The 57,671-nt window shown below is 63.7% G+C and carries 49 protein-coding genes and 1 riboswitch (1 of these 50 running past the window's edge); of the genes, 16 read left to right on the plus strand and 33 right to left on the minus strand.

The window, feature by feature from the left end:
- On the minus strand, positions 1-1,024 hold a 1,024-nt coding region (locus GY769_10955; GenBank protein MCP4202437.1), incomplete at its 3' end, for a hypothetical protein.
- Between the two features lie 33 nt (positions 1,025-1,057).
- Between GY769_10955 and GY769_10960 the strand changes: the two genes are divergently transcribed.
- Positions 1,058-1,762 carry a class I SAM-dependent methyltransferase gene (locus tag GY769_10960; protein ID MCP4202438.1) on the plus strand — a complete coding sequence of 235 codons (705 nt, stop codon included), beginning with the start codon at positions 1,058-1,060 and terminating at the stop codon, positions 1,760-1,762.
- Here GY769_10960 and GY769_10965 read toward each other — a convergent pair.
- The 24 genes from GY769_10965 to GY769_11080 all read right to left on the minus strand — a co-directional run bounded on the left by GY769_10965 (position 1,746) and on the right by GY769_11080 (position 28,121).
- Positions 1,746-2,693 (minus strand): NAD-dependent epimerase/dehydratase family protein, encoded by a 948-nt coding sequence (locus GY769_10965; GenBank protein ID MCP4202439.1) that lies wholly within the window; start codon positions 2,691-2,693, stop codon positions 1,746-1,748. The two genes, GY769_10960 and GY769_10965, sit on opposite strands and share 17 nt — an antisense overlap.
- A gap of 20 nt (positions 2,694-2,713) precedes the next feature.
- The gene (locus tag GY769_10970) at positions 2,714-4,657 is read right to left on the minus strand and encodes a polysaccharide biosynthesis protein (protein ID MCP4202440.1); all 1,944 of its coding nucleotides are present in this window, start codon (positions 4,655-4,657) and stop codon (positions 2,714-2,716) included.
- Between the two features lie 34 nt (positions 4,658-4,691).
- Positions 4,692-5,771: a nucleotidyltransferase family protein gene (locus tag GY769_10975; protein ID MCP4202441.1), complete on the minus strand. Its 1,080-nt coding sequence runs from the start codon at positions 5,769-5,771 to the stop codon at positions 4,692-4,694.
- Positions 5,772-5,804: 33 nt separating this feature from the next.
- Complete coding sequence (locus tag GY769_10980; GenBank protein MCP4202442.1) at positions 5,805-6,425, minus strand: acetyltransferase; 621 nt, start codon at positions 6,423-6,425, stop codon at positions 5,805-5,807.
- Positions 6,418-7,044 carry a sugar transferase gene (locus tag GY769_10985; protein ID MCP4202443.1) on the minus strand — a complete coding sequence of 209 codons (627 nt, stop codon included), beginning with the start codon at positions 7,042-7,044 and terminating at the stop codon, positions 6,418-6,420. Before GY769_10985 ends, GY769_10980 begins: the two co-directional genes overlap by 8 nt.
- The gene (locus tag GY769_10990) at positions 7,041-8,246 is read right to left on the minus strand and encodes a glycosyltransferase family 4 protein (GenBank protein ID MCP4202444.1); all 1,206 of its coding nucleotides are present in this window, start codon (positions 8,244-8,246) and stop codon (positions 7,041-7,043) included. The genes GY769_10985 and GY769_10990 overlap by 4 nt, the downstream gene beginning before the upstream one ends.
- On the minus strand, positions 8,233-9,591 hold the full coding sequence (locus GY769_10995; GenBank protein ID MCP4202445.1) for a hypothetical protein: 1,359 nt from the start codon (positions 9,589-9,591) through the stop codon (positions 8,233-8,235). The genes GY769_10990 and GY769_10995 overlap by 14 nt, the downstream gene beginning before the upstream one ends.
- The gene (locus GY769_11000; GenBank protein MCP4202446.1) at positions 9,578-10,795 is read right to left on the minus strand and encodes a hypothetical protein; all 1,218 of its coding nucleotides are present in this window, start codon (positions 10,793-10,795) and stop codon (positions 9,578-9,580) included. Before GY769_11000 ends, GY769_10995 begins: the two co-directional genes overlap by 14 nt.
- On the minus strand, positions 10,792-11,934 hold the full coding sequence (locus tag GY769_11005; GenBank protein MCP4202447.1) for a glycosyltransferase: 1,143 nt from the start codon (positions 11,932-11,934) through the stop codon (positions 10,792-10,794). Before GY769_11005 ends, GY769_11000 begins: the two co-directional genes overlap by 4 nt.
- A 21-nt stretch (positions 11,935-11,955) precedes the next feature.
- Positions 11,956-12,795 carry a sulfotransferase gene (locus GY769_11010; GenBank protein MCP4202448.1) on the minus strand — a complete coding sequence of 280 codons (840 nt, stop codon included), beginning with the start codon at positions 12,793-12,795 and terminating at the stop codon, positions 11,956-11,958.
- Positions 12,792-14,006, minus strand: coding sequence for a glycosyltransferase family 4 protein (locus GY769_11015; protein ID MCP4202449.1), 1,215 nt, complete (start codon positions 14,004-14,006; stop codon positions 12,792-12,794). The genes GY769_11010 and GY769_11015 overlap by 4 nt, the downstream gene beginning before the upstream one ends.
- Entirely contained in the window at positions 14,003-15,151 is a 1,149-nt protein-coding gene (locus tag GY769_11020) for a glycosyltransferase family 4 protein (GenBank protein MCP4202450.1), read from the minus strand. Before GY769_11020 ends, GY769_11015 begins: the two co-directional genes overlap by 4 nt.
- Positions 15,148-16,644: a lipopolysaccharide biosynthesis protein gene (locus tag GY769_11025; protein ID MCP4202451.1), complete on the minus strand. Its 1,497-nt coding sequence runs from the start codon at positions 16,642-16,644 to the stop codon at positions 15,148-15,150. The genes GY769_11020 and GY769_11025 overlap by 4 nt, the downstream gene beginning before the upstream one ends.
- An 8-nt stretch (positions 16,645-16,652) precedes the next feature.
- The gene (locus tag GY769_11030; protein MCP4202452.1) at positions 16,653-17,426 is read right to left on the minus strand and encodes a class I SAM-dependent methyltransferase; all 774 of its coding nucleotides are present in this window, start codon (positions 17,424-17,426) and stop codon (positions 16,653-16,655) included.
- Positions 17,419-18,132: an HAD family hydrolase gene (locus tag GY769_11035; GenBank protein MCP4202453.1), complete on the minus strand. Its 714-nt coding sequence runs from the start codon at positions 18,130-18,132 to the stop codon at positions 17,419-17,421. Before GY769_11035 ends, GY769_11030 begins: the two co-directional genes overlap by 8 nt.
- A gap of 9 nt (positions 18,133-18,141) precedes the next feature.
- Positions 18,142-18,867, minus strand: a complete 726-nt coding sequence (locus GY769_11040; protein ID MCP4202454.1) for an NTP transferase domain-containing protein — start codon at positions 18,865-18,867, stop codon at positions 18,142-18,144.
- A 17-nt stretch (positions 18,868-18,884) separates the two neighbouring features.
- Positions 18,885-19,763, minus strand: a complete 879-nt coding sequence (locus tag GY769_11045) for an NAD(P)-dependent oxidoreductase (GenBank protein ID MCP4202455.1) — start codon at positions 19,761-19,763, stop codon at positions 18,885-18,887.
- The gene (locus GY769_11050) at positions 19,760-20,704 is read right to left on the minus strand and encodes a phosphoglycerate dehydrogenase (GenBank protein MCP4202456.1); all 945 of its coding nucleotides are present in this window, start codon (positions 20,702-20,704) and stop codon (positions 19,760-19,762) included. Before GY769_11050 ends, GY769_11045 begins: the two co-directional genes overlap by 4 nt.
- 84 nt (positions 20,705-20,788) lie before the next feature.
- Entirely contained in the window at positions 20,789-21,547 is a 759-nt protein-coding gene (locus tag GY769_11055; GenBank protein ID MCP4202457.1) for a hypothetical protein, read from the minus strand.
- 85 nt (positions 21,548-21,632) lie between these two features.
- The gene (locus tag GY769_11060) at positions 21,633-22,994 is read right to left on the minus strand and encodes a tetratricopeptide repeat protein (protein ID MCP4202458.1); all 1,362 of its coding nucleotides are present in this window, start codon (positions 22,992-22,994) and stop codon (positions 21,633-21,635) included.
- Between the two features lie 22 nt (positions 22,995-23,016).
- Positions 23,017-23,742, minus strand: coding sequence for a tyrosine protein phosphatase (locus GY769_11065; protein MCP4202459.1), 726 nt, complete (start codon positions 23,740-23,742; stop codon positions 23,017-23,019).
- Complete coding sequence (locus GY769_11070) at positions 23,742-25,979, minus strand: polysaccharide biosynthesis tyrosine autokinase (protein ID MCP4202460.1); 2,238 nt, start codon at positions 25,977-25,979, stop codon at positions 23,742-23,744. Before GY769_11070 ends, GY769_11065 begins: the two co-directional genes overlap by 1 nt.
- Complete coding sequence (locus GY769_11075) at positions 25,976-26,821, minus strand: hypothetical protein (protein ID MCP4202461.1); 846 nt, start codon at positions 26,819-26,821, stop codon at positions 25,976-25,978. Before GY769_11075 ends, GY769_11070 begins: the two co-directional genes overlap by 4 nt.
- A gap of 31 nt (positions 26,822-26,852) precedes the next feature.
- Positions 26,853-28,121, minus strand: coding sequence for an outer membrane beta-barrel protein (locus GY769_11080; protein ID MCP4202462.1), 1,269 nt, complete (start codon positions 28,119-28,121; stop codon positions 26,853-26,855).
- 93 nt (positions 28,122-28,214) lie between these two features.
- Here GY769_11080 and GY769_11085 point away from each other — a divergent pair, with 93 nt between their 5' ends.
- Positions 28,215-29,528 carry an O-antigen ligase family protein gene (locus GY769_11085; protein MCP4202463.1) on the plus strand — a complete coding sequence of 438 codons (1,314 nt, stop codon included), beginning with the start codon at positions 28,215-28,217 and terminating at the stop codon, positions 29,526-29,528.
- On the opposite strand, the gene GY769_11090 is transcribed toward GY769_11085, so the two are convergent.
- The gene (locus tag GY769_11090) at positions 29,518-31,134 is read right to left on the minus strand and encodes a hypothetical protein (GenBank protein ID MCP4202464.1); all 1,617 of its coding nucleotides are present in this window, start codon (positions 31,132-31,134) and stop codon (positions 29,518-29,520) included. The genes GY769_11085 and GY769_11090 overlap by 11 nt on opposite strands.
- 28 nt (positions 31,135-31,162) lie before the next feature.
- Between GY769_11090 and GY769_11095 the strand changes: the two genes are divergently transcribed.
- The 3 genes from GY769_11095 (at position 31,163) to metH (ending at position 36,242) form a co-directional block, all read left to right on the plus strand.
- Positions 31,163-31,510 (plus strand): hypothetical protein, encoded by a 348-nt coding sequence (locus GY769_11095; GenBank protein MCP4202465.1) that lies wholly within the window; start codon positions 31,163-31,165, stop codon positions 31,508-31,510.
- Positions 31,511-31,545: 35 nt separating this feature from the next.
- Positions 31,546-32,502 (plus strand): methylenetetrahydrofolate reductase [NAD(P)H], encoded by a 957-nt coding sequence (locus tag GY769_11100; GenBank protein ID MCP4202466.1) that lies wholly within the window; start codon positions 31,546-31,548, stop codon positions 32,500-32,502.
- 43 nt (positions 32,503-32,545) lie between these two features.
- A riboswitch (SAM riboswitch) is annotated at positions 32,546-32,682 on the plus strand.
- A gap of 71 nt (positions 32,683-32,753) precedes the next feature.
- On the plus strand, positions 32,754-36,242 hold the full coding sequence (metH, locus tag GY769_11105) for a methionine synthase (protein MCP4202467.1): 3,489 nt from the start codon (positions 32,754-32,756) through the stop codon (positions 36,240-36,242).
- Positions 36,243-36,325: 83 nt separating this feature from the next.
- Here the strand turns inward: metH and GY769_11110 are convergent, their stop codons facing one another.
- On the minus strand, positions 36,326-38,239 hold the full coding sequence (locus tag GY769_11110; GenBank protein MCP4202468.1) for an ABC-F family ATP-binding cassette domain-containing protein: 1,914 nt from the start codon (positions 38,237-38,239) through the stop codon (positions 36,326-36,328).
- A 61-nt stretch (positions 38,240-38,300) separates the two neighbouring features.
- Here GY769_11110 and GY769_11115 point away from each other — a divergent pair, with 61 nt between their 5' ends.
- The 5 genes from GY769_11115 (at position 38,301) to GY769_11135 (ending at position 45,912) form a co-directional block, all read left to right on the plus strand.
- Complete coding sequence (locus GY769_11115) at positions 38,301-40,721, plus strand: PBP1A family penicillin-binding protein (protein ID MCP4202469.1); 2,421 nt, start codon at positions 38,301-38,303, stop codon at positions 40,719-40,721.
- A gap of 100 nt (positions 40,722-40,821) precedes the next feature.
- The gene (gene uvrA, locus GY769_11120) at positions 40,822-43,668 is read left to right on the plus strand and encodes an excinuclease ABC subunit UvrA (protein MCP4202470.1); all 2,847 of its coding nucleotides are present in this window, start codon (positions 40,822-40,824) and stop codon (positions 43,666-43,668) included.
- Positions 43,669-43,675: 7 nt separating this feature from the next.
- Complete coding sequence (locus GY769_11125; GenBank protein MCP4202471.1) at positions 43,676-44,641, plus strand: DoxX family membrane protein; 966 nt, start codon at positions 43,676-43,678, stop codon at positions 44,639-44,641.
- A 112-nt stretch (positions 44,642-44,753) separates the two neighbouring features.
- Positions 44,754-45,587: a thioredoxin family protein gene (locus GY769_11130; GenBank protein MCP4202472.1), complete on the plus strand. Its 834-nt coding sequence runs from the start codon at positions 44,754-44,756 to the stop codon at positions 45,585-45,587.
- A gap of 49 nt (positions 45,588-45,636) precedes the next feature.
- Entirely contained in the window at positions 45,637-45,912 is a 276-nt protein-coding gene (locus tag GY769_11135) for a hypothetical protein (protein ID MCP4202473.1), read from the plus strand.
- Here the strand turns inward: GY769_11135 and GY769_11140 are convergent.
- Positions 45,909-46,766 carry a hypothetical protein gene (locus tag GY769_11140; protein MCP4202474.1) on the minus strand — a complete coding sequence of 286 codons (858 nt, stop codon included), beginning with the start codon at positions 46,764-46,766 and terminating at the stop codon, positions 45,909-45,911. The two genes, GY769_11135 and GY769_11140, sit on opposite strands and share 4 nt — an antisense overlap.
- 64 nt (positions 46,767-46,830) lie before the next feature.
- On the opposite strand from GY769_11140, the gene GY769_11145 reads away from it, so the two are divergent.
- Positions 46,831-47,199, plus strand: a complete 369-nt coding sequence (locus GY769_11145; protein ID MCP4202475.1) for a 4Fe-4S dicluster domain-containing protein — start codon at positions 46,831-46,833, stop codon at positions 47,197-47,199.
- A gap of 10 nt (positions 47,200-47,209) precedes the next feature.
- Positions 47,210-47,413, plus strand: a complete 204-nt coding sequence (locus GY769_11150; protein ID MCP4202476.1) for a hypothetical protein — start codon at positions 47,210-47,212, stop codon at positions 47,411-47,413.
- 16 nt (positions 47,414-47,429) lie between these two features.
- Here GY769_11150 and GY769_11155 read toward each other — a convergent pair whose 3' ends face one another.
- A complete protein-coding gene (locus GY769_11155; protein MCP4202477.1) occupies positions 47,430-49,967 on the minus strand; it encodes a DEAD/DEAH box helicase family protein in 2,538 nt (845 codons plus the stop codon).
- Positions 49,968-50,049: 82 nt separating this feature from the next.
- Between GY769_11155 and hflK the strand changes: the two genes are divergently transcribed.
- The 3 genes from hflK to dacB are packed head-to-tail and all read left to right on the plus strand — an operon-like array spanning position 50,050 to position 53,503.
- Entirely contained in the window at positions 50,050-51,096 is a 1,047-nt protein-coding gene (gene hflK / locus GY769_11160) for an FtsH protease activity modulator HflK (GenBank protein ID MCP4202478.1), read from the plus strand.
- Positions 51,093-52,025, plus strand: coding sequence for a protease modulator HflC (hflC, locus tag GY769_11165; GenBank protein ID MCP4202479.1), 933 nt, complete (start codon positions 51,093-51,095; stop codon positions 52,023-52,025). Before hflK ends, hflC begins: the two co-directional genes overlap by 4 nt.
- The gene (gene dacB / locus GY769_11170) at positions 52,025-53,503 is read left to right on the plus strand and encodes a D-alanyl-D-alanine carboxypeptidase/D-alanyl-D-alanine-endopeptidase (protein ID MCP4202480.1); all 1,479 of its coding nucleotides are present in this window, start codon (positions 52,025-52,027) and stop codon (positions 53,501-53,503) included. The genes hflC and dacB overlap by 1 nt, the downstream gene beginning before the upstream one ends.
- A gap of 345 nt (positions 53,504-53,848) precedes the next feature.
- On the opposite strand, the gene GY769_11175 is transcribed toward dacB, so the two are convergent.
- Entirely contained in the window at positions 53,849-54,532 is a 684-nt protein-coding gene (locus GY769_11175) for a hypothetical protein (GenBank protein ID MCP4202481.1), read from the minus strand.
- 51 nt (positions 54,533-54,583) lie between these two features.
- Here GY769_11175 and GY769_11180 point away from each other — a divergent pair, with 51 nt between their 5' ends.
- The gene (locus GY769_11180) at positions 54,584-55,231 is read left to right on the plus strand and encodes a DNA-3-methyladenine glycosylase (protein MCP4202482.1); all 648 of its coding nucleotides are present in this window, start codon (positions 54,584-54,586) and stop codon (positions 55,229-55,231) included.
- Here GY769_11180 and GY769_11185 read toward each other — a convergent pair.
- The 3 genes from GY769_11185 to GY769_11195 all read right to left on the minus strand — a co-directional run.
- A complete protein-coding gene (locus tag GY769_11185; GenBank protein MCP4202483.1) occupies positions 55,228-56,364 on the minus strand; it encodes a DUF4388 domain-containing protein in 1,137 nt (378 codons plus the stop codon). The genes GY769_11180 and GY769_11185 overlap by 4 nt on opposite strands.
- An 84-nt stretch (positions 56,365-56,448) precedes the next feature.
- A complete protein-coding gene (gene glpX / locus GY769_11190; GenBank protein ID MCP4202484.1) occupies positions 56,449-57,435 on the minus strand; it encodes a class II fructose-bisphosphatase in 987 nt (328 codons plus the stop codon).
- Positions 57,435-57,671, minus strand: the final stretch of a protein-coding gene (locus GY769_11195; GenBank protein MCP4202485.1) for an acyl-CoA dehydrogenase. 1,092 nt of this gene lie beyond the right edge of the window; 237 of the gene's 1,329 nt are visible here — the last part of the coding sequence; the start codon falls outside the window, past its right edge; its stop codon occupies positions 57,435-57,437. Before GY769_11195 ends, glpX begins: the two co-directional genes overlap by 1 nt.

The raw sequence follows: 57,671 nt of genomic DNA on the forward strand, positions 1-57,671 counted from the left end.
GTGCCGCACCCAGGGCACCGCCCGCGTCACCGGCAGCGGGTTGGATCCACACGTCGTCGAAAATGCCCGACCGCAGGATCTTGCCGTTGGCCACGCAGTTCAAGGCGACGCCGCCGGCCAGGCACAGGTTCTTCATCCCTGTCTCGGCGTGGACGTGACGGGCCATACGCAGCATGACGTCTTCCGTCACCGCCTGGATCGACGCGGCGATATCCATCTCGCGCTTCGACAGCGGCGACTCGGGTCTTCGCGGCGGACCGCCGAACAGGTCGTGCAGCTTGCCGCCGGTCATGGTCAGGCCCTGGCAGTAGTTGAAGTAGGACATGTCCATGCGGAAGGAACCGTCTTTCTTGAGGTCGAGAAGCTTGTCCAGGATCTCCTGGGTGTACTTCGGCTCGCCGTAGGGAGCCAGGCCCATCAGCTTGTACTCGCCGCTATTGACCCGGAAGCCGGTGTAGTAGGTGAATGCCGAGTACAGGAGCCCTAACGAATGGGGGAAGTGGAGCTCATGGGAGAGATCGACCCTGTTGCCTCGGCCGACGCCGAAGCTGGCCGTGGCCCACTCGCCGACGCCGTCCATGGTGAGGATGGCGGCGCGGTCGAACGGCGACGGGAAGAAGGCGCTGGCTGCGTGGGATTCGTGATGCTCGGTGAAGACGTAGCGGCCCTTGAACTTGCTGTGAAGCCCCTTGTCCATCTGCCGGGGCAGCCAGAGCTTCTCCTTGAGCCACAGCGGCATCGCCATGCGAAAGGACCGGAAGCCCGCCGGCGCGTAGGTGACATAGGTCTCGAGCAGACGCTCGAATTTGGTCAGCGGCTTGTCGTAGAAAGCCACGTGATCGAGCTCGGAGGCGTCGAGGCCGGCCTCCTCGAGGCAATAGTCGATCGCGTGCTGGGGGAAACGGAAATCGTGCTTCTTGCGGGTGAAGCGCTCTTCCTGCGCCGCCGCGACGATCTCGCCGTCGACGACCAGGGCCGCCGCACTGTCGTGGTAGAAGGCCGAAAGGCCTAGAATGGATGTCATTGAATAGGTGCTAGAAAGGGTGTGCGAGTCGGTTTGAAATCAAGAATAGGCTACTGGACTCGGGTTGCGCGGGTACTCCCGGCATTCTACAGCCTCAAGCGTTCGATCTCGAAACGAACAGCCCCCACCATATCGAGGCTCGACGTCGATCTCCTGACCACCGGGACCACAACTCTCAGCAAGGGTAAGTATCTCAAACTCTCGGGCTATTTGAGACGTGATCTGGGCCGGGCCGTTGCCCTCGGACTGCACAGGGGGCCGGCCCGGCGAGTGGTCGATCTCGGTTGCGGAGTCGGCTACTTCCTGGCCGTGTGCCGCCATTTCGGCCATCGAGCGCTGGGCCTGGATGCGCCTCCCGAAGAGACCGACGCCTGGGACGTTCAGGTCATGCGGCGCTTCTACCGAGAGATGGTCGAGGCGCTCGAAGTCGATAGGGTTTCCTGGAAGATCGCGCCACGGGTCGAGCTGCCGGAGCTCCCCGGCGGGCCGTTCGATGTGGTCACCGCGAATCAGGCGTCCTTCCATCACTATGATCTTCCCGAACCCTGGGGAGCGGGCGAGTGGCGCTTCTTCATCGAGGATCTCTGGCGTCAGACCGCTCCGGGCGGGCGCCTCGTGATGTTTCTCAACGCTCCCGAGGGCGAGGACCAGGTGCTTACGGAGGAGGTCCGGCGTTGTCTCGAGGGTCTCGGAGCCGCCATCGACGGACGCTGGGTCCGGATCAGCCGACCGGCCTAGATGTGGTTCTTTCACTGAACCAGCCCGCGGTTCGTTTGAGGCCGTCCCGCAGCTCGAGTGGCTCCGCCCATCCCAGTTCGCTTCGGATCTTCTCGGCGCTGATCGACGAGCGGCGTTGCTCGCCGGGTAAACCCGGACCGTGTCGGGCTTCGATCCGAAGCCGCAAGGTCTCGGCCAGTAGACGGAAGAGCTCCACGACGGAGGTCTCGACGCCGGTGCCGACGTTGTAGGTGCGAAAGCCGGATCCGCCCAGGGCGGCGAGGTTGGCTTCTACTACGTTCGACACGTGGACGTAGTCCCTGGTCTGGAGGCCGTCACCGTGAATCGTGCACTTTTCATCGGCGAGTAACCTCTCCAGGAAGATCGCGATCACGCCCGCCTCTCCATGGGGGTTCTGTCGCTCGCCGTAGACGTTCGCATAGCGCATGCAAGCGACATTCAGGCCTTTTTCGATATGGAAGTAATAGAGATAGCGCTCGCTGGCGAGCTTGGCCACTCCGTAGGGTGACACCGGCCGGCACGGATGGTCCTCACCGGCGGGAAAGGTCTCTTGCTCACCGTAGATCGCGCCGCCCGTCGAGGCGAACAGGAACTGCTCGACACCGGCGGCCACGGCGGCCTCGAGAAGGTTGAGCGTTCCGAGGATGTTGACCTCGGCGTCGAACCGTGGCTCGCGGGTCGAGCGGCGCACGTCCATCTGAGCGGCCTGGTGGAAGATTGCCCTGGGAGCAACGTCTCGGACAAGATCGGCCGCCTCCGGGGATCTTATGTCGCAGCGGTGAAACTCGGCGGCTTCGGGCAGATTGTCGGTCGTGCCGGTCGATAGATCGTCGAGGATGACAACGCGGTGACCGCGAGCGAGCAGCCCATCGGCGATGTGGGAACCGATGAAACCGGCGCCCCCGGTGACGACATAGGTCTCGGTTGACATCAGTGGGTTCTCTGTTTCCTTCAATTAATTGCCCGGCTTTCGGCCTCGATCTCGACCTCGACGCGACTCGGCGCGGCGTGACGCGACAATGCCGCCTCGGGCAGCAACTCCGTCAGGAGAATCCGAATGGCGTCGTCGTCCGCGCGCCGGACGAGCTCTCGGAAGGACTCGAGAATTTGCTCCAGCGGAGCATGAGGATAGGCCTCTAGCTTGCCGATAAAGACCTTGGGGTGGCTGGTCCGATCGATGGCCTCTCCGGAGAGCTCGAGCTCCTCGTTGAGCTTTTCTCCCGGCCGAAGTCCGGTGAAGACGATCGGAATCTCGGTATCGGGCTTGAAACCGCTGAGTGCGATCATGTCCCTAGCGAGGTCCAGGATGCGCACGGATTCGCCCATGTCGAGGATCAGGATGGCACCGCCGTCGCCGATGGCTCCGGCCTCCAGCACCAGCTGAGCGGCTTCGGCCGGGGTCATGAAATAGCGCCTGGCGTCGGGATGGGTGACGGTAACCGGTCCTCCGCGTTCGATCTGCCGTCGGAAGACGGGCACCACCGAGCCCGCCGAGCCGAGGACATTGCCGAATCGTACGGCCAGAAACCTCGTGTTTGGATACTCGCGGTCCAGATCCTGGACGATGAGCTCGGCGAGGCGCTTGCTGGCGCCCATGATCGAGGACGGTTTGACCGCTTTGTCGGTCGAGATGAGGACGAAGACCTCCACGCCCGATCGAGCGGCTGCCTCGGCAAGAACTTGAGTAGAAAAGACGTTGTTCTTGATCGCCTCGGACGCCTGGAACTCCATAAGTGGAACGTGTTTGTGGGCCGCCGCGTGGAATACGGCGTGCGGCCGGGTCCGGTCCATGATGGCTCGGATCCGGTCGGCATCGCCGGTATCGGCCACGAAGGCGTGAACCTCGAGCTGCGGCCAGAGCTCGCGCACTTCTCGATCGATCTCGAACAGCGCGCCCTCCGCGCGCTCCACCAGGATCAGGCGCTGGGGGTCGAATCGCGCGATCTGCAACGCCAGCTCGCTACCGATCGAGCCGCCGGAGCCGGTAAGAAGAACGGACTTTCCGGTCAGGAGGGCTCCGATTCTCGCCTCGTCCAAGCGGACGGGGTCTCGGCCCAGGAGATCCTCGATCTGCACTTCCCGAAACCGGGCGATCGAGACCCGACCGTCCAGGATCTCGTAGTAGCTCGGAATGATTCGAACCGGGATGCCCGTGCGGTCGCAGCTCTCGACGATCCGGCGTATGGTCGCCGCCGCGACGTCGGCCATGGTGATGACGACCTGCTCGACGTTGTACTCTTCGACCAAGCGCGCGATGTCGTGGGTGGTTCCCAGGACCTTGAGTCCGCCGATGAGGGAACCCTGTTTTTCCGCGGCGTCGTCGGCGAAACCGATCAGCTCGAGCTCGGCATCTCCGCGCCCGCGAATCTCGCGCACCGCCATCAGGCCGGCTCGGCCGGCTCCGACCAGGAGAACCGGCTTGCGGCGGCGCCCTTCGGATTCGGTCTCCCGCCGGATCCGCTCCGTCTGCTCGAATAGAGCTCGGCGCAGCACGCGGAGGGCGAGAAGACCGCCATAGGCGAGCACCACGTCGGTCAAGATGATCGATCGCGGAACTCGGAGCAGATCGAGCGAATCGGGCAGCCCGAGCCGCAGCAGTAGAAGCGGCAACGAGGAATAGAAGGCAGCGCGCAGAAACGTCTTGACCTCGCTCATGCCGACGTAGCGCCAGACAAAGCTGTAGATGCCGAGCGCGATCATCGCGCCGAACTGGACGAGAACCACGAGCGGGAGCTGGATGAGCGCCGGGCGCACGTACTCCTGAGGTACTTCGAAGTCGAATCTCAGCAGGTAGGCGAGCGCGAAGGAGACCGCCAGGACGGTGAGATCGAGAGCGTACTGGACTTCGCGCCGCAGATAACGACCGGTGCGGGTCGGAGTCGTTTCGGCTCTCATGGGCGTGATTCTAGAAGAATGCTCCGGGGCAACCCTATGTAGGACGCGACAGCCGCGGTCGTCCGAAGAAAGGGCGGATCTTGCGCTTGAGGTAGCGGCCGAGCTCGCCGCGTCGGTAGGCTTCGCTCAAACGGTTGCGCAGGTAGGCGCCGCTCAGCGACTCCGCGTAGTCGGGATTCATCGATCCAGCCAGCAGGTGGCCCAAGAGGCGCGCGGAGGTGGGCTGAGTTTCCGTATCCGGCAGATGCCCGGCTCGGAGCGCTTCGCAGAGCTGCCGAGTGGCCTCCAGGCTTGCCGGCGAAACTGCGTGGCCGATAGCCGGCTGCCAGACGGAGACGAGGTCGCTCCACTCGACCTTGTCGGGAACGAGATCGATGAGGTCCGCGATCATTCGAAACAGAGGATAGGTAGTCGGTCGCAGCAGGTGCTGCTGGAATCCGTGAACCAGGATGTGGGCGGCCAGAAGGGAGGGCGAGGGTAGACAGGTCGAACCCGGAAACTCCTCGAGCCGTAAGAGCGAATCCCGGTCGGCGAGGTCCTCGAAGCCGGCCGGTCGATCGCCGACCAGCTGCACACCGCGAAGAGCGAAATGCACTTCGAGGGAGCCGCCTTCCGGTGGCTGCAGTATGGGCAGATGCTGCTCCGTGGCCTCCGCGGGGGAGCACGAGAAGTCCCGTTCGAGCAGTTCTTCGAATATAGCCTCGGCGCGTTCTTTGGGGACTAGGATGTCGATATCGCTGAACGAGCGCGCTCCCACCGGGACACACCCCGCGAGGTGGAGAGCCAGCCCTTTCAGGAACACGACCGGTGTTTCGAGTTTCGCGGCGACGGTGGCGACTTCTCTTGCCGTTTTCTCGTAGAGTAGGCCGATCGCGGCTGCTCCCGCCTGGGCTCTGCGAAAGTCGTCTCGAAGCTCGCCCGGGAGCTCGCGCGCTTTTCGCCGGGCGCCGATCCGTTCGGTCAGCGCGAGCCTTCGCGCATCAGCCCATGCACGGGTGGGGTCGAAACCGGGCTCCGGAGAGGAGCTTCCGGTTGCGAAGGCGGCCTCGAGAACCCACCGCAGCTCAGGGGTGAAGTGAGGCTCGGGGGGGTGAAGACCCTCGATCTCAATCAAACCGGTGCCAAGAACTCACAGGTTTTCCCCTTTTCACCCGACAACTTCGAGAAGGCGGGCTGGGACGCCGACCGCGATGCAGTTGGACGGCAGATCGCCGGTCACGGCAGCTCCGGCGCCGAGTCTTGCCCACTCGCCTATGACCACCCCGGGGACAACCACCGAGCCGATGCCGATGAGCGTTCCGGGTCCGACACGTACGTTGCCGGCCAGGCGGGCGCCGGGCGCGAGATGGACAAAATCACCGAGCTCGCAGTCGTGGTCGATGCTCGCGCCGGTGTTGATGATGGCATGGGCGCCGATGCGGGCTCCCGGTTGGACGATGGCGCCGGCGCAGACGAGCGTGCCGGGTCCGAGCACCGCCGAAGGATGAACGTACGCCGTCGGGTGGACCGCGGTAGTCCAGTTGACGGTCATGGAGCCGGCCTTCTCGGCACGCAGCCGGTTGTCACCGAATGCCGTGATGACGCAATCGGGACTCTCCTTGGCTAGGTCGGTAATCGGGCCACCGATAGGCGTGTTCAAAACCTGCTTTGCCCATTTTGCCGAGTCGTCGTCGAGGACCTTGTGGGGCTTACGTCCGGCATCCTGCAAGGTGCTCACAACCACCTTGGCGTGGCCACCGGCGCCGAGCACCAGAATTCGCTCACTCATCTTCGTATCCTTCGAATTTCGGCATCGTTGCGTGCTCGGGTGCGCTGATCCCTCGGCCGCGGATCACCTGAAACAGGGTCATCGCGACAATCTTGAGATCCAGGGCGAACGTGTAGTGATCAACATACCAAACGTCATAGGCGAATTTCTCGGTCCAGGTCAGGGCGTTGCGGCCGCGAACCTGAGCCCAGCCGGTCAGCCCCGGTCGAACGTCGTGCCGGCGGCGGTGCTCAGGCGCGTATCTCGGCAGGTATTCCTCGAGAAGCGGTCTTGGCCCCACCAGGCTCATGTCTCCGCGCACAACGTTCCAGAGGCTCGGCAGCTCGTCCAGGCTGGTCCGGCGCAGGAGCTTGCCGAACGGGGCGAGGCGAAGTGCGTCCGGAACGCCGTCGGCCGCTGGCTTCATGGTCCGGAACTTGACCAGCGTAAAGAGGAGCTCATTCCTCCCCGGTCTCACCTGGCGAAACAAAACGGGGGAGCCCTGGAGGAGGAAAGCCAGGAGTCCGAGAAACACGAGCAGTGGAAGCAGCGCTAGCAGACCGATCGCTCCGACGGTGAGATCGAAAAGGCGCTTTCCGTACTTGGTGTAAAACCGGGGGTGTTGCCTTCTGGAGGTCATGCGGTCAGGCATCGATCCTTCCTGGGGTGGCTCGACAGACTCGAGTAGAAGAGGCGCCAGCGCTCCCAAACCACGTCCCGCGAATATATGGTGCGTGCTCTCTCCAATGCGGAGGCTCCGTGTCGATGGCGGAGGTCGCTGTCTTCGAGGTAGCGGCAAAGCGCCGCTCCGAGAGCCCGCCAGTCGCCTTTGGGGACCAGCTGCCCGGTCTCTTCGGGTAGGACTGCGTCCATGGTGCCGGTCACCGAGTAGCCCACGGTCGGCACCCCCGAGGCCGCCGCCTCCAAGGGCACGTTGGGGAAACCTTCGCGATACGAGGGAAACGCGACGACGGTCATTGCCCGATACCAGGGTGCCGGGTCCTCCACGAAACCCGGTGTAACGGCCTCCGTCCTTTCGTTGAGGAAAGTCATGGTCGCCTCGGACACGGGATCACCGGCTTCGAAGTCCCCGAGCACCAGCAGTCGAGCTTTTGGGAATCGTGTCAGCACCACTGTCTCGCAAGCCTGGACGAGGTCGTCGATGCCCTTGTCCCGCACCAGCCGGCCGACGAAACCGATCACCGGCGCATCGAGAGCGAGGTCCAGAGACCGGCGAAGTCTCTTGCCGTCGCCGTCGACGGCCGGGTGGAAGCGCGAAGTGTCGACACCGTTCGAAGAGCCGGCGCCGAGAACGACGGTCTTTTCGGGAGAGGCCAGCCCTCGCCGGTGGATCTCGCTGCGCAAGCTGCTGCTGACACAGACGATCCGGTGAGCGCAGAAGGAGGACATGCGCTCGGCGAACGACAATAGAGCCCGTTTCCAGCCGCTGGTGGTTTCGAGACGAAGCCCGCGGATCGTACGTATGCGGTGAGGCACTCCCGCAAGAGCGCTCGCGAGCATGCCGAGTAGCCCCGCCTTCGGAGTGCTCGCGCTCACGATGTCCGGCCGCAGTCGGCGCAGTAGCCGGAGAAGCGCAAACAGGCTCAGTAGGTCTCTCAGTGGGCGAATCTCCCGTTCCATCCTGACCTCATAGCAGCGGGCGCCCTCATGGGCTCGGACCTCGTCCAAATGCCGACCGGGAGAGGTGATCAGGCTGACCGCGAAGCCGTTTCGAGCGAGGAACGCCAGTTGGCCCCTGAGCAGGTAGCGGGCGGTGATGGAATCGGTGACGACGAAGACCAGGCTGGCTTTCGCTTCCGGTATGTGCTCAGGCGTGGTCATAGCCGACTGCCGGGTTCAGTCGTCGACGGCCTCTCGGGGCGGCGACGGCAGCGCCCTCCGTGGCAACGCCCGCGGCCTCCTCCGCCCGCAGTGACATTCGCTCGTAGCCGTAGGCGAAGGCCTCGAGGAGCAGAAAAACCAGGAGCAGCAACCAGAAAGTCCGCTCGGTGAGATGCCGGTTGTACAGGTAGCTCACCGAGAGGCTCGAAATTGCCACCGCCAGCGCCAGGTAGCTGGCGGCATAGGGCGATCCGCGCATGCGTATCGCCAGCCGGCCGGAACCGATGATGATCCGGCCGAGGAGCGCGAGATAGAAAACCAGGCCGACGACCCCGGCTTCTGCCAGGAACTTCAACGGCGTGCTGTGAACCTCGTGCCGACTCGGGTTGTAGAGCCAGAGGTGAAAGGTGCCCCAGCCGATTCCGAGAACCGGCTGGGCTCGAAACGCCGCACGAATACCCTCGGCCTGCATCGCCATGAAACCGCTCTCTGAAGCGCCGGAAACGGCGTCGGTAGCTGCGCGCAGGCGGCTTCCGATCATTCCCACCCGGTTCTGGAAGAACTCGCTGCGTGGGAGAAAGTCCTGCCCTTGCGTGTAGAGCAGCCCCAGGAATCCGATGGCGAAGGCGAGAACGAAGGCCACGGCCGCTCGGCCTCGCCGCAATACCAGGGTGAACGCGACCACCAGCGCCACCAAACCGATGAAAAGAGCCAAATAGACCGATCTTCGCCCCGAGATAGCGACCGCGTAGAGGCTGAGCGACAGAGCTATGAAGCATATCGGGGCCTTGATCCACCTGGTCCGTGCCCGATTGGGCCAGAACGTGTAGATCAGAACCAGCCAGAAGGCCGTGAGCATGTAGATGCCCATGTGCGAGCGGTTACGAAAGGGCCCAACGGCGTCGATATCGGTCGAAAAGAGAAACCCCTGGCGCAAGATCCAGGGGCCGACGATTGCGGCCGAAACCGTGATCCAACGCAGAATGAATTCGGGGCTGATCTGCACAAGCAGCAAGAGGTTGTACAGGGCCAGAAGAAAGAAGAACAGAAAGACCAGAATCGAAACCTGTATCAACCCCGTCGTCAACGATCCCGTCTGAGTGTTGACCAGAGAAACCGAAGCCACCAGAACGATGAGCCCGACCGTCGAGATGACGGCATTGCCCACGAGAGGGTTCCGGTCCGCGGACAGGAAGAACAGGGCGATCGTGAGCGCACCAACGACCTCGAACAGTCCAACGTTGTTGGCGATCGAGGGGATGAACTTGATCTCGGTCAGGAAGGCCGAGAAAACCATGACCGGCAGGGCGAGAACAAGGAGGGGTCGAGGCTTAGGATTCGCCATGGCTCAGCGACTCAGGATGACTCGGCTTGGTGAGATCGAGGACGAGGCGAGCAATGGCTGCCGCGGCGGGTTCGGTGGTCGATCGGTGCAAATGGTGCCGCAAGAATCGGGACGCTCCGCGAGGATCATAGTCCAGCAACTCGCGCACCTGGGGCGCCATCGGCCGTGACCAGGTCAGGCCTTGAGCCGCTTCGTCGCTCACGTAGTCGAAGACAAAGCCGGTTCCGGGCAATTCCAGGACGCCGAGCCTGACACCAAAGAGCAGGGCCTCGAGGCCGACAGTGGAGGCCATGATGACGGCGACGTCGGTACGCGCCAGGAGAGAGAACAGGTCCACGTCTTCGGCGAATTCGAGACGATCCAAAGCCCGTAGGCCGCTGAGAGCTTGCAGGTAATCGCGCTTTGATTCGCTCGAATGCAGTCGGAGCGTCAACTGCAGTGTGCCATCCTCGACCAGAGGCGTGATCCCGTCAACGAAGCGACGCACGAGGGCCAGTTTCTCGCCTGCCGAGCAGTAACCTTGTTCTTCGACGGGGTTGGTCACCAAGAGGAGCTTGCGCTCTCTGGACTCTCGGTGCCCCAGGTCCCTTGGGGCAGGCGCCGGTTCAGGTACCGCGGTGTGGTCGAACCGCGGATTCCCGGTCACGTGAATCCGATCCGGCTCGACACCGACATCGCGAAAGTAGGCAACGCTCGATTCACCCCAGGCCGCGATAGCACTCGCCCCTCCGCGTCCGTAGGCGCTCTCGCGCTTGACGCCAGGTAGCTCGAAACGTATCCCTTCCTGCACCAAAAGGTATGGAGTGTTCGTCTTGCCCAGCATTCTCACGATTCGATCGTAGGGGTAAGCGGCGTCGTTGGGCAGCACCACGAGCCGGGGCTTGGAAGACAGAAGACCAGCGATTCGGGGGCCGAGCAGGCAGCGCCAGACGAAAGCTCGGATCTTGCGGTGGCGGCCAGAGTCTCTCTTCGATACCGAGATCCCGCGCGCGACCGCGCCCTTACGGAGGTTCAAGGTTAGAACCCGCCGCCAAGGCACGCCGAGTCGGTCCAGGGCCGACCTCGGAGAGGACCGGCCGCGAAGTTCACACAGCGAGAGAACCCGGCAGTCGACGTCGCTCTGTTCGATTAGATGGCGTATGACCGGAATCAGCATGGCGGGGTGGTGCCGATCGTTCGAGATCAGGAATGTGACCTCGGTCATCGCTCGTCAGCTGGTTCGGTTGGTTCACCGATCAGAACCCGGAGGTAGTCGTTCACCACTGGCTCGGTGGCGAAGCTTCGAGCCCGTTCGCGGGCTGCGTTCCCGAGTCTCGTGCGAAGGTCTTCATCCCGAAGAAGCCCGGACAGCTCGTCGGCTATTTCCTCGGCGGAGTCGACCGAAACCAGCAAGCCGTCTCGGCCCGGAGTGATGATCTCGTCGGGCCCGGCCGGGCAATCGGTGGAAATCACCGGCAAGCCGCAGGCCATGGCTTGGATCAGGACTCCCGGAAGGCCCTCATATCTCGAGGACAGCACGAAGATGGTCGCGCGAGACATGTGACGAAGCGGGTTCTTGACGAAACCAGGGAGAAACAGCCGCTCGCAGATACCAAGGTCGGCGGCTTGTGACAGGAGGTTTCCCCGAAGGGGGCCCTCGCCGAGGATGACGAGCCGGGCCTCGTGCTCGGGGTCGAGCTTGGCGAAGGCCCGGAGCAGGACGTCGAAGCCCTTGGCCGGGACCAGCCGCCCCGCGGCCAGGATGACCGGAGCGTCATCGTCGTATGGAGGCTCCTCCAGGTCCTTGGCGGCAAGCCGCTCGAGCTCGGGCCCGACGATCGGGTTGTAGACGACCCGGATCCGATCGGGGTCCAGAAACAGTCTATCGATCAGGTCGTTCGCGACCCCTCGTGAGACCGCGGTGATGGCGTTGGCAGTGGGGTAGAGCAGCTGCTTGGCCAGGAGCATCAGCCATTTCTTGGCGAAGGGCTGGTCGCGCAGCAGCACATTGCGTTCGGAGAGAATCAGACGGCCCCGGCGGCCCGAGAGTATGTGTGCGATGCACGCGGCCACATTGGTGCCGCTGCAGGTGGAGAGCAAGATGTCCGTTGAGGTGCTCTTGAGATAGCGAGTCAGCGGCCACCAGGCCGTCCACAGGCTGGCGGCCTTCAGCTCGTGGAGGGGCACGTCCTCGGGCACGTCTTCGAGATAGGGTCCTTCGCGGCGGATGAGCACCAGGGATGGAGTCACCTTGGCCCGATCCAGGAACTGCAGAAGGGTGATTGTGACTCGGTCCGCGCCGCCGAGGCCCAGAGTGGGGCGGACCACAACAAGCGAGAGCGGCCGTGTCTCGGGCTTCGGCATGGACAAGTCAGCGTAGCAGCTTCATTTGTACCCGAGCAGGCGGTTCAGCCATCCGAAGAGCAGCCCGAACGCCAGGCGACGCGGTAGCGTCAACTCGGTTCGCCAGCGTTCGTCCAACTGGATGCCCTGATCGGAGCCGGTCGCCATGCGGTTTCCGCCCAGGCCGAGGTTCGGGTGCTCTCGGTAGCGGAGCATGGCGGGCTCGAAATCGAGGTCGAGCAGGGAACAGACGCTCGCGAGAGCGGTCGCTGGATCTCGTGCCAAGTCCTCGTAGCGCAGGTCGAGCCATTCGGACTTGCCGAACCGGCGCCTGAGCAGCAGCGCCGCGATCGTGAACTTGGGCCACTTCGTCAGCGCGAACACCGGGCGCTGGTACTTGCTCCGGTACGAGTTGTAGACCGCGCGTCCGTCTCGCATGAGATGGATGACCCGGAGGTCGAAGCTCCCCGACTTCAAGAGCAGCGCCAGCCGCTGCCACGACTTGGAAGCGTCGACCAGGACACGCGCTTCGGACTCGCGAAACAGGCAGTCGAGCAAGTCCCGATTCGGTTGGGTCCATTTCTCGATGTCGGCGGAGGTGGAACTGAAGATCCGGGCGGCGGGAAGCGGTGAGAGATCCAGGTCCGAAAAAGCCGATCCGGTCGAGTCCCGATAGCGACGTTTCACCGCGACCCAGAACGGATCCCCGAGAATCGTGGATTCGGCCTTTCCGCTCACGTGCTCTCCGATCGAGGACAGCTCGCTCAGCCCGAGGACCTCCGAGTGCGCGTTGAGGAGAAGATTCAACAAGGTTGAGCCGCAATGACCGGCGCCGGCTATGTACGCCAGCAGATACCGGGGGCGATCGATGGTCGGGCTCACCCGGCTCCCTCCCCTCGAACCGATCCGGGTTCCATGAGCCGCCGGACAGATGACACCGTCCGTTCCGCGTTGACGGTGTGCTCGTAGCGGCGTCGAGCTTCTTGGCCGAAGCTCGACACGGCGCCGCGGTTCCGGCAAAAAAAGATCAGCGCCCGCCTGAGATCGTTCTCCAGGCGTGTCGATCGAAGCAGGAAACCGCTCACGCCATCTTCGACGATATCGAATGCCGAGCCCACCCTGTCACTGGCAACGACAGGGGTCGAAAGGCTGGCGGCTTCGGTGATGACGTTGCCCCAGCCATCGTGCTTCTCTCGGTCCCCGACTCGGAGTGTGTGCGGGTGCACGAACACGTCGGCCGCTCGATAGTATTCGTGGACGCGATCGGCGGGAACCGCGCCGCAGAACCGGATTCTGGAATCGTTGTCCGCGAGTTGCAGGCACCGGTCGTGGTAGTCGAGCGAGGTGACGCCGCGGCCGGTCTCACGGGCAATCGGCTCCCCGACGATCAGGAGCCTGGGATTCTCGCCCTCCTCGAGCAGCTCGCGGACCACAGTGATCAGGACATCGAGACCTTTCTGCGGCATGATCCGGCCGAGATAGAGAAGGAGCAAGGAGTCTCCGGCGAAGTCGCGCAGCTCCGCGGCGCCTTCGGGGTCGGCCTCCCTGGTGGAGAGATCGTCGTGAAGGTAGCTGAACGGCAGAACGGATTCGGGTCCGTGCCCCTTGCTCAGCAGATATTCCCGGGCCTTGCGGCCTCCCACCAACATGCCGCGAGCTCTTGTCTCGATGAAGTCCGTCAGCAGTTGATCCAGGAGCCAGTAGGGTCGGGTCAGCCGCGGCAGACTTACGTCCAGCCACCGTTCTTTGCGAAATGCGATCGGTGTTCGGCGTCGTGAAGCAGCGACGAACGCGACCTTCGACTTCCAGGAGTCCGAAGTCGAGCTGACGACCAGGTCGGCTTCGCGGGCCAGGTCGGCGACCCTACGGCCGAGCCGGATCGTTCGAAGAACATGCCAGGGTTGGAGCTTGGATTCCGTTTCCGAATCGAGAATCTCGTGGTGGAACAAGCCCAGAAGCTCGCTCGAGGGAGCCTCTCCGGGAGGCGGCGGCCCGATCCACAGGACTCTGAGATCGAAGTTGCGCCCGAGCGTCTCGTACTTGATCCGATCGTAGTGCCGGTATCGATTATTGATGTAGAGAAGCTTTCTCATGGTCGGGCTTGGTCCAGACCGCTGAGCACGTTTTTCGCCCGCAGGTCCCAGGTGTAGTTAGCCAGCAGATCGTGCCGGGCGGCGGATCCCAACTCGTCTCTCAGGTCCGCGGATCGTTGCAGGCGCCGGATAGCCTCGGCCCACGCCTCCAGGTCATCCGGTGGAACCAGCAGAGCGTTCTTGCCGTCCTCGAGAACCTCGCGCAGCACAGGCAGATCGGAAGACACGATCGGCTTGCCGGCGGCCATGTATTCGAACATCTTGAGAGGCGACATCCAGCGCCCCGCGTCCGAACGCCCGCCCGCTACGGCCACCTGCGGCTGATAGGGCATGACGACCGCGTCGAACGAGTCATAGAGACCGGTCATTCGTCCCGGTGGCTGGAATCCGCAGAATCTCAGGTTGGGTGGTAGGTCGCGTCCGGAGAGGTGTGCGAGGGTTTCTCTCGTGCCGCCCACGATTTGAAACTCGGTGTTCGGCAAGAGACCGGCGAGGGGCACGAGAATCTCGAGTCCCTTGCCACGATAGAGCTGCCCGACATAGCCGACACGGAACTTGACCATGGTGTCGCGCTCGGCTCGGTCGGGCGTAGCGCTGTCCTCTGAGCCGGGGACGGGGTCCGCGCCGTCGTGAGCAATGAGAAGGTCCGCGCCGGCCAGCTCAGGGTAGAGTCGCGAATAATCCTCGGCCAGGGCTTGCGAGATCGCGACCAGGCGCTTGAAACTCTCCGGGCGGAGAACCAGTCTCAGGAGCATCCGCTGGGCGGGTCCGGGAAGGGGTTCGTGGGCTTCGAATACGGTCGGTATCGAAAGCCGGGTCGCGAGCCAGCTTCCGTAGAGATCTCGACAGTAGGCGAGGTCGAAACGAGAGCGGCTCGCGCGCAGAAACCTCGAGAGACCGGTCCCGTATACGAGACCGCCTCCGGGCGCGGCCGGCCGCTTTATCTTGGTGAGCTCGAAGTCTTCGGCGACGCCGTAGAAGGCAAAGTCGTCCAAGACATCGACTTCTTGGCGGGAGAGATTGCGCTTGGTGGCCAGGTGAACCTCGTGGCCGGCCCTCGAGAAGGCCGCGCACATCTTCATGACCTGGACGCTGCTGGCGCGGCGCGACGGCACGTAGCTCGACGAGAGATAGGCGACCCTCATGACGCGGTCCTGTGGAAACGGTGCAGAACCTTGTCCTCTAACACCCTGAAGAAGCGCAGTTGCCGAAGAGCTTCGAGCGTGTCGTCTCCAAGGAGGAGGCGGGGTGCGATCAGAAACGCCACCGTCAAGGTGATCGCGAGCGGAAGCAGGGTCGCGGCGACGATGGTCGCGGGGGACGTGAACCAGGATCCAGCGACCTCGATCAGAAGCCAGCTTTGCGCTCCAAAGAGGAGGGCAAGCACGGCCGGGCGGAACCAGGCCCCGAAGACCTCCGACCAAGCGACTCCGGTCAGACGGAGACTCGTGTGGAGAAGCAGCACCGAGTGGCCGACGATCGCAATTGCCACGCCACCCGCCACCCCACCGATTCCCCAGCGGCTCCCCAGCCAGGCGCCGCAGACCACCAGGATGGCGAAGACACCCTGTATCAGAGCCAGCTCGTAGACCTTGCCCGCCGCCATGACTACCGGGCCACACAGCTTTGCCGTGGTGCGGAGAAAGAAAAAGAGCACCAAGATGCGAAACGGAGCAATGGCACCGAGCCACTCCTGGCCCAGGAGAGCTTCGATCAGCTCGGGCGCCACCACATACAAGACCACACTCGAGGGAAGCACCGAAATGGCGTTCAGTGCCAGTCCGCGGCGAAAGCCACGACCGAGACGCACGCGATCGTCCTGAAGTCGGGACAGAAGCGGAAAGAAGGCGGTGGTCGCGATCTTCTGGTAGAGACGTGTCGAGGTCGCGACCAGGCTGTAGGCGCGCGAGTACAAGCCGAGGGCGCCGGCGCCCAGCAGTCGCCCGACGAGCAGCTTGTCGCCCTGGAAGGCGAGAAAGCCGAAAATGCCCGCGAGCGTAATCCCTCCGCCAAAGCTGAGTAGTTCGCGGGCCGAAGACCAGCTCGGCAGCGGGATCAGCGGAAAGGGCCGAACCCATGACAAGAGCGCGAGCTCGAGAGCGGCGTGTGTCACGGTCGCGAGAATCAGCGCGTGGAGACCGAAACCGGCCAGACCGAGTGCGACCGCGACGACGCCGAAGCCGAGCAGATAGGCTGAGGCCTCGATGGCCGCGAGTCGGCGGAACTCGAGATCGCGCTGCAATAGCGCCTGCGGCATCGCGGCGAGTCCCCTCAAAGGAAAAACCAGTGCCAGCGTGCGGATGGCGTCCTTGACTTCGGGCATTCGATAGAAACCGGCGAGGAAGGGGGCACCCAGCCAGGTGGCTCCCGCGACCAGGAGAGACAGGCCGAGGGTGATGGCAAGACCGGTTCTGATGTGGCGAGTCTCGAGGTTCTCACGTTGAACCAGAGCGGGGCCGATGCCGATGTTGGCGAAGAGGTTGGAAAACCTGATGACGACGAGGGCGGCTGCGTAGATGCCGAGAGTCTCTGGGCCCAGGATTCGAGCGATGACAATGCCGAACGCGAGTTGGAATACGGCGCTCAGGCCCCACCCCGAGGCCGTCCAGAGAGCGCCGGAGAAAGCTCTGTGAGTCAAGGATGGCACTAAGCTGCCTTGAAGACCGCGAGTATTCTCATCGCCGAGCTCGGGTCGGCGTAAAGGAATCGGCGCTTATAGACGTGAAAGAACCAGGCGAGCAGCCGTGGCTCGCGAACCGCGAAAAAACGGTTTGTCAGGATTCGGTCGAACAGCTTGCAGAGCTTGCTGTGGCGATTGAGATAGGACGCATCTTCGAGCGCGAAGTCGGGCTCGAGCGCCGCGATCAGGGACTCGATGTCGAAGTGCTGGTAGTGCTTGGGGTGCATTCCCAGGTTCTTGGTCGGGACCGTTACGATGAGTCGGCCGCGAGACTCGAGATGGTTCCGGAGCGTCGCACGAAGGGTCGCGATCTGCTGAATCGGAATGTGCTCGAGAACCTCGACCATGGTGATCGCGTCGAACCGTTGGTCCAGGAAGCCGGGCGCGGTCACGTCACCTGCCCGAAACTCCGCGCCGGGCGTCATTGCTCGTGCCAGCGCCACGGCCCGCTCGGAGGTGTCGACGCCGACGGCTCGCGTGCGCGGCAATCGTGCCGTGACCTCGGCCACGAGCCGGCCGTCGCCCGAGCCCACGTCCAGCAGCGACTTGGGCTGCAGCTTCTCGATGCAGCCCAGGACGACGCCAAGGTACGACCAGTACAGGTAGCCCCACCTGAGCGTGACCGACTGAACGAAGCCGGCGTCGGTGAGCCGCGGCACGTAGTGATAGGGAAAGCGGTATCCGGCTTCCTGGATCACCTCCGGTGCCGGAGACGGAACCTGCTGCGAGTCCTCAATCAATCCGGCTCACTCCAAGCGGTTCGAGTAGCTCGCTCAGATCGGAGACCGCTACCACCGGAATCGAGGACCAGTCTTGATGGCTCGAAACACAGGCGCGGGCCACAAAGTGAACGCCGGTGCGTTCGGCGGCACGATAGTCGGAGATTCCATCGCCGATGGCGAGCACCTGGTGCGGCTCGAGTCTGTGGCGATCGAGAAGCCGGGCGAAGATCTCGGTCTTGGCCGGCGGCGCGCCGCATATTCCGCGGAAGTACTTACCGAGCGCCCGGCTCTCGATGATGTTCTCGAGCTCCCGCTGCGGCGTTGCGGACGCTACGAAACACTCCAAGCGGCCATGAAGCGCATCGAGCAGGCTCAGAGCTCCCGGCACCATCGGGCATGAGGACACCTTGGATTCGACCAGAGCCGAGAAGCGCTCCCCCAACGCTCGGGACTCCTCTTCGTCGAGCTCGCGACCAAGGATCTCGCGATAGATCCACTCGAACTTCTCGAATCTGGAGTGCCCGAGGTTGTCTCGGTGATGCTCGAGAATACGGCCCACGTGCTCGGGGAGATGGGAGAACAACTCCAGGAAGGCGTTGTCTTTGATTGCGGCCGATTCGAGAATAACGCCGTCGAAGTCGAAGAAGACAGCACGCAACCCGGCTGCCTCGGGCAGCAGCGACCGGGACGGGATAGCCGCCGGGGAGCTGTCTGATTCGGTCACAGCGTGCCGCTATTCCTGGGCCTCTTCCCTGCCATCGGGCCGGCTGAGCCACCATCCCGCGATGCCGAGGTCCAGGGTCGAGTGAATGTCGCGTCCGGTCACCCAGGGCCGAATCAGTGGCCTGCAACGCCTACCCATCCACCACCAGGGATTCGGCCCCTCACGCCGCCGCACGCAGTCCTTTCTGAACGCCCAGACACCCTGGTCATAGTAGTAGGCCTTCGGATACGATTGGCGCTCGGTCGAGACTTGGCGATCCGGGTCGCCGTAGGGTCGTACGAGGTCGTCAACGATCTCCAAGGCTCGCAAGGGGTGGTCGTCGGCGGCTTCCCAAACGGTCATTACCGAGTCCAGCTCGTTGTCGGTGCCAAGGATCTCCAGGCACCGGTCGATGAGCTTCGCGTCGACCATTACGGTATTGCCGAGCAGGATGACGACGTTCTCCAGCTCCGGATTCCTGTCGTCGACCCATTCGACGGCATGGCGGATGACGTCGCCGTGGTTGACTTGGTCGCCGGTCAGGTCGTCGGGACGCCAGATGATCTCGCAGCCGAGATCGGAGCAGACATCGGCGATCGATTGGCCATCGGTGGAGACGAAAACCCGATCGACGCTGTTGGCGCCGAGGGCCGCGCGTGTCGGATAGGCCACCAGCGGCACTCCGGCGACCGGGTGGACGTTCTTGTCGCGGATCGATTTGCTGCCCGCGCGTGCGGTGATGATCGCGGCGTTCACTAGCCCGACCTTTCCGCCTAGGCCCCCTGGTCGATCTGGTGGATGAGCTCCAGGATCCCTTGACCCATGTCCACCGTGTGGCGCGAGGTCAACTTGCGACCGATGCGAGGCATGTAGGCGTAGGGAGTGACTTTGTAGCGGCGATCCTCTTGATCGGTCTCGTCGGCGCGGTACTCGATCTCGAGCTCCTTGCTCAGAATCTCACCGAACATCACGAAGAGGTCTTTCAGCCGGGTGGGGTGGTTTCCGGTAATCGTAAGGTGGCGGTTGACGAACTCATCGCCGAGAGCTTCGACGCTCAGGCGGGCGGCGTCTCGAACGTGGATGTACTCTCGGGTGTCTTCGGGCGTACCATGGTGCGCGATCTTGCCGGTCCGCACGGCTTCCTTGAGCAGGCGATAGACGCCGTTGGAGTCGCCGCTTCTGGGACCGTAGAGGCTGCCATAGCGGAGAATGGTATAGGGAAGGCCGTATTGCCGTTCGTACTCTTCCACGAACGATTCGGCCGCCTGTTTCGAGCACCTGTAGAAGCCGCCGGCTCGGCTGTAGACATAGACCGTGCTGGCCAGGACCAGCCGCTCGACCTCGGTTTGACGCGCTGCCTCGAGAACGTTGATCGTGCCGAGCACGTTGTGGCGGGCAGCCTCGAGCGCTTCGCCGTGAGCCTGATCGAGATCGGCCAGGGCAGCGAGATGGTAGATCACCGAGCACCCCTCGGCCACTCGACGGACCTCGTTGGTGTCGAGGATGTCGCCGGGAACCATCTCCTGACCCTCGATCAGGTACGGCGAAGAATCTCGATCGAAGATCCGAACTTCAAAACCGCTGCGGACCAACTCGTCGGCGATAAAGCTGCCGAGAAAACCGGAGCCGCCGGTGACCAGGGCTCGGCTCATTCCGTATCTCCTGCTTCCGCCAGCGCACGCACGAGATTCTCGACCGCCTCGAGCTCCATCTGGAGCCTGCATTCCGCGGCGTAGGAACCGATGTGCGGAGTGAGAAGTGTGTTGCGCAACTCGATCAGGCCTCCGTGGTAGGGCTCGTCCTCGAAAACATCCAGGTACGCGCCGGCGAGTCTGCCGTCGCGTAGATTCTCGGCCAAAGCCGCTTCGTCCACAAGGCCGCCGCGAGCGCAATTTACCAAGACGGCGCCATGCTTCATCAACTCGATCCGGCGCCGGTCAAGCAGGTTGCGGGTCTCGGGCGAGAGCGGAACATGCAACGAAACTACATCGCTGGCCGTCAGCAGAGAATCGATCCGGGTGTACTCGACGCCGTTCTGCTGTGCCCAGGCCGGATCTGGCTGCAGATCGACTGCAAGGTGTCGACAGTGAAAGGGACTCAGAAGATCGACCAGGGCCCGACCGGCGCGACCGGTTCCGATGATGCCGACCGTCTTGCCCGACAGCAGTTGTCCCATCGGCTTTTGCCAGCTGCCCCGGCGCAGGTCTCGATCGGCTGGAACCAGATGGCGGAGAACGGCCAGCAGCCCTCCGAGGGCGAGCTCGGCGACAGCGCGCGCGGGCGGGTCGGGCGTGGTCGAGACCCGGATGCCCAGCTCCTCGGCCGCGACCAGGTCGACACTCTCGAGGCCGGTTCCGACTCTGGAGATGGCTTTCAGGCTGTCCGCCGCGGTCAAGATCCCGCGGTCGAGAAGCTCGGTGCCGGCTATCAAGCCATCGACACCGGCCAGGGCCTCGCGGGTTTCTTCGGCTTCGAGTTTTCTACTGTGCGGGTTCAACCGGTAGCTGTAACCGGCTCGGTCGAGGGCATCGAGAGGCTCGGGCGAGACCCGTCCGAAGGATGAGGTGGAAATGAAGATTCTGGGTTTCTTCAAATCGCTCCCCCGGGCCAAAGAGTCGCCCATTGTCCCGACAGCTCGTTGTCAGACGTGTGCCGGCTGCTGGCACCAGCCGCGACTTCAGGGCTGGATATCCGACGCGCGACGGGGCTCTCTTCTATCGATGGTCGTGCCGGCCACAAGGGCGCCCGCGGCGCTGGCCATGGGCAGCCAGCCGGCGACAACACAGGCCCGGCAAGTTTCATCGGCTCGCAGCACACCGATGGAATTCGTGCGACTCACGATGCCGTCGCACAACCAGTGGAAGACCTCCCGGCCCTGTTGCAGTTCGGTGGTTTCACCGACCGTGAGATTCTGGGATTGCCCGAGCTCGAACGGGTCGAGCGCGAAGCGGCAATCTTCGTAGTCGAGCACTTGGACGAGCTTGGTCTCCGAGCGGCTGATTTCCGTTCCCGTGACGTCGGCCACGGCCACATAGAACTCGGCGGCCTCGTGCTTCTGAGCCTCCAGCCAGTCCTCCAGCCACTCCCGATCATTCCCTTTCATCCAGTCGCGGGTTTGGAGAATCTCCCACCATTCGTCGGTGAGCTCCTGTTGTTCCCGCTCTTCGGGCTTCGGGAAGACGACCCAGTAGTTGCCGTCGCCTTTCGCGTTCATTTCGACCCAGTAGAAAGCCCCAGTTCGATTCAAGCGCCGGAAATAGAGCCTAGCCTGTTCGCTTCCATCGATCTCGGGCGCGACCTGCGCTGAGTAGCCGATGGTCGATTCGCTGGGAAGGCACTCGAGCGGCTTGGTACTGATCTCCAGGGCCGAGGCGCCCGGGGCAAGAAACAGTGCGGCGGCTGTGCCTAGATAAAGAACCCCTTGTCTGATACTCATTCTCACAGCTCCCATAGCTGAGCCGCCTTCAGGAAGCGACAAAAGTAGATTACGCGGCCGGCTCGGAGTTCGTCAAGAAAGTACTTCACAGTGAAGGCGGAATCAGGATCCTGGCGATATAGCCGTCGACGAATGGACTTTTCGGCAGGTTCGGCAGGGCTTCTCGGAGGATCGAATCGGCCTCCTCGGGGTCCCCGATCTCGTAGGTCGCGACCGCCAGGTAGAAGAGGAGCTCGGGCCGATCACCCGACGGTCGTCCGCCCCGATCGAAGTACTCCAGCACCGATCGCCAATCGGATGACAGGTAGGCGACCTCGGCGGCAAGGTACTGAGCCTGCGGGGAATCGGGGTAGTCGTTGGCCAGCTGGATGGCGTTCTCCATGGTCCGGTCGAGATGCTCTCGGAACCGGCTTGCCGCGATCTCTTCGCGCAGTCTGCGCATGCGCTCTTCCAAAGAGAGCCCGATCTTGATCTCCGGGAGATCCGTTCGGGATTTCCGAGGCGCGTCGTCCTCGAGCTCGGGCGGGACCCTTTCCGCGGCGCCCGGCTCCTGCGTCGAGGACTCGTCGGGGGATGTCGCAAGCGAGTCGTCGGTTGTCTCTATCCTCCGCGCCGCCCGGGCGACTCTGGGTGCCTGGCGTCTCTCGATCGGCAGAGCTTCGAGCAGAGCCGCGGCCTCAGGAGAGCGTCCGGCCGAGACCAGGCAGTCGATGACGAATGCCGCTCCCAGATTGCTCGCGGTGAGAGTAGCGCAACCGCTGAGGGCGGCCAGAACCGGTTCGCATTCTTCGCGGTCGGCCGCGATCTCGGCGCGCAGACAGAGGGCCCGCTCGTTGCCGGGCTGTGCCACCAGCAGTCTGTCGAGGAGCTCGCTCGCCGGCGCGAGTCGGCCGCTTCGGTGGTGCACCTCGGCGAGTGCCAAGAGAGCTTCGGCGTCGTCCGGATTCTGGGTAAGCTGCCGCTCGAGCGCCTTCCTCCGCCGCCTCTGGGGCCGAGGTTGGGTGTCCGGCATCCGGGGTTCGGGCGCCGCCGCCAAGTGCGAGAACATCGGCACTCGCTCGAGGTCGCTTTTGGAGAGCGTTGCTTGGAGCGCGTTCTCGAAGACCGCTTTGAGAGCGCCGTCGATGCCGGAATAGGCATTGAAGCGATCCTCGATCTCCGCCAGTCGTTCGACTGTCTCGAGGAGCTCGGCCGTGTTGCCGTCGCTTGCCTGCGCCCGGCCGAGCTGGATCAGCCCCTCGGCGAGGAGCGTTGGTTCGTCGAGAAAGCCGAAACAGGCCGTGCGAAGCTTATCTTGCGCTTGCTTCGTCCGGCCGAGCTCCAGATCTCGGACCCCCTGGTCGAGAAGTCGCGTGTAGAAAGGGTCGACGGCGGCGGCCGTCCGTGGCACCAGGCCCGCAACGACCGAGAGCAGCGCCACAGCAGGAAGGAACTTGGTCGCGTTCATCGGTAAGGTCGAACTCGAATCGCTAGTGGATGGGACGATTGTTGATGACTGCCTGCGGGTTGTCCAGAGTCAGTCGCCTCGCGAACGCTTCGCCATATGTCCTGCTGAGGTGTTGAAAAGCTCGGCTCAGCCCAGGTGGCCGCCCGGACAGATCGTGCGCATCGCTCGCGATGAACTGTATCAAGCCGGCCGCCAACATTCTCTCGGACAGCGAGCGAACGCGCCGACCGAATCCGCCGGTCAGGCTCATTGCGGTCAGTTGAAACAGAGCGCCGTTGTCCGCGAGCCTGCGCATCAGGTCGAAATCGGACGCCAGGTCGGGAATGAACTCGGGGTGCGCGAAGATCGGACGCCAGCCCTCCAAACGGAGCTCGTGGCTGAGCCCCTCGGCGTCGAGTCCGTTCAAGCCGCGTCGATTGAACTCGAGCAGCAAGTAGCTCGAGCCCGCAAGAGTCAGAGTGCCGCCGCGGTCGGACTCGGCTAGGGCACCGAGGAGGCTGGGGTCGACGCGCACTTCTGCGCCCAGGTAAAGGCGCGGCGTGTCGCCGACCGCGGCTTGGAGGGTATCGAGCCGAGTTAGAAGCTCACCGGGCTCACAGTTCCACCAACTCGGCGTTCGTTGATGAGGCGTGGCGAGCATCGCCGTGCAGCCGTCGGTCGCCGCCCGGCGGCACATCTGAACCGCCACGTCGAGGTTGTCGGCGCCGTCATCGACAGACGCCAGAATGTGCGAATGAATGTCGATCATCAAGCGGCCGAGGAGCTTTCCACTTCCTCGCCGTACGACTCGTAGTAGTAGTACCTGCGGCCGTAGCCTCCGGAGCGCGTCGGCGCATAGCGGTTGAGCACGGTACCGAGGATTCGCACTTCCGCTCTGAGCAGCCGGTCTCTGCAGGTCTGAAGATCGTCTCGGGCGGCCTTGTTGGCGCGGAAGCAGAGGATTACTCCATGGCACATGGCCCCGACCAGCACCGCGTCGGTAACCGCGAGGACGGGGGGAGTATCTACGATCACGAAGTCGTAGTTCGCTTGAGCGAACGAGAGAAACGCTCGCATTCGATCCGAAGCAAGCAGCTCGGAAGGGTTGGGTGGATGTGGGCCCGCCGGGCACAGGAACAGGTTGTCGACGTTCGTTTGCAGAATAAGGCCTTCGGGCTGGGCTGAGCCGGTCAGGAAGTTGACGAGCCCGGCTCGGTTGGAGACTTCGAACACCTTGAACATTCGAGGCTTGCGCAAGTCGCCGTCGACGAGAAGCACCCGTTTGCCGAGTTGAGCCAGTACGGTACCGAGGTTTGCCGCGGTTGCCGTCTTCCCCTCGCCCGACTCGGCCGAAGTAATCGAGATGAGATTGAGCTTCTCCGCACTCGAGAGGAGAAGGGCGGTGCGCAGGGATCTATACGCCTCCGAGACCGCCTGGCGAGGGTGGACGGCCGGCAGCAGTTCGATCTGGCGGACGGAATCGCCGGCCAGGGCGGCCTGCGACCGCCTGCGGTAGCCGTAGTAGCCGGCCAAGCCGTAGCCCTTCGATGTCTCACTTACATCCGGAATGACCCCGAGAAGGGGAAGCTCGAGGAGCTTCTCCATCTCTTCCGGCGTTTTGATGGTTCGATCCAGGAAGTGCAACAGTAGGATCAGACCGATCCCGAGCGCGAGTCCGCCCGACACCCCGGTACCCAGATCGAGCCTGAGCGAGGGCCTGAACGACCGGGTGGGTACCAGGGCTTGCTCGACCACCCGGACGTTCGATTCTCGCTGGCGAAACATCCGGGCGGAGGTGTTGGCCGCGGACAACTGTCGCAGGATGTCGTCCTTCTTGGCGCGCCTGGCCTCGATCTCCATTCGCAGGTTGTTGTACTCGACCGAGGCGGAGCTCAGATCCATTGCTTCGGACTTCACCTGGTCGATCTCTCGCTCGATTCTCCTGACCTGGGATCGGGCCGCCGAGTATTCCGCTCTATAGCGGCTTTCGGCGTCTGCATAGTGTTTGTCGACCGCCTGCGAGTAGGCCCGCTCACCATCTTCGATGGCAGCTTTGAGCTCGACCATGGCGGGCCAGTCCGGCTTGTAGATTTGCAGCTTGGCGTCGTAGTCGGCCTGCTTCCTCAACCGCTCACGGCGCAGTTCGGTAATCAGCCCGTTCGACTCGTCATCCGCCACTCGGTCACGTGGAAGCTCGGGGAGGTCTCGGGAGCGGGCTTCCTTCTCCCTCAAAGCACCCTGAGCGTTCAGAAGCTGACCATTCAAACTGTCGAGTCGCTGCAGGGTGGGGTTGGATGCCGGATCGAGCGTGACAATGTCGGCGAGGCGAGAGTACTCCTCCAGCTGTTTTTCTTTCTGCTGGAGCTCCTCGTTGACGTTCTGCAGCTCGATGCCCAGGAACGTAGAGGTCTTGCTGACGACGTCCGAGCGGCTCTCGATGCTCCAGCTGATGTACTCCCGGGCGAATGCGTTGGCGAGCTCGGCGGCCCGCTCCGGGTCCGAAGAGGTGTAGCTCAACCGCACGAGCTCGGTGTTCAGAATCGGCGTGACCTTGATGCCGCCCAGCAGGCGCCGAGCAAGACGGGCGAGCTCGGTGGCATCGGTCGCTTCCGATCCGCCGAGAGCGAGATCTGGAGGAGAGTCCAACCCGAGGTCGGCTCCCAAGTCGAGACTCTGAACCACCCGCTCGGCGATTCCGCGGCTTCGGAGGAGCTCGTACTGAGTCGGGTAGTACTTCTGGGTGAGAAACGCCTCGAGGTAGGGATTCGATTCGTCGTTGAGGGCAAGGGGGCTGCGCTGCTCGATCTGGAGCAGCGTCGAGGCCCGATACTCGGCAGGCGTGATGTAGAAGTGAAGTAGAGCGATACTCGTCGTCAGAGCCACGACAATGGCCAGGAGGCGCCAGCGCGAGATGATCAGCTGCAAATACTCGCGCATGTCGAAGCTCGACGTGATCGGCCTGTGGGGCCGCTCCGGAGCCTCGAGCATGACCTCGCCGGTGCTCAAAAAAAGGACTCCTTGACGACCACGACGTCGCCGTTTCGAAGCTCTATGTCGGCCTGGCGCCCGCTCAGTAGCTTTTTGTAGTCAGCCCTTATCTCCTCGCCGGAACCGGAGCGACGCACTACGATGCTGTTCGAGGCGCGCTCCGAACGGCCTCCGACTCGCGCCAGGACCGCAACCAGCGTGATCTGGTCGGTGCTTCGGAACACGACCGCGCCCGGGTTCTGGACCTCCCCCATGCAGTAGATGGTTACGTTTGTCGCAGCCGGGACGTTGATCAGGTCGTTGGGCTTCAGGGCTATGTTGACGTCGGGATCGCCCAGCTCCAGCAGACGCTTAGAATCGATTTCGAGCTGATCCGAAAGCCCATTGGCTGACCTACGCAGGATGAGGATCCTGCCGCCGGCGCTCTCGGCCAAGCCGCCCGATTCTCTGATCGCGTCGAGCAACGTCCAACGACCGGAGAAAGGAAGTGCGCCGGGCTTCCTTACCGCACCGAGCACGGTGATCGGCTGGGATCGGTGTTCGATGACGCGCAACGTTACCGTGGCTCGCTGCAGGTACCTCTCGAAAGCCTCTTCGAGCACGCGCGCCGCCTGTGCGGTTGTCAAACCGCTGACCGCGATCGGTTCGATAGGGGGCAGCTCGATGGTTCCGATGTCCGTGATCCGGGTCTCCGCATTGAGCGATTCGTCCTCCAGAACCTCAATCGAGACGAGATCATTCGGTCCGATTCGGTAGGAAGCAGCCGATTCGTCGATCTGGCCGGTGCTTGGCAGGGGAAGTAGAGCGAGAATGACCCATCCGACCGTACGCAACAGGAGCTGTGGCGAAGGCTGGATCATTCGCGGATCCTACAACATGGGCAACAGGGGGTTACCAAGGTAGCAGCTCTTCGTGCAGCTCGATTCGCAGCCCTAGTCGAGTGTTGGATCGATTGAATTGCGGTTGGTTGGAGTCCCACGTCTCTTCGCTGAACCTACCGGTCAAGGTGAAGTTGTCCGAGAGCTTGAGTGCCGCCGTGAGTCCCAAGGCCTCGAGGTCGTCTTCGCGCTCGCTGCTCTCCGGCTCGACAAAGGTCGACGTGCCATTGTCCGCGAACACACCCGCGCTGAATCGACTGCTGAAATCATGGTTCAAAGCGACGCCGGCGAACCGACTCTCTACGATTCCGGTTGGCGAGGACACCGCAAATGACAAGCTTTCTTGGGCACGTAGGGCGACCGTGGTGGCAGCACGAAGTTTGTAGATCAGGTTGGCGGTGCCGATGCTTTGCTCGGTGTCGCCAAGTAGCGGATCATCGTAGTCGATACGGAGGTTCGCCCACTCGACGTTCATCTGCAGCCTGCCGGTCTGGTAGGCGAATCTGGCCATCGGCCCGGAACCGTCGTTCGACCTGTTTGTTTCGACGAGGAAATCGACCTCGATTGTCCTGTATCCGAGGCCCAGAACGACTCTCGAGCCCGCCAATTCGAGGCCGTAGCTTTGCCGGCTCGAATCCCGGTCGAGTGAGCGAAGGTCCAGTTCCGGAACGAATTGTTCGGCGTCTCGGTCGTGCTCTGCTTTGATCGATCTCGACTCCCCGAAGATCGCGAGTCTCCGGGTCATCCTGATGGCGAGGGCTAATGCGAGGCTGTCTTGCGCGATCTGAACAGGAGCCTCGAGCTCATTGCTCAGGGGCCGTTCTCGTTCAGTGCTGCTCGCGTTGGCCGCGAGTCTGAGCCTGTTGAAGTTGCCGAACCAGGCCAGACCCGAGTTGAGGTTGAACTGGCGCAGATCCTCGGAGTCCTGCCACCAGCTATATTCCGGTGTCAGGAAGGCCGAGAATACGGATTTCGATCCCAGGGGAAGGTAACCGACGATCCCGGCTCCTACAGTGGCATGTGAGTCGTTGACTCTGGTCGACTCGTCCGGCGAACTGAAGGCATTCTCGTCGTAGCCGACGTTGGTGAGGGAAAAACGGGGATCGATACGCAATGGCCCGAGCCGCCATCGAGCTTCGCCGGCGGCGCGCTGCACGCTATCGGCGAGGCTCTCTGGAGTTCTAAGCCGAGAGCCCGGAGCCGTGTACTGAGTGAATTGCGATCTTGCCGGTACACTGACACAGAGCGTAAGCAGGCAAAAGGTGACGGTTCTTATCGGCATTCAGTTGGGCTCCTCGCTTCGGCTCGGTACTCTTGGCTCCTGATGCGTTCTCGGCAGTCAATAGTACCGTCGGGCGGGAGGACGACCACGTACGTGCTCTGCATCGCGGTCGTCGTCGTTCCGCTGCTCTATGGTGGGGCGACGCCCCTCGGGACTCTGGTTGTTCGCCTGGCCGCGCTTGCCGTCTTCGCGCTTAGCTTTCTGGGTCGAAGGAGACTTCGTCCTCGGCACGAGCTGAACCGACTCTTGGCGGTCCTGGTTGCGCTCGCGCTGGTCGCGCTCCTGCAGAGCTTGGCCTGGCCGAGAGGACTGGTCGAAGCTCTGTCCTCCGGGCACGCGCAATTGGCGGGCGAGGCGGCAGCGGCAATCGGCGCGGAGCAACGGACTTGGATTGCCCTCTCGTTGAATCCGTCGGCTTCTCGGGAGGTTGCACTGGATATGTTGGTTCTTGGTGCCCTGGCATTCGGCGCCGCACGCGTTGGACGCCGTAGAAGCGGTCGCCGCCTGCTTGCGGCCGCAGTGCTCGCCTCAGCGAGTGTCCAAATAGTGCTTGGTTTGAGGCCGTGGCTGTCCGGTCAGGTGCCCCGGTTGCGCGGCTCGTACCTCAACCCCGATCATCTGTGCGTGCTGCTCGAGATGGCGGCGTGCATTGCTCTGGCGGCTGTCCTTCGAGCCGTGCTCTCGCAACGCCGATTCAGAAGCTGGGAGACGCGAGCGATCGCGGTGGTCGTGTTCTCTACGTTGCTTCTTCTGGTCCTGGCCGCCATCGCTTTCACCGGTTCCCGTGCGGCTCTGGTAGCGGTGCTGGTGGGTCTGCTGGTGCAACTGACGATCTTGCCTAGGGGGCGGCGCTTGGTGCCCGTTGCGATCGCCGCCGCGGTCGGCGTTGTTTCCTTGGGATACCTTTCCTGGATTGGCGTCGGACCGGCGTTCGGTCGCCTTACCGGAACCTCGTGGTTCGAGGTAGTGTCGAGTAGTCGTCTGACGGTCTGGCGCAGCGCCATCGATCTAGCTCGCGAGTTCCCCTTGGTGGGTACCGGGCTGGGGAGTTTTGATGCTGCGTTTCCGCTGGTGCAACCGTCGAATGTCGAAGCGGTGAGATGGGCGAAAGCACACAACGACTTCCTCGAGCTCGTCGTGACGGCAGGTCTCTTGGGCCTTGCTCTGGCGGCGGCGGGTGTCGGTTCTCTCCTGCTGACCCTTGTCCGCAGAATGCGGGCCGCTCTGAGAACAGATGACCGCTTGACGTATTCCACCGCGCTGAGTTGTCTTGCCGCCGTCGCCGTACACGAGACGGTCGACTTCGGCCTCAGCCTGCCCGCGAACGCGTTCGTTCTAACGGCGATCTTGGCTGCCGCGATCGGGGCGCGCGCCCGATCTACCCGATCTACCCGACCTAATCAATGAGCTCGATCGCTGTCGGGCGAGCGTGCCGACCGGCGATCGGCTCTATCTCGAGGGTGTGGAAGCCGGCTGAGTCCGGCGCCTCGATGGAAAGTCGCGCTCCGACATCGACTGCGCGGCATCCCTGAAGCTTGCTCGACCACGAGATCTCCACTGCTGCGCCGGCGGGGTCGACGTAGCCGAATCGAAGTCGCACTTTGTCGGGAGGGTTCTGCCAGGAATACTCGCGAAACCAGACACGCCGCTCCTGAGAAATGCTTTTGCTCTGCCAATCGTCGAGCTCCTGGTTCGTCTTTGCCGGCTGTTGACGCTGCCGGATTCTCCCTCGCACGGAACGCACGACTGCGCGCTCGGCCCAGTTGGGATGAATTAGACTCAGTGTCTGTTCCGCTTCGCCCGGCTTGCCCTCAGCGACCAGGCGGTTGGCTTTCTGCAGGAGGTAAGGGGTCCATTCCTCGGTTCTTGGGACGAGAGCGGTACGTGCGTAGTAGTCGGCGCTACCGACGTTACCCGCCAGCTCGGCGAGCCACGCGGCGTCCGATGACGCTCTGAACTGGCCGAGGGTCTGAAGCCGCCGCACGGTGGCCTCGGGTAGTGGACAGGTGTTGAGTAGACACTCGCGGTGAGCCCATTCGAGCCAGAGTCTGGCGCGTTGGCGGGGACCGGGCGGGATGGGGCCAGCAGGTAGCGTTTCGAGTGTGCGAACCAGAGTCTGCGCGTGCTCCGGGCCCACGGGCGCGCTCTCGAGTACCTGCACGCATTGGTATCGAGCCACGCGCGAGTTTCCCCCGGCAAGCCGCTTGGCTGCCTGGTCGAGCAGGTCATCGAAGTAGGCCGTCAGAATGGCGCGACCGCGAAGTCGGGCCTGGCAAGCGCGCTGCCAGTCGTTTCTCGCGATGAAGTGATTCTCGACTCGTTTCCAACTGATGGTGTCGGCCGGAATGAGCTCGAAGGCCTGTTCGAGCGAGTCCGCGCGACCGAGCCAGGCTGCGAGAAGCTGCTCCAGAGTAGAGCGGTCCTGGAACGCCTTCCTGAGCACTTCGACAGCGAACTGCTTCTCTTCCGACGTCATGAGCGACCACTCGTTCAAATACGCGGCACCGAGGATTCGACTCGGCTCGGCCTGGCTCGGGGCTCTCTGCATCGCGGAGATCAAGGGAGCTTCCCAACTCGCCCGGTCGCTCCAGCGCTTCGGATCTCCGCGCCGACTCTCGAGCAAATAGGTTGAGCCGGCCAGGATCATTCGGGCTTGCCAGGATGCGGGCCTCCGTTCGAGAGTCTCGACGGCCATTGAGCGGGCGACGGCGAGCTTTAGCCGTGATAGAGCTTCGGCCTGATCTCGATGCTCCGCCGGGAGCTCGGCGAGCCAGCGCCGGTCGAGCTCGTCGGCCAGCAGCGCACGCGCGACCATGAGCCGGGCTCGCAAGATGTCTGGTTCGCGCCGGACATCGATGAGAACTCCGGGCTCGCGGGCGCCGGTGCCGAGCTCGCCGAGTAGATCGGTCAGCCGCTCTCGCGAGCGGGTCCACGAGATGTACGAGAGCAGACTGACCGTCGCGAGCGCCAGAGCGAGAACGGCGGCGGCAAGACGCTTGGGATAGGCTTTCATCAGTTTCCCCGCAGGGAATCATAAGGCCATGAAGGACTCCCGAGCGCTCACCGTGGTCTGGGCTTTGGGCACCGCGGCTCTGTTGCTCATGCCGGGCCACAACCTGCCGGAAGCCGGACTGTCCGAGGCGCTCGAGGCCGTCATCGAGCTCGGCGTTCATTTCATCCTGTTTTTCGGTTTGTCATTCCTTGCCGCACACGGGTATGCAGGCCCGGGGCAGGAGGCGGGCAGGAGAAGTCGGCTCATTGCCGCGCTTCTGGCGTACTGCGTGCTGCTCGAGATTCTCCAGATCGCAGTTCCCGGGAGGAATCTCGAGTTCCCGGATCTGGCAGTCGGCATGCTGGGTGTCTTGCTCGGATTCAAGAGAGGGTCCTGACCGCTTCCTGCTGCCATATACTCCCGCTCCGGACTATGAAGGTCATCGAGCACCTGGACCGTGCCAAGGGTCCGCTGATCAGTTTCGAGATCATTCCACCGCTACGCGGTGGGAACCTGCAGAAACTTCTGCGCCTGATCGAGGATCTGGCGAAGTACAGGCCGCCCTTCATCGACATCACCAGCCACTCGGCCCAGGTGGTCTATCACGAGACTCGGGACGGCATCCGGCGCGTGATCAAGCGCAAGCGGCCGGGCACGCTCGGCCTTTGCGCTCTGGTCCAAAACAAGTACGAGACCGATGCGGTGCCGCACGTGCTGTGCGAGGGATTCACGCGCGAGGAGACCGAGGACTTCTTGATCGAGCTCAAGTACCTGGGTATCGACAACGTGCTGGCGATCAAGGGGGACGACATCGGTTTCAAGAAACCGCTCCAGCCCGGGCGCAGCGTCAACGACTATGCGGTGGACCTGGTGACTCAGATCGCCGAGATGAATCGAGGCAACTATCTGGAGGGTGAGATTCTCCTCGACGCCGAGCCCTCGAACTTCTGTGTCGGCGTTGCCGGCTATCCGGAGAAGCACTTCGAAGCACCCAATCTGGACAGCGATATCCGCCGGGTAAAGGCCAAGGTCGACGCCGGGGGCGAATACATCGTCACCCAGATGTTCTTCAACAACGAGCACTACTTCAACTACGTAGAAAAGTGCCGTGCGGCCGGCATCACCGTTCCGATCATCCCCGGGCTCAAGGTCCTGACCACTCGAACTCATATCAAGAGCCTGCCGAGTTTCTTTCACTGCGATATCCCCGCGGAGCTCGCGGACGCGGTCGAAGCCGCGGAGTCCGGCGCGGAGGTTCTCGAGGCGGGGGTCGATTGGGCGCGTCGTCAGACCGAAGAACTGCTCAACCGGGGCGTGCCTTCGGTCCATTTCTACGTCATGCAGAGCTCGAAGGCGGTCTCCATGCTGCTCGATGGGCTCCACGTCTGAGCGCCCGGCAGTTGACACCTCTTTCGGCCCTGGGCTAGGCTCCCGATTGCATCAGGAGTGGTTCGGTTGACAAGGCCGGACGCGGCAACCTGGGACGGACACCCAAGGTGCCATCTCGCTCGGAACGAAAGAACAGAGCGGGGATGCGGTCGCCGGAAGGCGGCAACGAACTGTCCGGCGGTCAAATTGATCCGCTTCGTGATGCACGAAGCGGATTTGTTGTATTGACCTAGCACTTCAGGAAGGTCCCGATGAGTGAACAGAAACACAGCGTTCCGGTGCAGAGCGACCGGGAGACACGTACGGCGGCTCTGCTGGATGCCTTGGACGAGCGCATTCTGGTTTTGGACGGCGCTACCGGCACGGCGCTGCAGGTCGAGAACCTGACCGCCGCGGACTTTGGTGGCGTCGATCTCGAGGGCTGCAACGAGAACCTGTGTGCGGTCCGGCCCGACGTCGTCGAGCGGTTGCACGAGACCTATCTAAAGGCCGGAGCGGACATTGTTGAAACCAACTCCTTCGGCGGCACGCCGCTGGTGCTTGCCGAGTATGGACTGGCCGACCGGGCCTTCGAGCTCAACCGACGCTCCGCCGAGCTGGCGCGCGCGGCGTGTGCGCGCTTCGACGAGGCCGGTCGCCTGCGCTTCGTGTGTGGCTCGATGGGTCCGACGACCAAAGCGATCTCGGTCACCGGCGGGGTGACCTTCGAGGAGTTGATCGAGCATTTTCGCGTCCAGGCGCTGGGGCTCATGGCCGGCGGTGCCGACTACCTGCTTCTCGAGACCTGTCAGGACACGAGCAATGTCAAGGCCGGAATCGTCGGTATCGACCGTGCCATGGCGGAGGCAGGTTGGGAGATCCCGGTGGCGGTCTCGGTGACCATCGAGACCACTGGAACGATGCTCGCCGGGCAGGACGCCGAGGCTTTGGCGATTTCGCTGCTGCATCGCGATCTGCTCTACATCGGGCTCAACTGCGCGACCGGGCCCGAGTTGATGACCGAGCATCTGCGGACACTGTCCGAGCTGTCCAGGAGCCGCGTCGCCTGTGTGCCCAACGCCGGTCTTCCCGACGAGGAAGGGATCTATCATCAGGGCCCGGACCATTTCGTCGAGGTGTTCGGGCGGTTTCTCGGTCACGGCTGGTTGAACCTGGTTGGCGGCTGTTGCGGTACCACGCCGGCGCACGTGACGGCGCTTTCGGAGCTGGTCCGAGACCGCCGGCCGCAGATCCCTGCGGTCCATCAGCGCAGCCTCGTCTCGGGTATCGAGGGCGTTGAGCTCACTGCCGACAACCGGCCGCTCTTCGTGGGCGAGCGTACCAACGTTCTCGGCAGCCGAAAGTTCAAGCGGTTGATTGCCGAGGGCGAGTTCGAGGCCGCCGCCGAGGTTGGTAGGGCCCAGGTCAAGGGCGGGGCGCAGGTGATCGACATCTGCATGCAGGACCCCGATCGTGACGAGGTGGCCGACATGGAGGCGCTGCTCGATCGTGTCGTTCGCCTGGTCAAGGTGCCGCTGATGATCGACTCGACCGATGCCAAGGTGATGGAGCGGGCGCTCGAGTACTGCCAGGGCAAGGCGATCCTCAATTCGATCAACCTGGAGGACGGCCGCAACCGTTTCGAAGAGGTCGTGCCGCTGGCTCGGCGCTTCGGCGCGGCGTTGATCGTGGGCACGATCGACGGGAGCGGCATGGCGGTCACCGTGGAGCGCAAGCTGGAGGTGGCTCGGAGAAGCTACGAGATCCTGACCGAGGAGTTCTGCATTGCTCCGGAGGACATTTGGTGGGATGCGTTGGTGTTCCCGTGCGGCACGGGGGACGAGACCTACATCGGCTCGGCGAATCTGACCATCGAGGGGGTCAGGGCCCTCAAGGCCGAGTTCCCGCTGACCAAGACCATCCTCGGCATCTCGAACGTCAGCTTCGGGCTTCCGATCAGCGGCCGCGAGGTTTTGAACTCGGTGTTCCTCCATCATTCGACCCAAGCCGGTCTCGATGCAGCGATTGTCAACACCCAGCGGCTGGCTCGTTACGCCGAGATCGCCGACGAAGAGAGGAAGCTCGCCGATTCGTTGATCTACCTCGAGCCCGGCGACATCGGGGCCGCCGATCAGGCCGTGGCCGACTTTGCGGCGCACTTCCGCGGTCGCAAATCCGCGATCGAGACGGTCTCGCGAACCGATCTGGCGCTCGACGAGCGCCTCTCACGGGCCGTGATCGAAGGCTCGAAGGAAGGCCTTGCGGAAGACATCACGGAAGCCCTCGATGACGACCGGTGGCCGACACCGCTCGACATCGTCAACGGTCCGCTCATGGGCGGTATGGCCGAAGTGGGCAGACTCTTTAACGACAACGAGTTGATCGTGGCCGAGGTGCTGCAGAGCGCCGAGGTCATAAAGGCGGCGGTGGCGCAACTCGAGCCGCATATGGAAAAGACCGACCGGTCCTCGCGGGGCAAGGTTCTTTTGGCGACGGTCAAGGGAGACGTTCACGACATCGGCAAGAACCTGGTCGAGATCGTGCTCGCGAACAACGGCTTCGAGGTGGTCAACCTGGGTATCCGTGTGCCCAGCGAGCAACTGATTCAGGCCGCCCAGGAGCACCGGCCCGACGTCATCGGGCTCTCGGGCCTCCTGGTCAAGAGCGCGCAGCAGATGGTGCTGACCGCGGGCGACCTGAGGGACGTCGAGATCGATGCGGATCTCTTGGTTGGCGGCGCGGCCCTGACCCGGCGCTTCACTCATCTCAAGATCGCGCCCCAGTACGGCGGTCTTTGCACCTATGCCAAGGACGCGATGCATGGTCTCGATCTGGTCGAGCGTCTCACCAACAAGGCCAAGCGCCCGGCGCTCGAAGCGAGCGTTGCCGAGTTCATCGCCAAGGACAGGGAAGGCCCTGAGGTAAAGGTGCGCCAGAGTGCGGGGGCGACTTCCACGCAACGCAGCTCGGCAATTCGTTCCGAGGTCGACGTACCGGAGCCGCCGGATCTTCAGAGGCATACGGAAGACCTCGACCTCGACGAAGTCTGGGAGGAGCTCAATCCCCAGATGCTCTTCGGCAAGCACTTGGGGATCAAGGGCTCGGTCCGGCGACTCGCGGCACAGGGCGACGCCAAGCTCGCCAAGCTCGAAGCCATTGTCGACGATCTCAGACTCGAGGCTCGGAACGGAGCGATGACGGCGCGCGGCGTATGGCAGTTCTTCTCGGCTCGAACCGAAGGCAACACGATTCGGCTCTTCGAGCCGGACTCGGACAAGCCGGTGGCGGAGTGGGAGTTCCCTCGCCAGGCCGGAATCGATGGTCTTTGCCTTTCGGACTACGTTCTCGAACGCGACCATGTCGGTCTGTTCGTCACCACCGCCGGTGAGGGCGTCCGCGACCGGGTCGAAGCCTGGAAGCTAGAGGGCGAGTACTTGAGAAGCCATGCCTTTGCGGCATTGGCGGTGGAAACCGCCGAGGCCGCGGCCGAGCTCCTGCACAAGCGCCTGCGGGCGGCCTGGGGCTTTCCGGATTCCGAAGACTTCACGCCGCGCGATCGTTTCTCGAATCGCTACCGGGGCTGCCGCTACAGCTTCGGCTATCCGGCGTGTCCGGATCTCTCGGGCCAGCGGCAGCTCTTCGAGGTGCTGCGCCCGGAGGAGATCGGGGTGGAATTGACCGAGGGCGACATGATGGACCCGGAGGCGAGCGTTTCGGCGCTGGTGTTTCATCACCCGGACGCGAAGTACTTCGGGGCGTAATCGGGGACACGATTCCTTCGTGTCCCCTCCCGACTGGTTTTTGAAGTCGCTTGTCCTGTAGCGGTCGACCTCCGTGTCGACCGCTAGGACTCCGACTCGAGCTCTTCGAGCTCGGTCTCGACCTTCTCCCAGTCCGTGATCATCTCTTCGACCTTGGTCTTCAGATCGGCCTGCTCGGTCTCGAGCTTCTTGACCTGCTTGGGCGGCGTTTTGTCGAAGAACGTGGGGTCGCAGAAGAGCTCGTTGATCTCGTTGACCCGTTCTTCTTTCTTCTCGATCTCCTCGGTCAGCCGATCGCGTCTCTTGGTCAACTCACGTTTGCGTTTGGGATTGGCCGGCGTCGCGGATTTCGCCTTCTGACGCATTCCCTTGCGCTTGCTCTGGCGGAGGACGGCGTCGGCATCCAGGTGGTCGTCGCCGCAGTCGGTGACGTACTCCTCGTAGGTGCCCCGGTAGTCGCGAATGCCGTTGGGCGAGATCTCGACGATCCGATCGGCCAGTTGGGCGACGAACCAGCGATCGTGAGACACGACGATCAGGGTACCCGGATAGTCGCGAAGTCCGTGCACAAGAGCCTCGATGGCCTCCAGGTCGAGGTGGTTGGTGGGTTCGTCCAGAACCAGCACGTTGGGTTTCTCGACCGCCAACCTGGCGAATACCAAACGGGCGGCCTCGCCGCCCGAAAGCGCTCCCAGCCGCTTTTCGACTTCCTCCTTGCTGAACAAAACCGCCGCCAGCTGGCCGCGCACGAAACCAATCGGCTCGCCGGGGCAGACGTCCCAGAGCCAGCTTTCGACCGTCGCCTTCTCGGGCTGGAGGAGCTCGTGGTGGTCCTGGGCGAAGTAACCTGGGCGGGCTTCGTAGCCCCATTCGGCCGAGCCCCCGTCGGCGTCGAGCTCACCCATGGCGATCTTCAGCAGTGTCGACTTGCCGATACCGTTGGGGCCGATCACGGCCAGGCGGTCACCGCGCTCGACCGTGAGCGAGACGTCTTCGAGGACCTGGTTGTCGCCGAAAGCCTTGGAGACGCCCTCGATCTTGAGCGCCTCACGCCCGCTCGGGCGTTCCTGATCGAAACGAAAGCGAGGATAGCGCCGTGAGCTCATCGGCAGGGATTCGAGCACGATCCGGTCGAGGATCTTCTGCTTGCTCTTGGCCTGCCTGGCCTTGGTCGCTTTCGCGCGAAAGCGATCGACGAACGCCTGGTGATGGGCGATCTCCTTCTCGCGCTTGTCGATGTCTTTCTCTTTGCGCTCCCGCTGGGCAACCTTCTGTTCGACGAACGACGTGTAGTCGCCCTTGTAGAGGGTCACCGTCTGGTAATCGACGTCCAGGATGTGGGTCGAGACGTTGTCGAGAAAGCGATGGTCGTGCGAGATCACCACCACGATTCCGGGGAACGACTGCAGGAACTTCTCCAACCACCGGATCGAGAGGATGTCGAGATGGTTGGTCGGCTCGTCGAGGAGCAGGGCCTCGGGTTGGGCGGCAAGCGTCTGGGCGAGAAGCACACGCAGCTTGAAGCCACCCGAAAGGGTCGACAGAGGTTGCGAGTGGAGCTCGGTCTCGATGCCCAGTCCTTCCAGGATCTCGCCCGCTCGCGCCTCGGCGCTATAGCCGTCGTGGCGGAGGATGACGTCCTCGAGCTCGGAGTAGCGCTCGGCGTCGAAGCTCTTTTCGGCGGCTTCGAGGATGCGCTCCTTCTCGGCCATCGCCTTCCAGAGGTCTTCGTTCCCCATCAGAGCCACGTCGAGGATCCGCTCCTGCTCGAACGAGAAGTGATCCTGGCGAAGAATGCCGAGTCGCAGTCTCTTGGGAATCGAGATCGTGCCTTCGCTCGGAGGCTCTTCGTTCGAGAGGATCTTCAGCAGAGTCGACTTGCCCGAGCCGTTGGCGCCCACCAGCCCGTAGCTCTCGCCGGGGTTGAGCTGAAAGGCAACACCCTCGAAGAGAATCTGGGCGCCGAAGATCTTTCCCAGATTCGAGACGGAGATCATGGGGCGCGGAGGATAGCACGCCCAAAACCCGTGGCGTGGATGTTGCAGTTCCAGGCTCTCGATGGCGAAGCGACGTCGACGGCGAAGCCGTAAGCGGCGCAAAAGGAAGTCGCTTGCGCAGGCCTTTTCCGGCTACCGGCGCGCTATTCTCGCCGCTTCGGTCGTGTTGGTGGGGCTCGGCCTGCTCTGGACGCTATGGCCTTTTTGGCAGCTTTCGGCCCGGCTCGACCAGGCGCGAGCGAGCCGGCCCTCCCGTCTGTACGGTCGTCCGCTCTCCGTAGCGATCGGTTCGGTGGTCCGAACGCGGGACTTGACCGGCGAGCTCGATCGTCTGGGATATCGCGAGGTCGAGAGCGCGCCGGCGCGAGCCGGAGAGTTCCGGAACGCCCCAGGAGCTCTCACGGTCTTTGTTCGTGAGCGTCCCACGCCGGCCGGCTGGCGGTCTCCGGGCGTTCTCGAGACTCGATTTCGCTCGGGCCGGGTTTCCGCGATTACATGGCAGGGGCAAGCGGTAGAGAGCGCTTCGCTCGAAGCCCCGATCCTGGCCAGTTTCGTCGGCTCCGATCGCCGCGAGAAGCGGCCGATCGCGCTCGCCGAGGTACCGGACCAGTTCGTAGAGGCGGTTCTTGCGGCCGAAGATGCGTCGTTCTACAAGCACGCCGGGCTTTCACTGCGCGGCATCGGCCGGGCGACTTGGGCCAACCTCCGCGGCCTCGAGCTGCAGCAGGGCGGCAGCACGCTCACGCAACAGCTGGTCAAGAACATCTTCCTAACCCATGAGCGCACCTTGGCGCGCAAGCTGCGCGAAGTCGTGCTCGCGATCTTGGTCGATCTGCGCTACGAGAAAGAAGAGATTCTCAGCGGCTATCTGAACGAGATCTACTGGGGTTCGAGCAGCACGGTCAATCTGATCGGGGTTGGAGCGGCTTCCTGGGCCTACTTTGGCAAGCACCCGTCGGAGCTCGATCTTTGCGAATCTGCCTTGCTTGCCGGGATGATCCATTCCCCGGGCAGCTATTCCCTGCGCAAGTCGCCGGAACGGGCGATCGAACGGCGCAACTGGGTGCTCACGCGCATGAAGAGTCTGGGTTGGTTGAGCCCGGAAGAAGCCGAACGAACCGCGAGCCGGGGGCTGTGTTACAGCCCGCACGCGGTACCGGTGAGAAGCGCGCCGTACTTCCTCGATCTGGCCGCTGCCGAGGCCGAGCGACGCTTCGGTCTCGATCGCCTCGATTCGGCTGGATACGTGCTGCTGTCGACACTCGATCATCGCAGTCAGAGAGCTGCCGAAGAGGCGGTTGCCTGGGGGCTCGAAGCCCTCGAGAAGGGCTGGGAGAAGTCACGTGGCCGGCAGGGAGAGCTGCAGGCCGCCCTGGTGTCGATCGAGCCGGAGACCGGCGAGATCCTGGCCTATCTTGGTGGCCGTGATTACCGCGCCAGCCAGTTCGATCGAGCGTCTCTGGCCCGGCGGCAGGCGGGAAGTGCCTTCAAGCCGATCGTTTACGCTGCGGCTTTCGAAAAGGGTACGGTGTCGCCAGCGTCGTTCGTCGAAGACGCCCCCTTGACGGTATTGCTGGCCAACCGCCGCTGGTCGCCCCAAAACTCCGACGGGGATTTCCGCGGCTGGGTTACGGTTCGCACCGCGCTCGAGCGCAGCCTGAACATACCGACCGTGCGCGTGGCTCTCGACGTTGGGCTGCCCGCAATCGTCGAGACCGCCCACGGCTTGGGCGTCCAGACGCCGCTAGAGGAAGTTCCGGCGCTGGCGTTGGGGGCGTTCGAAGTCACGCCGCTCGACCTGGCCACGGTCTATGCGACCCTTGCCGCCGGCGGCGTACGCTCCAGCGCCCACGCGCTGCGTGGAGTTCTGGACTCGGCCGGTCAACCGATCGGTGGGACGCCGTTGCCGAAACCCGTGCGGGCGCTGAGCGCCGAAGCCACATTCGTTCTGACCAGTGTTTTGCGTGGAGTCGTCGAGCAGGGCACCGGAGCGGGCGTGCGTCGGCAGGGACTTCTTGACCCGGTCGCCGGCAAGACCGGCACCACCAACGATCGCCGCGACAGCTGGTTCGGGGGCTACTCGCCGGGCCGGGCGACCCTGGTCTGGGTGGGCTATGACGACAACTCGGCCACGCAGCTCTCGGGAGCCCGCGCGGCACTACCGATCTGGACTCGGTTCACGTACAAGGTGCGCCCGGTCGGGGGGTACAGCGTGCCGGTACAGCCTCGCGGGGTGCTGACGGCGGTCATCGATCCTGCCAGCGGTCAGCTCGCGACCGGGGCCTGCCCGGATGTGATCACCGAGTTCTTCCTCGAGGACGATCTGCCGGAGCGCATTTGCCGGCTGCACGGTGACTGGCAGGACTGGAGCTCGACGGTGGTTGTGGGAGATCCCAACTGGCGCTTGCAGAGGCCGAAGCGGCGTCCTTGGCGCTGGCTGTCGAAGGTTTTCGGCAAGAAGCGTGGCGGCAAGAAGCCATAGGCGGCTTCGAAGACGAGTCGGGAGGGGACACGAAGGAGTCGTGTCCCCGGTATGATGCTTGGTTGGTCGGGGCCGCAAAACCGCGCCCCGTCACTCATACATGCCGCCAGCTGCAGCCATCGAAGTCTTCGGAGCCCGAACCCACAACCTCAAGAACATCGACTGCCGCGTCCCGCACGAACGGGTCACGGTGGTGACCGGTCTCTCGGGCTCCGGTAAGTCGTCGCTCGCCTTCGACACGATCTATGCCGAGGGCCAGCGGCGGTTCGTCGAGTCGATCTCGACCTACGCGCGCCAGTTCCTGCGTCAGATGGAACGGCCTCCGGTACGCGCCGTCAACAACGTCTTGCCCGCGGTGGCTCTGGAGGCCAAGAACAACGTCCGTAACGCGCGTTCGACCGTTGCGACATTGGCCGAGATAGCGGACGTTCTGCGCTTGCTCTTTACCCATCTGGGCGAGATTCGATGCCCGAACGATGGCGAGCTCGCGCACGCGTTTTCGGTAGATGAGATCGCGGCCGAGCTCGACGGCGGGGTCGTCGGCGACCGGTTCACGCTGCTCGCTCACGTGCCGCGCCCGAAACGAAAGGCCGGCGAGGCACTGGCCGAGCTGGTTCGCCAAGGCTACACTCGGATCTGGCTGGACGGCGATATCCAGCGCATCCACTCCAAGTCGCGCTGGCTCAAGAAGAACGATCCGCTCATGGTGGTCCTGGGCAGGTTTCAAGCCGGAGGCAGCTCGGACCTGGCAGGTTCTCTGGAGACCGCCCTGGCCATGGGGCATGGCGCCGTCGAGGCCGTGGGTGCGGTCGGAACGGTCGGAGTGACGGGAACCGGGCGCAGGTTCTTCTCGACCGAGCTCTGCTGTCCGCGGTGTGCCAGGATCTTTCGCCGCCCGCAGCCGGCGCTGTTTTCGTTCAACTCGCCGCTCGGAGCCTGCTCGGAGTGTCAGGGCTTCGGTCGGGTGATCGGTGTCGATCCCGAGCGAGTAATTCCCGATGACGGCAAGACCCTGGCCGAGAGGCCGATCGCACCCTGGAATACGAAAGCCTACGAGGACCGCCACGAACGCCTGATCGAAGCTTGTCTGGAGCGTGGCGTTCCGCTGGACGTACCCTGGAGGGACCTACCGAAGGAAACGCGTGACTGGGTGTGGAGTGGTAAGGGGAGCTTCGTGAGCCTGGACCGGTTCTTCCGCTGGCTCGAGCGGCGCTCGTACAAGGTTCACGTCCGCGTTCTGCTGGCTCGCTACCGTTCCTATGATCCGTGTCCGTCGTGTCTTGGACGCAGATTCAAGGACGAGTCCTGCCTGGTTCGTCTCAACAACCGGGCGCTGCCCGAGTTCTACGCCATGAGCGTCGAGGAAATGAACGGTTGGCTCGACGAGGTCGAGTGGAGTCCGCGTCAGATCGAAGTCGGCGGCCATCTCATTGAAGAACTGCGCGAGCGGGTCGGCGTTCTATCGAGAGTCGGGCTCGATTACCTCACCCTGGACCGCCAGTCGCGGACGCTCTCCGGCGGAGAGACTCAGAGAATCCAGCTCGCGGCAGCACTGGGCTCGGGCCTGACCAGCACGCTCTACGTGCTCGATGAGCCGACGATCGGCCTGCATCCACAGGACAGTGGGCGGCTGGTCGATCTGCTTCGCACGCTCGCGGACCGAGGCAATACGGTCCTGGTTGTCGAGCACGATCGGACCGTCATCGAGGGCGCCGATCACATCATCGATCTCGGTCCGTCGGCCGGAGAGAGCGGCGGGGAAGTCCTCGCCGAGGGCTCGCTCCAGGAGATTCTCGATTGTCCGGCCTCGGCGACCGGGTCCTATCTCAGGGCGCGCACCAACACCGCGGCCCGCCGCCATTTGGCGCGCTTTCGGCGAGAGAGCCGCGCGGACTCTTCGTCCGCGGCCAAGAGCGGTCCCGAAATGTTCGAGATCCTCGGCGCAAGCGCTAACAACATCCGCGATCTCGACGTCCGCTTTCCTCAAAGGACCTTGGTCGCGGTCACGGGGGTTTCAGGGTCGGGCAAATCCACGCTGGTCGAAAACCTGATCTACGCGAACGTCGAAGGCAGCAGGAAGGTCCTCGCCCTGGAGCGCGGGCGCTACCGGGAGCTGTCGGGCTTCGATGCGGTTGCCGAGGTCTTGCTGGTCGACCAGAGTCCGATTGGGCGCTCGAGCCGCTCGAATCCGGTCACCTATATCAAGGCCTACGACGAGATCAGGCGCCTGTTCGCGGCGACACCGCAGGCCCGGCGCAACGGCATCACCGCGGGTCACTTCTCGTTCAACGTCGACAAGGGCCGCTGCCAGAACTGCAAGGGAACCGGTGAGGTCGAGGTCGACATGCAGTTCATGGCCGCGGTAACGGTGCGGTGCGAGCAGTGCCAGGGAAGCCGATTTCGCGATTCGGTACTGGAGGTCAAGTTCCGGGGCTTGGATATTGCCCGGACTCTCGCAATGTCCGTCGATCGCGGCTTGCAGCACTTTGCCCAGCACGCCAAGCTCTGCCGAAAGCTGCGTCAGCTCGCCGATGCGGGGCTCGGCTATCTGGGTCTGGGGCAGTCGACCGCTACCCTCTCCGGCGGCGAGGCCCAGCGACTCAAACTCGCCGCGTTTCTAGGCGGCGCTTACGGGTCGAAGCCCAGGCTCTTTCTCTTCGACGAGCCGACCACGGGTCTCCACTTCGCCGACATCGACCTACTCAGCCGCACGTTGCGACGCCTGGTCGAGTCCGGCCATTCGGTTCTCGTCGTCGAGCACAGTCCGGACCTGATCGCGCGCTGCGATTGGATCGTCGACCTCGGGCCGGGTGGCGGCTTCCGGGGCGGGCGGTTGCTGTTCAGTGGCACGACCGAAGAGTTCCTGCGCTCGGGAGAAGGACCGACGGCGCGTGAGTTGCGTAAACACCTACAGTGGCCACGTGAACCCTCGGCGGCCATAGGATAGACATGACATGTTGACGGAGAGATTGGCAACGCGGCCCGGACCGGGCCGGCTCGGACTCGCGAGCGGGGTGCTTCTCGGTGTGGTCTTTGTGGTCGCCGCGATTCCCAAGGCGCTCGACCCGATGGCCTTCGCCGAGCAGATCCGATTCGAGGGACTCGACTTCGCGATCCCAGCGGACTTCCTCGCCTGGCTGGTGATTGTCGTCGAGGCCTGCCTCGGGGTCGCGCTGATCGTCGGCCTTCGCAGGCGTTGGGTCCTGGTGCCGACCGGCTTCTTGGTGATCTTCTTCGTCTTCTTGACGGCACGCTCCTACATACGCTGGATGAGCGGCGAGCTCGACGACGCTTCGGCGTGCGGATGCTTCGGCAATCTCGTCGATCGGAGCCCGGCGGAAGCGTTCTGGCAAGACCTGTTCTTGCTCGTGCCGCCTTTTCTGCTCGCCGCTTTCATCGGAAAGGGTTACGCAGCCGCGGGCAAGAGCTGGCGCGTGCTCTTGGTCACCTTCGCTACCCTTGCCGTGGCGATTCTGGCGTGGGCCTCGCCGCGGCTGCCCTTGGATGATGCGGCGACGCGACTCCGGGTCGGCAAGCGTATCGACGGCTTCTGCGCCGGCGCCAACAGGCCGGGGTCCGAGCGCGTGTGTCTCGACATTCTGGTTCCCGAGCTCCTCGAGGGCCGCCACCTGGTGACGGTGGACGCTCTCGATCGTGCCGAGATTGATGAGACCGTCGACGTTCTGGACCGGGCGGCGACCGAGTCGGCGGGGATGTCAGTTTGGCTTCTCGCTGATGCCTCGGATGAGCAGGTGATGGCGTTCTTCTGGGAATGGGGCCCGCGATTCGAGGTTCGGGAGACGCCGCTGCCACTGCTCCGGCCTCTCTACAGAATGCTGCCGCGATCGTTCGCGGTGGAGGACGGCAGGGTGACGCGCACCTGGGCGGGGCTGCCGGAGCCAGGGCCCGCGTTCGAGTAGACGGGGTTGTCCATGACCGCTCGAGCGCCGCTGGAACGAAATGTGCACCTCATGGTGCGATAATGCCCGCATTGGCGCGGGCGATGGAGCCCGCGATCTGGAGGTTCACTCGATGAAATTCGGCTTTTCGATCTCACTTTCAAGTCGCGTCGTAGCTGCGACGCTTCTGCTGGCGGCCTGGCCACTGTTCACGAGCGGTCCGGCAACGGCACGATCCCCGATCGACGAGGTGCAGCGCGGGTTCGAGTTGGTCGACGACTACGTCGCAATGAAGGACGGCAACGACCTCGAGGCTCGGATCTACTCCTCCTCGGCAAGCCGGGCGATTCTGATCGTTCCCGAGGACATAATGGCTCCGGCGGTCATCCTCTGGCCGCGGACCCGCGAGGTCGAGTCGCTGAAATCGATGAAGGTACAGACGCTGACCGGCGGCTTCGCCGAGGTCAAGAAGGACGCGGTTGCGGCGCTCCACCCCGCGTTCCAGGTCGTCGGCACGAACGTGGTGTTCGATGTGGGGGGCGTCGAGATGCGCCTCAAGCCGAAGCCGCCTCTCGTCGGGCTCTACGACGCTCCCGAGATGCTCGGCAGTTCCGCCGTCTACAAACGACGGGCGGAGGACTACACGCCGAGCGCGGAGATGCTCGAGAAACTCGGCCGGTTGAGCAGCAACGTCCGGGTTCGGGTGTTCTTCGGCACCTGGTGTCCAGCCTGCGGGCAGATGGTCCCCCGAATCCTGACCGTGGCTGAAAACCTGGGCGAGTCCAACCTGAACTTCGAGTTCTACGGCCTGCCCAAGGGATTCGCGGGCGAGCCCGAGGCCGAGCGCCATGACATCCATTCGGTGCCGACCGGCGTGATCTTCGTCGACGAGCAAGAGGTCGGGCGAATTCAGGGTAACGATTGGCGCAGCCCGGAGTCGGCGCTCTGGAACCTGCTCGGTTCCTGAGCCGAGTCCTCCGGTCTCGGCCGCTTCGAATACCAGCGAAAGGCTAGCGGTGCGCGCGACGCTCGATCACTTCGAGATCCCGGCGGCGGTCCGCGTCGGCCTCTTCGAAGGCTCGCCCGAGGTTCTGGATCGAGCCGTCCCGGTGATCAGGTTGGACGGTGAAAGACTCGAAGCCTGCCTCGATCGGGTGACCACGGCCGGAGGAAGTGTCCTTCTCGAGCCGATGCCGATCGCGGATTCGGGCCGCTTTGCGCGCTTCGCGGATCCCGAAGGCAACCGATGGGGGCTCTGGGAGCCGTCGTCGGATCCTGACGCCCCGGCCTAGGCCAGAACCAGGGTATGGCTGTCGCCATCGGCTTCAATCTGAGCCGGCACCGGCTCGATGCGGTGCGCGGGCGTGTCGATCGAGGCCAGATCGAGAATCGCGAAGTGTTGGGCATCGCTCGAAGTGACGCGCGCCCAATGAGGAAAGCGAAACCACATCCCCATGGCGCCGGTCGATCCGAGCAGCGGAGTCGAAGTCGCCCGCCGGCAGAGCACGCGGCGATAGACCTCCGGAGCCAGGCCGAGGCGCGCGGCCAACGACGGGTCCCAAGAGGCCGCCTCGGCGGCCTCGATCGGCGTCAGGCAGAAGGCCTCCGACCCCGGCGGAAGCCGGAACTTGAGCGCGCGTCGCTCGAGAAGGTCGACAAGACTTGCGAAACCGGCGGCAGCGGCGAAGACCCGGACCGGGCGGTGGTCGCGCTGTCGAGCGCCGAGCCAGGAGCGAAGCTTCTTGGCATCGAGGCGCAACCCTCGAGACACCAGACTGTCCCGGGGAGCCTCGCCGGCAAGAGTCTCCATCACGGCTTCTGTTTCGGCAACGGATTCCGCGTCGACGATCAGAGAGACCGCGTCCGGCGTGAAGAGCCCTGGCAGCGAAGTGCGAACGATCTCGCGAGCGAACTCAGTGGAATTGGACGTGGCGGAGGCTCCGAAGTCACCCTTGCCGACCTGCGGAATCTCGCGCCAGTCCACGATTGACGCCGGCGTCTTGCCCAGAGCCTCGCAGTGCCGACGGTAGCCGGGAAGGTTGTCGTACTGGGTCTCGAAGAGCGCCAGAGCCAGCTCGCCGAAGTCTCTGGCACCGGCGTTGTGCGCGAAATCGAGAATCCGCCCTTCGAGGACTTGGTCGGCCATCGGCGAAATTGTCCCATGCGAGGCTCGGATCGGGTGCTTTGGGGCCTTTGCTAGTATCCGCGCCATGCCTGACGAGTTCCCCTATCGCAAGAAGATCGAGATCGACAAAGCACCGCGTCCGAAGCCGCCGAAGCAAACCGCGGTGATCGATCAGACTGGTTGCACCGGCTGCGAAGCCTGTATCGCCTTTTGCCCGGTCGATTGCATCGAGATCGTGCCCGGGCCCGAGCATCCCGACTTCATGAAGCTGGTCGAGGTCGACCTGGAGCGCTGCATCGGCTGCCAGCTGTGCGCGCGCTACTGCCCCTGGGAGACCATCGATATGTGGGGTTGGGAAGAAGGGGTGGCGGTCGCGCCCAGCCTCACGGTGCGCTCGCTGATCTATGACTACGATCCCGACGAGATGCATGAAGCCGCCGAAAGCCGTTCTTGAGTTCCCGTCGATGAGCTCCGACTCCAAAGCCGGCGATCCCGAGCTTTCCGCCGCTCTCAAGAAGGTCCTGGCCGTGATCTACAAGGACCACCCGCTGGCGGCCAACCAGATTCTGGTTCTCGCCGCCGAGCTGCAACGCCTCGGCGTCCATCGCCTGGTCGAAGAGCACCTCGAGAAGTACGCTCGGCGCCAGGGCAGCGGCTCGTCGGACTGAAGGTTCCCGACTGGGCTCAGGCCTGCGAAACCTGAAGCTGGGCGAAGAAACGCGTCGCGGCTTCGCCCGGCAGTGCGATCAGGTCTTCGAGGCGTCCGCCGTTGTACCAGTCTTCGGGCAGATGGGCGCGGTAGGGAGTCTTTAGGAACCGCTGATCGAGCAAGGCGATAACGCCGGTGTCCTCGGCGGAGCGAATCAACCGGCCGGCGGCCTGAACCACGCGGGTCATGCCAGGGACGACGAATGCGTACTCGAATCCGCGCTCGAAGCGGTCCTGGTAGTAGATCTTCAGGAGCTCGCGCTCGAGGGTGACCGCCGGGAGGCACGGCCCGATGATCGCGACCGCCCGCAGGATGTCCCCCGGGTAGTCCACCCCCTCGGCGAACACCCCGCCCGCCACCGCCAGCAGCAGGTTGTCCCCGGCCATCGGGGAGCGCAAGAGGTCGAGTATCTCCTCGCGGGTCCGGTCGCTGTCCTCGCGCCCCTGGACCAGTAGACGCTTGCCGGTAATCTCGAGCTTGGGCGCGACGTGACCAATGAAGGCGTAGCTCGGAAACAGGGCAAGACAGTTTCCGGGCACGGCCTGGGCCAGGCGCGACAGGCTGTCGGCGATGGGCTGATAGTTGCGGTCGCGATCGCGCCAGAGAGTCGAGACCGAATCGTCGATAACAAAGCAGCGGTTCTCGCTGGGGAACGGACTAGCGATGGTCTTGGCCACCGTGCGCTCGGGATCGAAACCCAGCAGACCGCGATAGAAGTCGGTCGGCGAAAGCGTTGCCGAAAGCCCGAATGTCGAGTGCGTGCGATTGATGACCCCGCCGATGAAGTGACTCGGGTCCTTGCACAGAATGTTGATCGACCTGGATTCACCCCGGCGGAGCACGTATTGGCTGAATGCGTCACTGTGCGCCCATACGAGGCCGTCCAGAAAGCGCAAGAAGTCGAAATAGAGGTCTACGAAGGGGTCCTCGGCACGGTAGGTCGAAGTTTCGCGCTGGTACTCGACGTAGTCCACGAAGGCGTCATCGAAGCCGGGGCGCAGGTCCCAAAGATCGTCCTCGACGAAGACGGTTTCGGCGGCCTGGTTTTCGTTGCCAGGGGCGCCGGCGGCGCCGGCCTGGGCCTGCCCGGCGTCGGCAAAGACGTGATCGGTGGTATCTGCGATCCATGCGGCGAGGTCATGGCAGACACGAGCCGCTCTCCTGGGAGTGTCATGGGAGATCGAATTCAGGAACTCGGCCGCCTTCAGAGCCTTGCCCGTCGAGAGCTTTGGACTGTAGTAGCCGCGGCCGCGGTCGACGAGGTTGTGGATCTCGTCCACCACCAGTACCGTGTCCTGAAGGTCGTTCTCCTGGCCGAACTCCTGAAGGGCGACGTACGGGTCGAAGGCGTAGTTGTAGTCGCAGACCACGATCTGGGCCTTGCCGGTGAGCTCCAGGCTGACTTCGAATGGGCAGACCTCCTCTTCGCGGGCGCGGGCGTAGATGCCGTCGGGAAGCAGGGTCTGGCAGCGCAACAGGAGGTCGTCGACGATTCGAGAGCGGTGGAGTTTCAGGTAGTAGTCCTTGGCGTAGGGGCAGAACTCTTCGTGGCAGATGACTTCCTCGTTGGCGCACATCTTGGACTTGGCGCGCAGGCGAAGCGAACGAAAGGTGCCGTCCCGGTTGAGCAGCTCGAGCACCGCGGTCGCCATCTCCTGCTGCAGGGTCTTGGCGGTCAGGATGAACACGCGCTTCTGGTGCTCGAGCGCGTACTTGAGGGCGGGATAGAGAGCGGCAACCGTCTTGCCGAGGCCCGTGGGAGCTTCGATCAGCAGGTGCTCACGCTGCTCGAGTGCCGTCGCAGAGGCGTCGATGATCTCCTGTTGACCCCGGCGGAGCTCGGGATAGGGAAACGCCAGGCGCCCGCCGGCTTCGCGCCGCTCGACGGCCACCTCACGGTCCCGCTCGTGGTCTCGAAGCAGCCGGTTCAACCGGCGCCGGACGGAAATCCCGATCGCTTCGAAATCGACCTGGAGCGGCTCGCGTCGAACGTCGTGAGAGCCGATTTCAATCAGCACCAGCTCAGCCCCGATCTGCTCGGGCTTCAGGGGCTCTAGCCCCGCCACCTCCTCGGTCTCCTTTTCGACGGCTTGGTCTCCGGCGCCTCCGAGGCTCAACATCCAGGCATAGAGAAGGGCCTGGCGCTCGTAGATCTCCCGCTTGGCGTCGGCGAGCTCGCTGCCGCGGCGTACCGACTTGATCTCTTCGAGGATCGTGCGCTCGTCGTCCGGCCGGTCTCCTTCGATCTCGCGGCGCAGGCCGTCGATCCGGCCTCGAATCACGATCTCCCAGCCGCGGTGCTCGAAGCGCACCCGGATCGGAACCTCGGCTCGGTAGCTCGGGTCTTCGCGCTCGGCTTCCTCCTGGTAGCGGCTGTGAATCGCCTGCCCCACCCACATCCGCTCGTAGCCGCCGCGCTGGCCGAATCCGAGGTGGCGAAACAGCGAGGTGTCGATCAAGTCGGCCACCGCCAGCTCGAGGCGAAGATTGTCGGGATCGAAGCGCGGGGCCATTGGTGGTGAGTATACGAGCGCCCGGAGCGCGAAGAGGCGACCTAGGTTTGCTTACGGACTGGGGGTGCGGTACTTTGAGGACATGGCACCGACCGGGCGGCCGCCCAAGAACATCGTCGAGCTTCCGCAGCTGCCCAAGCTGCCGAAGTTCGACCTGCCCGCCGGGCGCCTGCGCGCGATCTTCCTGGTCGTTCTGATCGCGGTGGCTCTGTTCAGCTCGCTCTACACCATCGATCCGGAAGAGGTCGGCGTCGTTCTCCGTTTCGGGGAGTACGTCCGAACCACCGACCCGGGGCTGCACTTCAAGGCGCCGTTGCGCATCGAGCAGGTCGTCAAGCTTCCTGTGCAACGCCAGCTCAAGCAGGAGTTCGGTTTCAGAACCCAGCGCGCCGACGTCCGCAGCCAGTTCACCACGAGGGGGCTCGGCGACGAGTCCAACATGCTCACCGGTGATCTCAACGCGGCGGTCGTCGAATGGGTGGTGCAATACCGGATCGACGATCCGCAGCAGTTCCTGTTCCGGGTGCGAAACGTGGAAGAGACGCTGCGCGACATGAGCGAAGCGGTCATGCGCCAGGTGGTCGGCGACCGCACGGTGGATGAGGTCCTCACGGTCGGTCGCCAGGAGGTCGCCGATCTGGTCGAGGTGAAACTCCAAGAGTTGTGCAACCAGTACGAGAACGGTGTCAAGGTCGATCAGGTCGTACTCCAGGATGTGAATCCCCCCGATCAGGTGAAACCATCGTTCAACGAGGTCAACCAGGCCGAGCAGGAGCGCGAGACCAAGATCAACCAGGCGCAGTCGGAATACAACAAAGTAATCTTCCGAGCGCGCGGTTTGGCCGAGAAGACGGTCTCGACCGCCGAAGGCTACGCCCTCGACCGAGTCAACCGTTCGCGTGGTGAGGCGGATCGCTTCATCAGCATCTACCGGGAGTACCGCAAGGCCCCGGAAGTGACGCGTCGGCGGATCTATCTCGAGACCCTGAACGAGGTCATGAACCAGGCCGGCCGCAAGGTGATTCTGGATGACGATCTCGAGGGCGTGCTGCCACTGCTCGATCTCGAAGGCAAGCTCGGCGGTCTCGGTAGCCCTGGAAGCCCGGACGGCGGAGGAGCACAACAGTGAGGGCCGCGGGTGTCGTTCTGGTCATCATTGTGCTCCTCGTCGTGGGCAACGCGGCGTTCCTTGTCTATGAGACCGAGCAGGTCATCAAGACCCAGTTCGGCAAGCCGGTCGGCGATCCGATCGACTCGCCCGGCCTCCACTTCAAGCTGCCTTTCATTCAGAAGGTCCACAAGTTCGACAAGCGCTTTCTCGAGTGGGATGGTGACGCCACCGAGCTCACCACCAAGGATAAGCGCTTCATCTTCGTCGATACCTACGCGCGCTGGCGGATCACCGATCCGCTCTTGTATTTCCAGCGGCTTCGCGACGAGCGCCGGGCGCAGAGCCGTCTTGACGACATTCTGGAGGGCGAGACGCGTAACGCGATCGCCAAGCACCGGCTGGTGGAGCTGGTACGGAGCACCAACCGCACGCCGGCGCAGGACGAGTCTCTGCCCGAAAGCGCTTCGGTGCTGGAAGATATTGCAATCGGTCGCGAGCAGGTGAGACTCGAGGTCCTCGGGAACGCCCAAGGCCGAACCGGCGACCTGGGCATCGAGATCCTGGATGTCCAGCTCAAGCGGATCAACTACGTCGAGGAGGTCCGGCGCAAGGTCTACGACCGCATGATCGCCGAGCGCCGCCGCATCGCCGAGCGCTACCGCTCCGAGGGTGAAGGCGAGGCTGCCAGCATTCGGGGCGAGATCGAGAAAGAGCTGAAGAAGATCGAGTCCGAGGCCTACCGAGAGGCGCAGGAAATCCAGGGTCGGGCCGACGCCGAGGCGACCGAGATCTATGCCTCGGCCTACAATGCTTCGGTGGATTCGCGACGTTTCTACGAGTTCTTGAAGACCATGGAAACACTGTCGTCCACGACCGACGAGTCCACCTCGATGCTGCTCTCGACGGCCGGCGAGTTCTACCGCTTCCTGAACGACAGCAATCCCTGATGCCCTGGCAGATTCGGTTGTGGAGTCTCTGGCGCGGGCTGGGGCTCGCGACCGGACTCTTGCCCGCCCTCGTTGCCGGCTGGGGAACCGGCCCGCTCGCGGCGGCCGCCCTGTCGGCCGAGCTCCGCGCGAGTCTCTCCCAGGCGCGGGCCGTGTCGCGACAGCTTTCGGTACACGTCGTGTCGTTGCCTGATGGCGAGCCTGTGTTTTCCTACGCCCAGGACGAGCCCAGAATCGTGGCTTCGAACACCAAGCTGGTCACCACCGCCGCCGCGCTCGATCGCCTGGGGCCGGGCTATTTCTTCGAGACCGGGCTGTTTCTCGAGGGCCGGATCATCGGGCGCCGGCTGGTGGGAAACCTCGCCGTGCAGGGTGGCGGTGACCCCAACATTTCGGGTCGGTTCTTCGAGGGCGATCCCCTGGCGGTGTTCCGCAAATGGGCAAAGCAGTTACGCTCCTACGGTATCGAGGAGATCAGCGGAGATCTCCACCTGGTTCACGGTCTCTTTGATGACGCGCATGTGCATCCGGACTGGCCGCGCGACCAGCTGGCAAGATGGTACGAGGCGCCCGTGTCTGCGCTCTCCTACAGCGACAACTGCGTTCTGATTCGGGTCTATCCGGGCGCCTCGGTCGGCGCGCCGGCGCGAGTGGAGGTCGTCGCCGGGCCGGAGATTTTCGAGCTCGAGAACAAAGCCAGGACCGTCAGTTCGTCCCGGCATCATTGGCTGGCAGTGGATCGCAGGCCCGGCACCAATCGGATCGTGGTCAACGGTATGATTCTCAGGGGCATTCAGCCGATCGATGTCTGGGTGACGGTCGACGATCCGGTCGAGTACTTTGGTGCCGCCTTCGAGCTGGCGCTCGAGCGCGAGGGGATTCGTCTGCTCGGCGAGCCCAAGGCGGCCGCGACGCTGCCCGAGGGAGGTTGGTGGCGGATCGCAAGGCATCGTACCGATCTCTTGACGACCCTCGAGGTCATCAATCGGCGCAGCCAGAACTTCTACGCCGAGAGCCTGCTCAAAGTGCTCGGAGCCGAGCTCTGTCGAGAGGGTAGTTGGAATGGGGGTCTGGAGGTGCTCGAGGAGTTCCTGCTCGAAGCCGGAGTGTCAGAGGGCTTCGAGCTGTCGGACGGTTCCGGTATGTCTCGCGGCAACCGCTTTTCCGCGCGCCAGCTGACTGACCTCCTGACCTACATGTTCGAGCATCGCTACGCTCGCGAGTACGTTCTGACCCTGCCCTACGGCGGCCTCGAAGATCATCAGCGCTGGCGCAAGCGCCTGGCCAAGGAGCCCTACCGGGAGCGCGTGTTCGCGAAGACCGGGTCCCTGAGCGGGGTCTCGACCCTTTCCGGGTATGTCAAAGCGAAGTCGGGAAGGGTGTATGCGTTCTCGGTGCTGTGCAACAAGGTGCGCAGTGTTTGGCGGGCACGGCGGGCACAGGACGCGATCATCCGCACCCTGATCGACCACGGCTAATCGGGGACTCCATTCCTTGGTGTCCCCTCCCGACTGGTTTTGCTGCGAAGGTCGGCGCTCCTCGACGTACATTGAGTACGCCTGCGTCTCGCCTCAATCGAGGTGCCTTGTACCCAGCCACGACTCGGCCCACGCTGGAGGTGGTGGTGGACGCTGCTCCCCGACGTTCAGCGCGAGCCGGCAGGCAATCCGCTCAGGGGGCTCGACGCGAGCGCTCGAGAGGGTGCATCGGAGGCCACGGATGGCGTGCGCGTAGCGACGCGCAGGCGAGGGCCTGAGCTGTGCAGTCTGAGTGGCCCGAGCCGGCCCCGGGAGGATCGCCTGCCGATAGCCGCCGACGAGCGGTCAACATTCCCGTCGCTCGACGATCTCGAGCTCTTGCCGGAGCTTGATGATGCTGTTGGCCGGATGAACGCCGGAGCGCAGCTGAACGCCCGGGTAGAGCTGGGTGCCGGCGCCGACGAGGGTGCCGGGATGGAGGACGCAGTTGCAGCCGGTGAGGACACGGTCGCCGAGGATGGCGCCGAGCTTCCGGCGGCCGGTCGGGACGGCGTCGTCGCCGGTGCCGAGGGAGACGTCGGAGCCGTCGTGTCGGAAGTTGGAGAGCACGGTGCCGGCGCCGAGGTTGACTTGGGCGCCGAGAATGGAGTCGCCGACGTAGTTGAGATGCGGCGCGGCGGCGCCTCCGAAGAAGATCGAGTGTTTGACTTCGGTGTTGGCGCCGACGATGCAGCCGTTCTCGAGCCAGACGCCGCCGCGGATGAAGGCACCCGGGCGGATCTCGCAGTCTTCGCCGATGCGAACGGGACCCTGAACAGAGGCTCCTGAGCGGACGCGGGTGCCCTTGCCGATCACGATGCCGTTTCCAGAGATGTGGGCTCCGGGCTCGATCAAGCCGTCGATGCGCTCGTCCGGAAGCTCGGCGAACAGCTCTTCCAGTGGCGAACCCAGGAGCTTCCACGGAGCTTCGAGCGAGTAGCGCGCTGCCAGGGAGCCAGGCAGTTCGGCGAAGAGCGGCGGCAGGGTCATTTTCGGGCATTATAAGGAGCCGCGTAAGCCGTGCCCGCGGTTGAGATCGATATGACGAACGAGTTCAAGCCTCTGACGCCCGGTTTCTACAGGCGGGATCCGAGAAAAGTCGCCCGTGGCCTCCTCGGTCGCTATTTGGTACGCAGCTACGGTGAGCGGAAGCTGGTTCTGCGAGTCGTAGAGACCGAGGCGTATCTGGGGAAAGGCGATCGAGCGAGTCACGCCTGGACCGGAAGACCGACCACACGGACCGCGACACTGTTTCGCGCCGGCGGTTGTGCCTACGTCTATTTTGTCTACGGCATCCACAATATGTTCAATGCGGTGGCGGGAGCGGAGGGCGTCGGAGGCGCCGTGCTGATTCGAGCAGGCGAGCCGGTTGCCGGTGGCGAGACGATGCGATCCTTGCGCGGGCTTGCGGCCGGCCGAAGCGACGCAGAGATCGCCAGTGGTCCCGGGAAGCTCTGCCAGGCCCTGGCGATCGACCGGACCTTTGACGGCGCGGATCTGGATGGCAAGGAGCTCCAGATCTGCTACGGACGTCCGGTGAGCCGTCGACGTGTCCTCGTGGGTCCGCGAGTCGGCGTGAGCTACGCCGGCAAGGCCGCAACGTGGCCGCTTCGGTTCGCGGTTGTCGGCAACCCACATGTCTCTCGACCGCGGCCGCCCCAGCGCCTCCTTGGTGAGAAGCCTGGTTAGGACTTCGGCTGGTCCAGGTCGATATGGCCGGCGGTGCGCAGGCTCCGGAAGACGAGGAGAGCGTTGATCGAAGGCATGGGGCTGATTTTGAGAATGGTCTGGATGTCGTAGGTGCCGTTGACGCGGCTGAGTATGAAGCCCTCGTGCGGGGTGATCTCGAGCTGCGCCAGCTCTTCCATTGCGCGTTTGAGCCGAGGCACCGAGCCCGGATGCAAGCCCTCACCCTCGAGTCGCTCCTCGATCTCGGCTTCGACGACGGCGGTGCGCGTCCTGATCTTCTCGTTGTGTGGATCCAGATTGAGAGCCGCACGAAAGTGTCCGATGGCCTGTTCGTATTCGTTCTTCTCGAGCAGGCTCTCGGCCTTGCTCAGCAGGCCGCCGCTGTCGCGCTCGGCCTCACCGTTCGCGGCAGCGACGTCCTGTGCCGTCACCATGCGAGGTCGGATCAGCTTGAGCTTGCCCGCGTTGACCTGACCCGCCAAAGACCGATAGACCTGAAACTCGCTGGCGTGCGCGTGGAGAGTGATCTCTTCCACGGTGCGCTCGTCGTCAACGAGGGCCAGGACCCTTTCTGCGACGGCGTCGCCTTCTTCGGCTTCGAGTGCTCCGGTCGCCACCGCGACGCAGTCCTTGGACGGGATTGATTCCCGCAGCTTCTGCCACTCATCGGCCCGTCGCGAGCCCTCGAGGGCGAGCGCATTGACGTTGAGCTTGAGCGGGATGATCGAGGCCTCGTCCAGGTCCTCGTCGATAAACCGGAAGTCGCCACTCGGCCAGGTGAAGATCTCGTAGACGCTCTCTTCGAGTTTGAGGCGCAGCATCGCGTCGAGCTGGCTCTTTTGGATTGCCCCGATCGTGACCAGGATCTTCCCCAGGAGCATTTTGTTGTCGTCCTGCATCCGTATGGCTTCGGCCAGCGTGACTTCGTCGATGAGACCGTGACTGACCAGGAAGTGACCCAGGTACTCCTTGGGGTCGGTCGACGCGGTCATGACGACCTCGCCGCGCATGAAGATGATGCGTTTCTCGACCAGGCCGTTGCCGAGCACGAGCACGCCGGTCTTGGCGGTGTGTCCGAGCCACTGGAGCACCTCGGAGAGCTCCATGGTTTGCAAGTTGCCTGTGATACTCATCGAAGACTCGAGGTGATTATAGGCGGGTTGGTTGCGCGCGCGGCGTGGCGCCGATCACATCGGGGCGCAGCCCGACCGAAGTCGCTACTTGAACAGTACGGGGGTGTCCGTGCCGTCGCGGCTGATCGAATCGACGAAGCGGATGATCTTGCGATTGAGTGACATGAAAAGTGTTGACGAACGGTGGCCACCTCCGAAGAAGCGTACTCCCTTGAGCAGCTGCCCGTCGGTTACGCCGGTGCAGCAGAACAGAAGCTGGTTGCCGGGAGCCAGATCTCGGCGACGGTAGAGGCGGTTCACGTTATCGATTTCCAGGTCGACGAGGCGCTGCTTCTGTTCGTCGTTGAGTGGCGTGAGGCGGGCGTGTATCTCGCCTCCGAGGCAGCGCATCGCGGCCGCGGTGATCACTCCCTCGGGCGCGCCGCCTGTACCCATGACCGCATGCACGCCGGTGCCGCGGATCGCCGCCGCGATGCCGGCCGATAGGTCGCCGTCCTGGATGAGCAGAATCCGCGCACCGGCATCGCGAATGTCTCGAATCAGTTCTTCGTGACGCTCCCGTTCGAGAACCACGATGGTGAGGTCCGAGACCTCTCGTCGGAAGGCCTCCGAGATATTGCGCAAATTCTCGGCCACCGGAGCGTCGAGGTGGATGGCCGCCTTGCGGGCGGTCGGACCGACCACGATCTTCTCCATGTAGATGTCCGGCGCATGCAGCAGCCCGCCCTTCTCGGAAGCGGCCAGGACGGCGATGGCGCCGTCCACGCCGGTAGCGCAGAGATTGGTGCCTTCGAGCGGGTCGACGGCGATGTCGATCTCGAGCCCGTCATCCTGACCTACGAAGCCCCCCAGCTCCTCGCCGATGTAAAGCATGGGCGCCTTGTCGCGCTCGCCTTCGCCGATGACGATGCGGCCGCGCATCGGGAGCTGACCGAGCTCGTGGCGCATGGCCTCGACGGCGACCTGATCGGAGCGCTTGCTGTCGCCGTAGCCCACGGTGTGGGCCGCCGCTACCGCGGCGGCCTCACAGACTCGAATGAAGCCCTGCTCGAGGGATCGGTTGTTACTCATCATTCGGCGGCCACGGAAGCGGGGCGAAGCTCGGGCGCCTCCGGCGGGTTGAAGGCTGGAATGCCGGTGATCGCTTGGCCGATGACCAGGCCGTGAATGTCGTGAGTGCCTTCGTAGGTGTATACCGACTCGATATTGAGCATGTGCCGGATGACCGGGTAGTCGTCGACGATTCCGTTGGCTCCGAGGATCTCTCGCGCCAGCTTCGCGCACTCACGGGCGACCCACACGTTGTT

The sequence above is a fragment of the bacterium genome (assembly GCA_024224155.1).
Lineage (GTDB): Bacteria > Acidobacteriota > Thermoanaerobaculia > Multivoradales > JAHEKO01 > CALZIK01.

Excerpts from the sequence above, each read along its gene's own strand:
- GY769_11015 (MCP4202449.1), bottom strand. The coding sequence starts at position 14,006 with ATGAGAAAGCTTCTCTACATCAATAATCGATACCGGCACTACGATCGG.
- uvrA (MCP4202470.1), top strand. The coding sequence starts at position 40,822 with ATGCCGCCAGCTGCAGCCATCGAAGTCTTCGGAGCCCGAACCCACAAC.
- dacB (MCP4202480.1), top strand. The coding sequence starts at position 52,025 with ATGCCCTGGCAGATTCGGTTGTGGAGTCTCTGGCGCGGGCTGGGGCTC.
- GY769_11155 (MCP4202477.1), bottom strand. The coding sequence starts at position 49,967 with ATGGCCCCGCGCTTCGATCCCGACAATCTTCGCCTCGAGCTGGCGGTG.
- GY769_11175 (MCP4202481.1), bottom strand. The coding sequence starts at position 54,532 with ATGACCCTGCCGCCGCTCTTCGCCGAACTGCCTGGCTCCCTGGCAGCG.
- hflK (MCP4202478.1), top strand. The coding sequence starts at position 50,050 with ATGGCACCGACCGGGCGGCCGCCCAAGAACATCGTCGAGCTTCCGCAG.
- glpX (MCP4202484.1), bottom strand. The coding sequence starts at position 57,435 with ATGAGTAACAACCGATCCCTCGAGCAGGGCTTCATTCGAGTCTGTGAG.
- GY769_11125 (MCP4202471.1), top strand. The coding sequence starts at position 43,676 with ATGTTGACGGAGAGATTGGCAACGCGGCCCGGACCGGGCCGGCTCGGA.
- GY769_11075 (MCP4202461.1), bottom strand. The coding sequence starts at position 26,821 with ATGATCCAGCCTTCGCCACAGCTCCTGTTGCGTACGGTCGGATGGGTC.
- metH (MCP4202467.1), top strand. The coding sequence starts at position 32,754 with ATGAGTGAACAGAAACACAGCGTTCCGGTGCAGAGCGACCGGGAGACA.
- GY769_11005 (MCP4202447.1), bottom strand. The coding sequence starts at position 11,934 with ATGCCGAAGCCCGAGACACGGCCGCTCTCGCTTGTTGTGGTCCGCCCC.
- GY769_11150 (MCP4202476.1), top strand. The coding sequence starts at position 47,210 with ATGAGCTCCGACTCCAAAGCCGGCGATCCCGAGCTTTCCGCCGCTCTC.
- GY769_11130 (MCP4202472.1), top strand. The coding sequence starts at position 44,754 with ATGAAATTCGGCTTTTCGATCTCACTTTCAAGTCGCGTCGTAGCTGCG.
- GY769_10965 (MCP4202439.1), bottom strand. The coding sequence starts at position 2,693 with ATGTCAACCGAGACCTATGTCGTCACCGGGGGCGCCGGTTTCATCGGT.
- GY769_11115 (MCP4202469.1), top strand. The coding sequence starts at position 38,301 with ATGGCGAAGCGACGTCGACGGCGAAGCCGTAAGCGGCGCAAAAGGAAG.
- GY769_10985 (MCP4202443.1), bottom strand. The coding sequence starts at position 7,044 with ATGACCTCCAGAAGGCAACACCCCCGGTTTTACACCAAGTACGGAAAG.
- GY769_11055 (MCP4202457.1), bottom strand. The coding sequence starts at position 21,547 with ATGAGTATCAGACAAGGGGTTCTTTATCTAGGCACAGCCGCCGCACTG.
- GY769_11045 (MCP4202455.1), bottom strand. The coding sequence starts at position 19,763 with ATGAGCCGAGCCCTGGTCACCGGCGGCTCCGGTTTTCTCGGCAGCTTT.
- GY769_11180 (MCP4202482.1), top strand. The coding sequence starts at position 54,584 with ATGACGAACGAGTTCAAGCCTCTGACGCCCGGTTTCTACAGGCGGGAT.
- GY769_11110 (MCP4202468.1), bottom strand. The coding sequence starts at position 38,239 with ATGATCTCCGTCTCGAATCTGGGAAAGATCTTCGGCGCCCAGATTCTC.
- GY769_11020 (MCP4202450.1), bottom strand. The coding sequence starts at position 15,151 with ATGAGGGTCGCCTATCTCTCGTCGAGCTACGTGCCGTCGCGCCGCGCC.
- GY769_11080 (MCP4202462.1), bottom strand. The coding sequence starts at position 28,121 with ATGCCGATAAGAACCGTCACCTTTTGCCTGCTTACGCTCTGTGTCAGT.
- GY769_10970 (MCP4202440.1), bottom strand. The coding sequence starts at position 4,657 with ATGAGAGCCGAAACGACTCCGACCCGCACCGGTCGTTATCTGCGGCGC.
- GY769_11065 (MCP4202459.1), bottom strand. The coding sequence starts at position 23,742 with ATGATCGACATTCATTCGCACATTCTGGCGTCTGTCGATGACGGCGCC.
- GY769_11100 (MCP4202466.1), top strand. The coding sequence starts at position 31,546 with ATGAAGGTCATCGAGCACCTGGACCGTGCCAAGGGTCCGCTGATCAGT.
- GY769_11095 (MCP4202465.1), top strand. The coding sequence starts at position 31,163 with ATGAAGGACTCCCGAGCGCTCACCGTGGTCTGGGCTTTGGGCACCGCG.
- GY769_11090 (MCP4202464.1), bottom strand. The coding sequence starts at position 31,134 with ATGAAAGCCTATCCCAAGCGTCTTGCCGCCGCCGTTCTCGCTCTGGCG.
- GY769_10995 (MCP4202445.1), bottom strand. The coding sequence starts at position 9,591 with ATGGCGAATCCTAAGCCTCGACCCCTCCTTGTTCTCGCCCTGCCGGTC.
- GY769_10980 (MCP4202442.1), bottom strand. The coding sequence starts at position 6,425 with ATGAGTGAGCGAATTCTGGTGCTCGGCGCCGGTGGCCACGCCAAGGTG.
- GY769_11000 (MCP4202446.1), bottom strand. The coding sequence starts at position 10,795 with ATGACCGAGGTCACATTCCTGATCTCGAACGATCGGCACCACCCCGCC.
- GY769_10990 (MCP4202444.1), bottom strand. The coding sequence starts at position 8,246 with ATGACCACGCCTGAGCACATACCGGAAGCGAAAGCCAGCCTGGTCTTC.
- GY769_11145 (MCP4202475.1), top strand. The coding sequence starts at position 46,831 with ATGCCTGACGAGTTCCCCTATCGCAAGAAGATCGAGATCGACAAAGCA.
- GY769_11140 (MCP4202474.1), bottom strand. The coding sequence starts at position 46,766 with ATGGCCGACCAAGTCCTCGAAGGGCGGATTCTCGATTTCGCGCACAAC.
- GY769_11185 (MCP4202483.1), bottom strand. The coding sequence starts at position 56,364 with ATGAGTATCACAGGCAACTTGCAAACCATGGAGCTCTCCGAGGTGCTC.
- GY769_11060 (MCP4202458.1), bottom strand. The coding sequence starts at position 22,994 with ATGAACGCGACCAAGTTCCTTCCTGCTGTGGCGCTGCTCTCGGTCGTT.